The organism is Anaeromyxobacter soli (assembly GCF_022808855.1).
Lineage (GTDB): Bacteria > Myxococcota > Myxococcia > Myxococcales > Anaeromyxobacteraceae > Anaeromyxobacter > Anaeromyxobacter soli.
Genome location: NZ_JAKZLF010000007.1, coordinates 1 through 57,309, shown reverse-complemented (window position 1 = coordinate 57,309; position 57,309 = coordinate 1). Strand labels below are relative to the sequence as shown.

Below are 57,309 nucleotides of genomic sequence, written 5' to 3'. Positions count from 1 at the left end.
GCGGCCCGCACGGCCAGCGCGGCCGCCACGGCGGTCACCCGCCCCGCGGCGGCCCTCCCCGTGGCGTTCGCGGCGGCTCCCCCGAGCTGCTCGCGCCGGACGAGCTGCGCGAGGTGGGCGCCGCGGTCGCCCGGCTGTCGAGGGGGCTGACCCGCGAGCGCGAGCTCGCGGGCGCGCGCTACATGGACGAGGGGCGGCTCCTCGGCGCGTACCTGCTCTTCTACTGGCCAATCTCCTACCTCCAGGCGCGCGGCATCCTCTCCGAGCTGCCGCGCCGCCCCCACACGGCGCTCGACCTCGGCAGCGGCCCCGCGCCCGTTGCCTTCGCGGCGCTCGACGCCGGCGCCGCCGAGGTGGTCGCCGCGGATCGCTCCGCGCGCGCGCTCGGCGCGGCCCGCGCGCTCGCCGCCGCGGCGGGCGAGCCCCTCGCCACGCGGGAGTGGAACCCCACCCGCAACCGGCCGCTCGCGGAGCTCGCCGGCGGCCGCAGGTTCGACCTCGTCACGATGGGTCACGTCGTGAACGAGCTCTTCCCCGGGCCGGAGGCCGACGCGCGGCGGGCGGACCTCCTCGAGGAGGCGCTCGCGCTCGTCGTGGCGGGCGGCTCGCTCGTGGTCTTCGAGCCCGCGCTCCGCGACACCTCGCGCGCGCTCCTCCGCGTCCGCGACCTGCTCGTCGCGCGCGGCTACACCGTCCGCGCCCCCTGCCTCTTCCGCGGCGCGTGCCCCGCGCTCGTGCGCGAGACCGACTGGTGTCACGCCGAGCGGCCCATCGAGCCGCCGCCCATCGTCGCGCAGCTCGGCAAGGCCGCCGGCCTCCGCAAGGAGGCGGTGAAGATGAGCTACCTCGTCCTCGCGCCGAAGGGCGAGGCCTGGGCCGAGCCGCCCCCCGGGCGCGTGTTCCGCATCGTCTCCGAGCCGCTCGCCTCCAAGGGCCGCCTCCGCTACATGGGGTGCGGGCCGGAGGGGCGGGTGGGGCTCTCGCTCCAGGAGAAGCACGTCACGGACGCGAACCGCCGCTTCGGGGAGCTCCTCCGCGGCGACGTGGTCGAGATCACCGGGGCCGAGCCGCGGGGGGACGGGCTCGCGCTCGGGGAGGCGTCGTCGGTGAAGGTCATCGCGCCGGCGGGCCGGCCCGTCCCGCCGGGCGAGCGGCCGGGGGGATGATCTTGCGCCCGTCCGCGGTTCCATGCTGAGGATCCCTCAGGATCGAGGACTTCCCGCGTGTTCAAGCTGTTCAGGTCGAGCCCCCCGCCCGAGACGCCGTCCGCGGCCTGTGACGCTGGTTGCGGCGACGCCGCCTCGGCGACCTCCGACGCCGACGCTCCCTTCACCGGCTGCCTCGTCTGCGGCGAGGACCTCGTCTACCTGCCGGCGTCGGCCGAGCTCGTCTGCGTGCTGTGCGGCGCCCCCAAGGTCTCCTCGGCGCGCTGCAAGGCGGGCCACTTCGCCTGCGACGCCTGCCACTCCGCCCCGGCGATGGACGTGATCGAGAAGGTCTGCGCGTCCTCCGACGAGCGCGATCCGATGGCGCTCGCGCTCCGGATGCTCCGTCACCCCGCCGTGAAGCTGCACGGCCCGGAGCACCACTTCCTCGTGCCCGCCGTGCTCGTCGCCGCGTACTCGAACGTGAAGGGCGAGAAGCAGAAGCGCGCCGAGCGCGTCGCGGAGGCGCGCCGGCGAGTGGCGCCCGTCCTCGGCGGCTCCTGCGGCATGCTCGGCACCTGTGGCGCGGCCGTCGGGGCGGGCGCGTTCGTGTCGATCGTCACCGAGGCGACGCCGCTCAAGGGCAAGGAGCGCGGGCTCGCGAACCGCATGACCGCCCGCGCGCTCACCGTCGTCGGCGCCACCGACGCCGCCCGCTGCTGCAAGCGCGACTCGATGCTGTCGATCCTCGCGGCCGTCAAGTTCGCGCGCGAGCACCTGCGCGTGGACCTCTCCGCGCGCGGGCCCGAGTGCGAGTGGCGCTCGGTGAACAAGCAGTGCGGCGGATCGGCCTGTCCTTTTCATCGTTGAGATGGGGGAACCTCGTCGGCCGGGGTCGCTGACGCGCCCGGCCTCCGCGGCTCCCCCATGCCCCCTGCTCGCTACGGGGCAGGCTCCGCCGCCTGCCCCTGCGCTCGCGACGCAACGCCCGCTTGCGACCCGCGCCCGCTCGCGGTTCGCGCCCACTCGCAACGCGCGATCTCTCGCTAACGCTTCCGCTCACCCCCCCGCGGCTCGCTCGCGCGAGGTGCGGAAGAGCTCGGACATCACCTCCTCGAGCGGCGGATCCTCCACGGTGAGGTCGGCGACCGCCAGCGCGCCGAGCATCCGCGCCACCGCGCCGGAGACCTCCTCCGCCGCGACCTGGATCGTCGCCTGGCTGGGCTCGCTCGACACGACCTTGCCGAACCGGCCGAGGTCCCTCGGCGCGCCGCCGTTCGGGTCCCGGAAGCGCACCACGATGCGCTTGTCGGGGCGCACCTTGAGCGCGAGCGCGCGCAGGTCGCCGTCGTAGATGAGCCGTCCGCGGTCGATGACGATGACCCGCGGGCAGAGCTGCACGACGTCCTCCATGTAGTGGCTCGTGAGGAGCACGCTCGCGCCGAACCGCTCGTTGTAGGCGCGGACGAAGCTCCGCACGGTGGCCTGCATCGAGACGTCGAGGCCGATGGTGGGCTCGTCGAGGAAGAGCACGCGCGGCCGGTGGAGGAGCGCCGCGGCGAGCTCGCACTTCATGCGCTCGCCGAGCGAGAGCTGGCGGGTCGGCTTCTGGATGAGCTCGCCGAGCTCGAGGAGCCGCACGAGCTCCTCGAGCGTCTCGTCGAACTGCGCCCGCGGGATGTCGTAGATCGCGCGGTTCATCGCGAAGGTCTCGGCCGGCGGCAGGTCCCAGAGGAGCTGCTGCTTCTGGCCCATGACGAGCGTGATCTGCTTCAGGAACGCGGGCTCGCGGCGGCGCGGCACGTGCCCCGCCACGGTCACCTCCCCCTCGGTCGGGTGGAGGAGGCCCGAGAGCATCTTGAGGGTCGTCGTCTTCCCAGCGCCGTTCGGGCCGAGGAACCCGACGCGCTCGCCTTCACCCACCGAGAAGTCGATGCCGTCCACCGCGCGCACCGTCTCGTAGCGGCGGCGGAAGACCGAGCGCAGCGCGGCGCCGAGGCCGGGCGGGCGGCGGTGGACCTGGTAGTGCTTGCGGAGGCCGCGGACGTCGATCACCCGGGGGATCTAGCGGCAGCGCCCTCGACGGGGCAAGCCCCTCGTCGCGAGCCCGCCGTTACAATGGGTTCATGGCTCAGAAGAAGCGGCCGGTGACGAAGAGCGGGCGGCCGCGCGCCCGCAAGGGGGTGAAGCTCACGCCGACCGAGCTCGCCCCGCCCCAGCTCGCCCTCGCCGAGCGTCCCCCGGAGCTCGAGGAGCTCGCCGGGGAGATCGAGCGGGACGGCGGCGCGGTGCTCGCCGCCTACCGCGAGCCGCTCGGCGGCCACGCCCTGCTGTTCGCCGCGCTGCCGGTGGACAAGGTGGAGCGCACGCCGTTCCAGCGCGACGTCTCCGACGCGCACGTGCGCAAGCTCACCGTCGCGATGGACAAGACCCGCCGCTACCTCGACCCCATCATCGTGGTGCGCGAGAAGGACGCCTGGCTCACGCCGAACGGCGGCCACCGGCTCACGGCGCTCAAGGAGCTCGGCGCGCGGAGCGTCCTCGCGCTCGTCGTGCCGGAGAAGCAGGTCGCCTACCAGATCCTCGCGCTCAACATCGAGAAGGCCCACAACCTGCGCGAGAAGGCGCTCGAGGTCGTGCGCATGTACCGCGACCTCGCGGCGTCCGTCGATCCGTCGGAGAGCGAGATGGCGCTCGAGTTCGAGGAGGCCGGCCTCGTCACGCTCGGCTTCGCCTACGAGGAGCGCCCGCGCCTCTCGGGCAGCGCCTACGCGCCCATCCTCAAGAAGGTGGACGCCTTCGTGGACGAGAAGCTCTCGAAGGCCGTCCCCGAGCGCGAGCGGCGCGCGCGGGCGGTGCTGGAGCTCGACGACGCCGTCGCCGAGGCGGTGGCGCGCCTGAAGGAGCGCGGCTTCGACTCGCCCTACCTCAAGGCGTTCGTCGTGGCGCGCGTGAACCCGCTGCGGTTCATGAAGGGCGGCGCGCCGCCGTTCGACGAGCTCTTCGCGCAGATGACGAAGCGCGCCCGCGGCATGGATCCGGGCAAGGTGCGCGGGGAGGACGTGGCGCGCTCGGGCGGCGCGGCCGCGGAGGCCGAGTGACCGGTCAGCGGCGCGGGGCCCTCGCCTCGCTCCGCGCGAGGACGAGCCGCTTCTCGAGCTCGCCGCCGATCGTCGCGAGCGCCGCCTCGTCCACGTGCAGCTCCGCGTAGGGGAAGAGGTCGCGCTCCTCCCAGCGCACGTGCCGCTCGAGCAGGTCCGCGAAGGCCGAGAGCTCGGCGCGCTGCTCGCCCGGGCGGGCCCCCCGGGCCGCGTCGAGCAGCCGCTGCAGCTCGGCGTGCTCGCCGCGCAGCCGGCGCAGGTCGCCCTCGGTGAGGTGCTGGCCGATGAGCTCCTCCTCGGCGCGGCAGTGGGGCCTGAGGATCTGCTCCTCGAAGCGGCGGGCCAGGGCGACGAGGCCCGGCAGATCCTTCGGCGCGCCGGCAGACTCGGCGTGGCCGGCGAGCCCCTGCTTCAGCTGGAAGGAGATCAGGAGCGCCTGGTGGTGCTCGCTCGAGAGTGGCTTCAGGGCGCGCGACCGCTTCATGTGGGGATGGTGTCGGAGAAGCCAGGGACGCGCAAGAGAACCCTCCTCCCGCGGGCGGGCGGGCGAGCCCTGCCGGGGGGAGGCCCTCGGCGTCGTTGACGCTCCGCGCCAAGGTCCTTAAAAATCGCCGAGCAGCCGGCCGATTCCCCAGTCAACCGGAGAGATCCATGGGCATGAACGGTTCCGTTCCCCCGGGCCGCCGAGCGGCGGTCGTCGCGGGCCTCCGCACGCCGTTCGTCAAGGCGGGCACCGACTTCAAGGACCTCTCCGCCGTGGACCTCGGCGCGCTGGTCGTGAACGAGCTCGTCGCCCGCAGCGGGATCCCGCCGAAGGAGTTCGACTCGGTGGTGTTCGGCCAGGTGATCCCGTCTCCCACGGTGACGCTCATCGGCCGCGAGATGGTCCTGCGCACCCAGCTGCCGCGGAGCGTGGAGGCGCACACCGTCGCCCGCGCGTGCGCCACCTCGATCCAGACCACCACCGACGCGGCCGACCAGATCCAGCTCGGCCACTCCGACTGCGCCATCTCGGGCGGCGCGGAGTCCCTCTCGGACGCGCCGATCTTCGCGACCCGCGCGCTCGCCCAGGGCCTCGTGGAGCTCTCGCGCGCGAAGACCCTCGCCGATCGCCTCCGGATCCTCTCGACCCTGCGCCCGAAGGACTTCGCCCCGCAGCCGCCCGCGCTGAAGGAGCCGACCACCGGGCTCACCATGGGGGAGAGCGCCGAGCTCATGGCGCAGAAGAACGGGATCTCGCGCGAGGCGCAGGACCGCGTCGCGTTCGAGAGCCACCGCCGGGCCGCCGCCGCCTGGGAGAGCGGCAAGTTCGACGGCGAGGTCATGCACGTGCCGGTGCCGCCGCGCTTCGAGCGGGTCTCGGCGAAGGACAACGTGGTCCGCAAGGAGACCACGCTCGAGGCGCTCGCGGCGCTCCGCCCGGTGTTCGACCGCAGGTACGGCACCATCACCGCCGGCAACGCCTCGCCGCTCACCGACGGCGCCGCCGCCCTCGTGCTCATGAGCGAGGAGAAGGCCCGCGCGCTCGGCATGAGGCCCCTCGGCTTCGTCCGCTCCTACGCCTACGCGGCCCTCGACCCGCGTGACCAGCTCCTGCAGGGGCCGGCCTACGCCGCGCCGGTCGCGCTCGACCGCGCCGGGCTGCGGCTCGCCGACATGGACCTCGTGGACATGCACGAGGCGTTCGCGGTGCAGGTGCTCTCGAACCTGCAGGCCTTCGCCTCGAAGGACTTCGCCGAGAAGGCGCTCGGGCGCCCCGAGCCGCTCGGCGAGATCGACCCCGCGAAGCTCAACGTGAACGGCGGCTCGATCGCGCTCGGCCACCCGTTCGCCGCCACGGGCGCGCGGATGATCCTGCAGACGCTGCGGGAGCTGGAGCGCCGCAAGGGCCAGCACGCGCTGATCACGGTGTGCGCGGCGGGCGCCCTCGGGGCGGCGCTCGTCCTCGAGCGCGAGTGACCACCGGCCCGGACGTCGCGGAGGGACGCACATGATGACGGCACAGGCGGCAGAGCGGCAGGGCCGGAGCTTCCGGGTGGACCTCGCGGACGGGGTCGCGACCCTGCTCCTCGACGAGCCGGGCGAGAGCGTGAACGTCCTCGAGCCGGGGGCGATGGAGGAGTTCTTCCGCCTGCTCGACGGCTTCGCGGTGGACGACACGGTGAAGGCGATCGTGCTCGCGAGCGGCAAGAAGGACGGCTTCGTCGCCGGCGCCAAGATCGACCTCATCCAGGCGATCACCGAGGCGGGCGAGGCGGAGAAGCTCGCGCGCGACATGCAGGCCGGCTTCGACCGGCTCGAGCGCTACCGCAAGCCGGTGGTGGCGGCGATCCACGGCGCGGCGCTCGGCGGCGGCCTCGAGTGGGCGCTCGCCTGCCACTACCGGATCGCCACGAGCGACCCGAAGACGCAGCTCGGCCTCCCGGAGGTCCAGCTCGGCCTCATCCCCGGCGGCGGGGGCACGCAGCGGCTCCCGCGGCTCGTGGGCATCCAGACCGCGCTCGACCTCATCCTCGCCGGCAAGACGGTGAAGCCGCGGAAGGCCCTGAACATCGGGCTCGTGGACGAGGTGGTCCCTCCCGAGCTGCTCCTCGCGGTCGCCCGGCAGCGCGCCCTCGCGCTCGCGACGGGCAAGCTCCGCCGCGAGCCGCGGCGGAAGGCGAGCCCGGTCGCGCGGGCGACGCGCGTCGCCCTGGAGGAGAACTTCGTCGGGCGCGAGCTGCTCTTCCGCCAGGCCCGCAAGGCGGTGCTCGCGAAGACGAAGGGCATGTACCCCGCGCCGGTCCGCGCGCTCGAGGCCGTCGAGTACGGCTACCAGAAGGGCTTCGCGCGCGGGCTCGAGAAGGAGGCGCAGCTCTTCGGCCAGCTCGCCGTCTCCGAGGTGGCGCGACGGCTCATGGAGATCTTCTTCGCCACCACCGCGCTCAAGAAGGACACGGGCGTCGACGATCCGTCGGTGAAGGCGCGGGCGGTGCGGAGGGTGGGCGTGCTCGGCGGCGGGCTCATGGGCAGCGGCATCACCTTCGTGACCGCGAACGCCGGGATCCCGGTGCGCGTCCGGGAGCGCGACGACGGCGCCGCGGCGAAGGCGCTCGCGAGCGTGAAGGGGCTCCTCGACGAGCGCGTGAAGCGCCGCTCCATCGACCGGCTCGAGCGCGACGAGAAGCTGCGCCTCGTCACCGCCACCACCGACTGGTCGGGCTTCGGCTCGGTGGACGTGCTCGTCGAGGCCGTCTTCGAGGACCTCGCCTTGAAGCAGGACATGCTCCGCGCGTTCGAGGCGGTGAACCCCACCGGCATCTTCGCCTCGAACACCTCGTCCATCCCGATCACCCGGATCGCCGAGGCCTCGGCGCACCCCCAGACCGTGCTCGGCATGCACTACTTCTCGCCGGTGCAGAAGATGCCGCTCCTCGAGATCATCGTGACCGAGAAGACCTCGCCCGAGGCCACGGCGACCGCGGTGGCGCTCGGCAAGCGGCAGGGCAAGACGGTCATCGTGGTCGGCGACGGACCGGGGTTCTACACGAGCCGCATCCTCGCCCCGTACATGAACGAGGCGGCGGAGCTCCTCGTGGAGGGCGCGGCGATCGAGGACCTCGACCGGGCGCTCGTGCAGTTCGGCTTCCCGGTGGGTCCCATCACGCTCCTCGACGAGGTCGGCATCGACGTGGGCGAGAAGGTCGGCAAGATCCTGCACGGCGCGTTCGGCGCGCGCATGGCCCCGCCGGCCGCGCTGCACGACGTGGTCGCCGCGGGGCGGCTCGGCCGGAAGAACAGGAAGGGCTTCTACACGTACGGCGACAAGAAGGAGAAGCGCGTCGACGTCACCGTCTACGACCTCCTCCCCGGCGGGCGCCGGCGCAAGATCTTCCCGCAGGACGAGATCCGCGAGCGCGTCGTCCTGCAGATGGTGAACGAGGCCATCCGCTGCCTGGGCGAGGGCATCCTCCGCAGCGCCCGCGACGGCGACGTCGGCGCGGTGTTCGGGCTCGGCTTCCCGCCGTTCCGCGGCGGTCCCTTCCGCTACGCCGACAAGCTCGGCGCGAAGGAGCTGCTCGGGCGGCTGGAGGCGCTGCGCGGGCGGCACGGCGAGCGGTTCGAGCCGGCGCCGCTCCTCGTGGAGCACGCCGCCTCCGGCAAGCCCTTCCACTAGGAGCGGGCCCGATGGCGCACCGGGCCACCCGGCACGCCCGCCGCGCATCCTCCAAAATGAGTGAGGCGAGCACCTTCGTGCTCGCCTCACCCGTCTTCAACGCTGCTGCGTGATCAGGGAGCGAGGTGGGGCGGACCCCACCTCGCCGGTTCGACTAGAGGCCGTCCGCCCAGCGGTCGAACGCCGCCTGGTGGTCCGTACCCGCGTTCGGGTGGCACACCACGCAGCTCTCGACCTGCGCGCCAGCGACCGCCGTACCGGTGAACGCCGGGCCGACGCCGATCTGGGACATGATGTCCTGGGTGACCGCGTCGAGGTTGGCGGACGTACCGGCCACGAGCGTGCCGAACATGGCCGTGTGCTGGTTGAACGCGGCGAGCGTGCCCGCGTCGTCCTCGTTGATGAGCTTCGCGCGGTGGCAGGAGCCGCAGGCGCGCGACGCCGGACCCACGACGTAGCTCGGGACGTTCTGGATGTTGCGGTTCGCGACGGGGTCGGAGCCCGAGAGGAGGCTCGGCAGCGACCGCGTCTGGTCAGGCACCTCGTACGTCCCGCTGCTGTGGCACGAGTTGCAGTTCAGGGTCCCGGCGAAGTTCGGGTAGTTACCCTCGACGTGCAGCTCGTGGCGGAGCACCGCGATCGGATCGGCGTAGTTGATGTCGCCCGGATCGAACGCCTGCATCGAGTGGATCGCGTGGATGTAGGAGTCGATCGACCGCGACTGCATCTCGAGGTGCGACCCGCCGCTCTGGACGGTGTGGCAGGTGCGGCAGGCGACGACGCCCGCGCTCCCGTAGTTCGGGCCGTGGAACGTCGTGCCGAGCGCGTCGTGGCAGGCGTTGCACTTCGCCGGGTCGACGATGTTCTTGCCGACCGCGCTCGCGTCCGCGACGAGCGTCGTGCTGCCGACGAGGTCGAGCGTGGCGGTCTTGCCGGTGACGGCGATCGCCGGGTTCGTGGCGCTGACGAGGGCCGTCTGGTCACGACCGACCGACGGGAGGAACGCGATCTCGACGCGCTGGACCTGCTTGTCCGCGCCGATCTTGGCGGCCCACAGCGAGAGGTCCGCGACCGCCGTCCACGAGGTGGTGCCGGCCGTCGGAGCGTCCGGGCTGAGCGTCAGGCGCGCGCTGTTCGAGGACAGCGTCGGGTTCGCGCGCTGCATCGCGCCGTAGGTGTACTCGAGGTTGGTCGTGCCGTCCGCCTGCGTGCTGTGGCCGCTGACGACGAAGTCCTTCGTGCCGTAGCCGTAGAGGCTGACCACGAGCGTCGGCTTCACCAGCGCGTTCGCCGCGAGACCGGTCATCTTGATGTCGACCGTGAGCTTGTACGTCGCGGGATCGTACGAGGCCGCGTCGATCGTCGTCTTGACCGCATCGGCGAACCGCGCGCCGCTGTCGTCGTAGATCGCCGCGGTGCGGCCGCTGTGGATCTGCTTGAACGTCCGGGCGCCGCCGGCCTTGTGGCACGTGAGGCAGTCCGTGGTGGCCAGGTTCATGCTGCCGTGGATGGCCGCCGGCATGATGCCCGGGTTCGTCGTCGTCCCGTCGCCGAGGAGGGCGGGCGCGCGCTTCGAGTCGGTGCCGCCCTTGCCGTTCACGGGGTGGCAGCTCTTGCAGGTGGAGATCTTGAAGTTGGCGTCGGCGAGGATGACGTCGAGCTTGCCGTCGTGGCAGGTGACGCAGTTCGCCATCGACTGCGGGAAGTTGAACTCCATCGCGTGCGACATGTGCGTGTCGTTCATGACGTTCGCCGTGTAGGCGTACGTGGTCTTCATCGCGTCCGTGAGGATCGGCGCGCCCTTGGCGTCCTTCGGGAGGGCGGCGTACGCGGCGGGATCGTCGACGATGACCTGCCAGTTCATGTCCGACCCCACGCGCTGGCCGGTGTGGCAGGCCTTGCAGGAGGCGAAGACCGGCAGGCCGACGACGGTCGCCTGGCGGTAGCCGTGCTTCGAGTACGGCTTGCCATGGCACTTCTCGCAGCCGGTGACGTTGGCCGAGGACTCGTAGTCGATCGTGCCGTAGACCTTGCCCGCGCTCGCCACGTTGTCCGGGAAGGCGTAGTGGCCCGTCGCCGGCGCCGCGAGGACGTTCGCGTCCGCGATGTACCCGTAGATCATCGCGCTCTGCGAGGTCTCCGGGACGAAGTTCGGGTTCACGCCCGCCTTCGTGACGGCCGTGAACTGAGCTCCCTTGCCGCCGTCCACGATGGCCTTGAACTTGAATCCGCCGTTGAACTGGAAGGTGTGCGCGGTGGTGAAGGTCTTCGTCGCCGCGTCGTACTCCGAGGCGTAGAAGACCTTCTGCGTCATCATGCCGAGCGCGTCGTCACAGGTCCCGCCCGGGCAGGCCGCGGCCGCCGGGTAGATCGTGAAGGTGAGCGTCGACGCGGTCGCGGTGGTCTGGACGCCGTCGATCACGAGCTTGAGCTTGCCCGTGACCGCGCTCATGCCGTCCTGGCCGTTCGTGCCGTCGGTGCCGTCGGTGCCGTTGACACCGTTCGCGCCCTTCTCGCCCTGGCAGCCCGTCACCGCGAGAACGCCGGCGAAGAGCAGCGCGCCATACTTGTTCATCCATCTCTGCATGTGGTGAAACCCTCCAAGTGGCTCGCGCGAGCGCGCAGCCTTTCCAGCGGCGCCACCGACCTCGGAGCGCCGCACGTCCCCAGCGGACGGTTGATCTCGAGCAATTGGTGGTTCAAGCAATTGCTAACTGCCTGACATCGCGAATGAACGACGAGCATCCCCCTGCGTCAACATTCCGACCCCCGAATGCGTGCCGCGAGCCAAAATGAGCGGATTGGTTTCGGCGCAAATTATTCGAAGCGCAATGCCCGTCGCACGGAGCCGGGATCTCGCGGATAAGGCTCCGGCGAGACGGGAGGTTTGCGCGCGGACGCGCGAAGCAGGACCTCCCGTGTGACGCTCGGGAAACGTGAAGCGCGCAATTTGCGCGCCGCGCGTTCGGATCGGTTCGGTGGCGACGTTCACCGGCAGAAGCGTAGTGACTGCGCTCCGTTGAGCTTCACTCTTGCTAATCGTTAACGCGGCCGGGTGAGGCGACACCCCGGGTCGAGAGCGTGCCCCTGCGACAGCGAGTCCTCGCCACGTAGCGCGCACGAAACGTGAAGGCTGGCTCGCCGCGTTCCAGGGTCGAGGACGATCCTGTCGTCTTCACGACACGGCGTCCCCCCGCAGGCCCGCGCACGCGGGCCGCGGCCGTACCCGGAAGCACCCGCGGCGCGCCGGGCGCGCCTGGGCTATAGATGAGATCCGACCCCCCGCGAGGCGCCCCGTGAAGCTCCGCCGCGTCCTGCCGCTCGTCATCGGCTTCGTCTTCGTCCCCGCGGCGCTGATGCTGACGGTGGGCATCCTCATCCTGGTCTACGGCACCCTGCCGCGGGACTACGTCTTCGGCTGGCTCATCGTCGCGCTCGTGGCGACCACCATCTTCGGGTCGGCCGCCACGCTCGCGGTGATCTTCCGCGAGGCCCGGCTCGCGAAGCTCCAGACGGACTTCGTGAACAAGGTCTCCCACGATCTCCGGACGCCGCTCACCTCCATCCGGATGTTCGTCGAGACGCTCCAGCTCGGCCGCATCCCCGACGAGGCGCGCCAGCGCGAGGCGCTCGAGATCATCTCCGACGAGACCGCCCGCCTGTCCGGGCTCATCAACCGGCTCCTCGACTGGGCGCGCATGGAGTCCGGCCGCCGCACCTACCAGCTCTCCCGCGAGCCGGTGGGGCCCATCGTGGACTCGGCGCTCCAGGCGTTCGAGGCCATGCTCCTGCAGCACCCCGCCGAGGTGGAGCGCGACGTCGCGCCGAACCTGCCGCCGGTCATGGCCGACCGGAAGGCGCTCTCGGAGGCGATCCTCGACCTCTTGCAGAACGCCCACAAGTACACCGGCCCCGAGAAGCGCATCACGGTGCGCGCCGTGGCGAGCGGCCCGACCGTGCAGATCAGCGTCACCGACAACGGCCCCGGCATCCCCGAGCGCGAGCACAAGCGCATCTTCAAGAAGTTCTACCGGGCGCGCGATCCGCTCTCGCGCACGATCGAGGGGACCGGGCTCGGGCTCGCGATGGTGAAGCACATCGCGGTGGGCCACGGCGGGAAGGTGTCGGTGTCGAGCCAGGTGGGCCACGGGGCGACGTTCACGATCTCGCTGCCCGCCCTCGGCGCGGTCGCCGAGGCGCCGCAAGGCGCGCGCGCGGCGCGGCCGGCGTAGGGAGGGAAGACGTGGGCGAGAAGATCGTGGTCATCGAGGACGATCCCTCCATCCTCCGCGGGCTCCAGCTGAACCTCGGGATGGAGGGCTACACCGTGCGCTCGGCGAGCGACGGCGAGACGGGGCTCCGGCTCGCCAAGACCGAGAAGCCCGACCTCGTCCTCGTCGACGTGATGCTGCCGCGGCTCGGCGGGCTCGAGGTGGTGCGCGAGATCCGCAAGGACGACCCCGAGCTGCCCGTCCTCATCCTCTCCGCGAAGGGGCAGGAGGGCGACAAGGTCGCCGGCCTCCAGCTCGGCGCGGACGACTACCTGGTGAAGCCGTTCGGGCTGAAGGAGCTGCTCGCGCGGATCGACGCGCTCCTGCGCCGGCGGCGCGCGCGCGGGGAGACCGGCCCGAACCGCGCCGTGCGGAAGGTGGGCCAGATCGAGCTCGACCTCGACGCGCGCCGCGCGACGGTGGCCGGGAACGCGCTCGAGCTCACGAGCCGCGAGTACGACCTCCTCGCCTTCTTCGTCCTGCACCCCGACCGCGTGTTCAGCCGCGAGCAGCTCATGGAGGCGGTGTGGGGCTCGCGCTACTTCGGCACGGCGCGGACGGTGGACAACTTCATCGCCCGGCTGCGCGCCCACATCGGCGACGACGCCGAGCACCCCCGGCATCTCGAGACGGTGCGCGGGGTCGGATACAGATTCAACCCGTAGAGACGGGGGCTGCGCCTGCGAGCGCCTCCTTCACGCAGCGAACGAGCGGCTCGTCCTCGCCGGGCAGCACCGTACGCGGATCGAGCACCACCCGATCCTCCTCGATCCGTGCGACGACGGGGGGATCCCGGCGGCGGAGCCGCGCGAGCAGCGCATGGGGATCGCCGGCGGGGAGGGCGAGCACGAAGGTCGGCAGGGTGACCTCGGGCAGGGAGCCGCCGCCCACCGCCGAGCGGCTGGGCACCACCGAGGCCCCCCCGCCCGCCGCGCCGAGCGCCGCTCGCCACCGCTCCGCCCGCTCCCGGATCGCCTCGGGCGCCGCCGCGATCGCGCGCCAGACGGGGACCTTCTCGCGCGCCTCGCCGCGCTCGTAGTGGGCGAGCGTCGCGCCGAGGCCGGCCAGGGTGACCTTGTCGACGCGCAGCGCGCGCATGAGCGGGTGGCGCTTCACGCGCCGGATCGCCTCCCGGCGGCCCACGAGGACGCCCGCCTGCGGGCCGCCGAGCAGCTTGTCGCCGGAGAAGCAGACGAGGTCGGCGCCGGCGCGCACGCGCTCCTGCACCGTCGGCTCGAGCCCGAGGCCGTGCGGCGCGGTCTCGAGGAGGGTGCCCGAGCCGAGATCGTCCACCACCCACAGGTCGCGCTCGCGCCCGAGCGAGACGAGCTCTTCGAGCGACGCGTCGTGCACGAACCCCTGCACGCGGAAGTTGGAGCGGTGCACCGACATGAGGATGCGCGTGCGCGGCCCGATCGCGTCCTCGTAGTCGCGCCGGTAGGTGCGGTTCGTCGTGCCGACCTCGGCGAGCGTCGCGCCCGAGCGGCGCAGCACGTCGGGGATGCGGAACCCGCCGCCGATCTCCACGAGCTGGCCGCGCGAGACCACCACCTCGGGCGCCCCGTCCGCCGGCGCGTCGCCCGACGGCCGGGCCGGCATGAGCGCGGCGAGCGCGAGCATCACCGCCGACGCGTTGTTGTTCACCACCACCGCCGCCTCGGCGCCGGTGAGCCGGCAGAGCGGCGCCTCGGCGTGCCCGTAGCGATCGCCGCGCTCGCCCGCCTCGAGGTCGTACTCGAGGTTCGTGTAGCCTGCGGCGGCACGACGCATCGCGTCGATGGTGTCCTCGGAGAGCGGCGCGCGGCCGAGGTTCGTGTGGATCACCACGCCGGTGGCGTTGATCACCGGCCGCAAGGAGCCCTTCGACGCCGCCTCGAGCCGATCGAGGAGGTCGCGCTCGATCGCCTCGGGCGGCGGGCAGGTGGCGCCGCCCAGGATCTCGCGCCGGATCCGCTCCAGCTCCCCTCGCACCGCCTCCATCACCACCCCGTGCCCGAGCCGCCGCACCAGCCCCGCCTTCTCGGCCGCTTCGAGCAGCCGGTCGGCACGCGGCAAGTTTCGAGCCTCGGAAGGGGGGGCCGGGGGCGAATTTGGAGCTTTCATGTCCGCATGCTAGCGGAGGTTTTCCGCTGACAAGAGCCTTGTCTAACCACGCGTGAGCGGGTAATCCTTCGCGCACTCCTATGCCCCCTATCGTAGCGTCTCCCACGGCGGCAGAGTCCTATCTCTGGGCGATCATCCTGTTTCCGCTCGCGGGCGCGATCGTGAACGGGCTCATCGGGCGGCGGATCGGGAAGGGGAACGTCACCCTCATCGCCCTCGGCGCGATGGTGGGTGCGCTCGTCGTCTCGACGATCGCCTTCACCTGGGCGCTGCAGGGCACCGTCCTGCACTTCCGCGGCGATCCCTGGATCCGTGTGGCCGGCCCGGACGGGCGGGCGCTCATCTCGATCGGGTGGGGCCTGCTCGTCGATCGCCTGTCCGGAACGATGATCATGGTCGTCACGGGCGTCGGGACGCTCATCCACATCTACTCCGCGTCGTACATGTCCCATGAGGACGACACGGGGTACGCCCGGTTCTTCACGTACCTGAACCTCTTCGTCGCGGCGATGCTCACGCTCGTCCTCGGCGACACGCTCGTGCTGACGTTCGTGGGCTGGGAGGGTGTCGGCCTCTGCAGCTACCTCCTCATCGGGTTCTGGTACACGGACCCGGCGAAGGCGTTCGCCGGCCGCAAGGCGTTCGTCACGAACCGCATCGGCGACTTCGGCTTCCTCGTCGGCCTGTTCGCGCTCATCTCGATCTTCGGGACGGCGAGCTACGGCGACCTGCAGGCCATCGCGCGCTCGCTCGACCCGGCGGCGGCGATCCAGGTCGGCACCTTCGCCGGCCGCACCTACCAGTGGGCCATCACCTTCGCGCTGCTCGGCCTGTTCGTGGGCGCGTGCGGCAAGAGCGCCCAGCTCCCGCTCTACGTCTGGCTGCCGGACGCGATGGCCGGCCCGACGCCGGTCTCGGCCCTCATCCACGCCGCGACGATGGTCACCGCCGGCGTGTACCTCGTCGCGCGCAACGCCTTCCTGTTCTCGCTCGCGCCGGCCGCGATGGCGACCGTCACGATCGTCGGCGCGCTCACCGCGCTGTTCGCGGCGCTGATCGCCTTCGTCCAGACCGACATCAAGAAGGTCCTCGCCTACTCGACCGTGAGCCAGCTCGGCTTCATGTTCATCGGCGTGGGCGTCGGCGCCTGGTGGGCGGGCGTGCTGCACCTCGTCACGCACGCGTTCTTCAAGGCCTGCCTGTTCCTCGGCGCCGGGTCGGTGATGCACGGCATGGGCGACGAGACCGACATCCGCAAGATGGGCGGGCTCCTCAAGAAGATGCCGCACACGGCCGCGACCTTCGGGATCGCGACGCTCGCCATCACCGGCTTCGTGCCGCTCTCGGGCTTCTGGTCGAAGGACGCCATCCTCGGCAACGCGCTCTTCAGCCACAACCCGGCGTGGCACCAGGTCGGCGAGATCGCCTACGTGCTCGGCACGCTCGCGGCACTCGGCACCGCGTTCTACATGTCGCGCGTGTTCTTCCTCACCTTCGTCGGCAAGCCGCGCACCCACGCCGCCGAGCACGCGCACGAGTCCTCGCCGGTGATGACGATCCCGCTCTGGATCCTCGCGATCCTGTCGATCGTCGCCACCGTGCTGGCCCTGCCGGTGCACGGTCAGCTCGGGCACCTGTTCGAGCGGTTCGTGGAGCCGGTGTTCGCGGCGGGGACCGCGCGGCTCCTCGCGGTCGAGCACCTGCACGCCGGCGAGCACCCCGCGTGGCCGTACTTCGCGGCCTGGGGCGTCGCTGCGCTCGGCACCCTCGTCGCGTGGACGATGTACGCCGGCCCGGCGCTCGAGGCGCCCCGCAAGCTCGCCCTCGCGTTCCCGCGCCTGTACCGCTTCGCGTACGACAAGTTCCGCGTCGACGAGCTGTACGAGTTCCTCGTCATCGAGCCGCTGCGCTACCTCGCGTACATCCTGTGGCGCATCGTGGACGTCTTCGCGATCGACGGCCTCTTCGTGAACGGCGTCGCGCGCGCGGTCGGGGCCGCCGGCTCGATGTTCCGGGTCGCGCAGAACGGCGACCTGCAGCGATACGCGGCGGTGATGGCAGTCGCCGCGGCGGTGATCCTCTGGACCGTGCTCGGCGCGGGAGGGCGCTAGACCGTGAACCTCCTCACCCTCGTCACCTTCCTCCCGCTCGCCGGCGCGCTCGCGCTCGTGCTCGTCCCGCGCGACGAGCCCGGGCAGCACCGCGCGCTCACGCTCGGCTTCTCGCTCCTCACCTTCGTGCTGTCGCTCGGGCTCTGGTTCGGCTTCGACGCCTCCGCGAGCGCGCCCGAGTTCCAGTTCGAGCAGCGCCTGCCGTGGATCCAGTCGCTCGGCATCGGCTACCACGTCGGCCTCGACGGCGTCGCGCTCCTGCTCGTGATGCTCACGACGGCGCTCACGCCCATCGTGATCCTGTCCGCGTGGCGGGCGGTCGAGGAGCGCGTGAAGGAGTTCATGATCGCGCTGCTCGTGCTCGAGACGGCGATGATCGGGACCTTCGCCGCGCTCGACCTCGTGCTCTTCTACGTGTTCTGGGAGCTCATCCTCGTGCCGATGTACCTGCTCATCGGCATCTGGGGCTCGCAGAACCGCCTGTACGCGACGGTGAAGTTCTTCATCTACACGTTCACGGCGAGCGTCCTCATGCTGCTCGCCATCATCTACATCTACTTCCACGACGGCGGGACCTTCGACTACGTCCAGGCGCGGCAGGCGCTGCAGGTGACGCCCGACCACGCCCGCTGGCTCTTCCTCGCGTTCGCCGTCGCGTTCGCGGTGAAGGTGCCGATGTTCCCGCTCCACACCTGGCTGCCCGACGCGCACACCGAGGCCCCGACCGCCGGCTCAGTCATCCTCGCCGGCGTGCTCCTCAAGATGGGCACCTTCGGCTTCTTCCGGTACGCGCTGCCGCTCTTCCCGGAGGCGGCGCTGCAGTACCGGAACGTCATCGCCGTGCTCGCGGTGATCGGCATCCTCTACGGCGCGCTCATGTCGCTCGTGCAGACCGACATGAAGCGGCTCGTCGCCTACTCCTCGGTCTCGCACCTCGGCTTCGTGATGCTCGGCCTCGTGGCGCTCTCGGCCGAGGGGCTCACCGGCTCCGTCTACCAGATGCTGAACCACGGCGTGTCGACGGGCGCGCTGTTCCTCCTCGTCGGCATGCTCTACGAGCGGCGCCACACGCGGCTCATCGCGGAGTACGGCGGGATCGCGAAGCAGGTCCCCTGGATCGCGACGGCGTTCGTCATCGTGATGCTGTCGTCGGTCGGGCTGCCGGGCACGAACGGCTTCGTCGGCGAGTTCCTCATCCTCTCCGGCACCTGGCTCTCGCGGCTCGGCTCGGCGCCGGTGTTCGCGACCCTCGGCGCGCTCGGCGTCATCCTCGGCGCGGTCTACATGCTCATCCTGGTCGAGCGGGTGTTCTTCGGGGCCATGCGGAACCCGGCGAACCGCGCCCTCCCCGATCTCAGCGTCCGCGAGGGCTTCGTCCTCGTCCCGATGCTCGTGCTCATCGTGGTGATGGGGATCCTCCCCGGCCCGTTCCTCGCGCCGGCGAAGCCGGCCGTCGACCGGCTCATCGGGCGGTTCCAGCAGGCGGAGGCGCGGCTCGGCATCGGCCCGCAGGTCGGCACGGTCACGCCGTCCGTGGCGGTCCGCGCGGGCGCCCAGCTTCCCGCCCCGACGCTCCCCATCGTCCTCCCCACCGGCGGGGCTCACTGACATGAACGGCTTCCCGACGAACGACTTCGTGGCGCTCCTCCCGATCGCGATCCTCACGGTCGGGGCGCTCGCGGTGCTCCTCAGCGAGGTGTTCCTCGTCTCGGGGCGGCGCGGGTACCAGGCCGCCATCACGGTCGTGTTCGCCGTCGCCGCGGGGGCCGCGGCGATCGCCCGGCCCTACTCCGGCTACGTGTTCAACCGCCAGGCGGTGGTCGACGACTTCTCGGCCTTCGTGACGGTGGTCGTGTGCGCCGGGCTCGCGCTCTCCGCGCTCGTCGGCGCGGGCTGGCTGCGCGCCCGGAACGCGGAGCGCGGGGAGTTCTACGGGCTCGCGCTGTTCGGCACGGCCGGCATGGCCCTGCTCGGCATGGCGACCGACCTCCTCGTCGCGTTCATCGCCATCGAGGTGATGAGCCTCGCGACGTACTCGCTCGCCGCCTACCTCCGCCGCGGCAAGCGCCCCTCCGAGGCGGCGTTCAAGTACCTCGTGCTCGGGGCCATCTCCTCGGCGCTCTTCCTCTACGGCTCGGCGCTGCTCTACGGCGCGTCCGGCTCCACCCTGTTCGGCGAGCTCGCGAAGGGCCGCGGCTCGCCGCTCTCCCTCGCCGGGCTGAGCCTCGTCGCGGCCGGCATCGCCTTCAAGATCGCGGCGGTGCCGTTCCACGCCTGGACGCCCGACGTCTACGAGGGCGCCCCCACGCCGGTGACCGCGTTCATGGCGGCCGGGGTGAAGGCCGCCGCGTTCGCGCTCCTCGCCCGCATCTTCCTCTCCGCGGAGGCGGGGACCGCCGCGCAGGCGACGGCGTTCTCGGGCGTCATCAGCGGCCTCGCCGTGCTGACGATGATCTTCGGGAACCTGCTCGCGGTGCCCCAGCGCTCCGTGAAGCGGATGCTCGCGTACTCCTCCGTGGCGCACGCCGGGTACCTCCTCGTCGGCGTGCTGTCCGCCTCGGTCGCGGGCGTGCGCGAGAAGGCGCTCGCGGGGCTGCTCTTCTACCTCGCCGTGTACGCGGCGACGGCGATCGGCGCCTTCACCGTGGTGGGCGCGCTCGAGCGGCGCTCCCGCCTCGACGACGAGCCCGCCGACGCGTGGGACCTCGAGCGCTTCGCGGGGCTGGCGCGGCGCCGCCCGGGGCTCGCGTTCGCGATGGCCGTGTTCCTGCTGTCGCTCGCGGGGATCCCGCCCACCGCGGGCTTCATCGGGAAGCTCTACATCTTCCAGGCGGCCATCGGCGCGCAGCTCTACGGCCTCGCCATCCTCGGCGTGCTGACGAGCGCGATGGGCATCTACTACTACCTCCGCGTCGTGGTCTACATGTACATGCGGCCCGCGGCCGGCGAGGCGGAGCCGCTCTCGTCCGCCGCGACCTCGGTCGCCCTGGCCGCGGCGGTCGCGGTGGTGGTGGTGCTCGGGCTCGTCGCCGACCCGGTGATCCGCCTCGCCCAGGCCGCCGGCGCGATCCTGCTCTAGGCTCTCCGGCCGTTCCTCACGCGCCCGCCGCGCCGCGATCAACGCGGTGCCGGCGGGCGCGCAGCCTCGTCAGAACCTTCAGGCGGGCCGCGCGAGCGCGTCGGCGGCGAACGGCTTCGGGAGCGGCTGCGCGCGCGGGTGACGGCGCACGACGTGGGCGAGGAGATCCTCGTGGGGGCCCGTCACGACCGTGCGCACGCCGGCCGCGGCCGCGGCCTCGAGCACGGTGTCCGAGCCGACGAGGTGCGCGTCCACCACGCAGCAGTCGGGTCGCCGCGTCGCGATTCGCGCCAGGGCGTCGTCCGCGGTGTCCGCGGCGACGGCCGCGTGGCCGTCCAACCTGAGCGCGATCGCGAGTGCCTCGCGGAAGTTTCGGTCACCGTCGACGATGAGGAACGAGGCCATGCGGGCGGCGATCCGCGGAGAAAAAAGAAAAGAAGTGCAAAGCGCAGCTGAAGTGGCGGGGGGGGACCTCCTTCAACAGGCTGCTTTGCACTTCTCTTGGTTCGCTAAGAGCAACATCGGTGCCATCCGGGGCCTTGCGCGTCCTTCTTGCCGGACAACCGAGGAAATCCAGGAGGATGGCGGTCGAACGTTCCACCGGCGAGGGGACCCCCGCAGTGACCCAGCGGGCCTCCGCGTTGCACACGTGAAAGGCGGCCGTTTCAGAGCTGAAAAACGCGTGTCCCGCACTCGCTCGGCGGCGCCTGGCCGCGCGTCGCCGGCTCGCCGTCGCCGCGGGCTAGGCCGGGGGAACGGCGCCGCGGGCATCGATGGCGAGCCGCTTCATCCTCCGCCACAGCGTCGTCGGCGAGACCCCGAGCTCGCGCGCCACGCGGCCGAGATCGCCCTCGCAGCGCGCGAGCGCCGCCTCGATGGTGCGCCGCTCCGCGTCCTCCACCGCCTCGGCGAGCGTGCGGCGGTCCTCGTCGCGCCCCGGACCGACGTCGCGCACGGCCTCGATGTGTACGTCGCCCGCGCGGATCTCCCGGCTGGGAGAGAGCGCCGCGGCCTGCTCGATCGCGTTCTCGAGCTCTCGCACGTTGCCGGGCCACTCGTGCTCGACGAGCCGGGCGAGCGCTTCGGGGGTGAGGATCTTCCCCTCGGCGGTGCGGCGGTTGTAGCGCTGCACGAAGTGGGCGGCGAGGAGGGGGATGTCCTCGCGCCGCTCCCGCAGCGGGGGGATCCGGACCGGCACCACCGCCAGCCGGTAGTAGAGGTCCTCGCGGAACCGGCGCTCGGAGATGGCGCGGCGCAGATCCTGGTTCGTCGCCGCGATGATGCGCACGTCGACCTGGACCGGCGCGGACTCGCCCACCCGGCGGATCTCGCCCTCCTGCAGGGCGCGCAGGAGCTTCGCCTGGAAGCCCGGCGCGGTCTCGCCGACCTCGTCGATGAAGAGCGTCCCGCCGTTCGCCTCCTCGAACAGGCCGCGCCGGGCGCGGATCGCCCCGGTGAAGGCGCCCTTCGCATGGCCGAAGAGCTCCGACTCGAGGAGCGTCTCGGTGATGGCGGCGCAGTTCACCGGCACGAACGGCTTGTCGCCGCGGCGGCTCGCGACATGGATCGCGCGGGCGACGAGCTCCTTGCCGGTGCCCGACTCGCCGGTGACGAGGACCGTGGCGTCGGTGGGCGCCACGCGCACCACGCGGTCGAGCACCTCGCGCATGGCGGCGGAGCGGCCGATGACGTGCTCGAGGCCGTAGCGCTTGCGGAACTCCCCCGCGAAGAGGCTCACCTCGCCGAGCAGGCGGCGCTTCTCGAGCGCCTTCGAGACGCGCAGGAGGAGCTCGTCCTCCTTGAACGGCTTCGCGAGGAAGTCGTAGGCGCCCTCCCGGATCGCGTCGACCGCCGACTCGATCGTGCCGTAGGCGGTCATCACGATGACCTGGGTCTCGGGCGCGAGCCGCTGCGCCGCGCGCAGGACCTCCATCCCGTCGACGCTCGGCATCCGCAGGTCGGTGAGGACGACGTCGAAGGTCTCCTGCTGGAGGCGCTGCACCGCCGCCGCGCCGTCCTCCGCCTCCTCCACCACGTGTCCGGCCTGGCGCAGCACGATGGCGGTCGTGGCGCGCATGTTCTTCTGGTCGTCGACGACGAGGACCTTGCCCCGGGGGGGAACGCTCGCGGCCGCGCGGCGCGCGAGGTCCCCGCCGTCCTCGGAGCCGGCGACGCCGGGGGGGAGCTCAACCATGGGCGGCTTCCTTCTCGGTGGGGGACGGGCGCAAGGGCAGCCGGAGGCGGAACGCCGTGCCGGTGCCGCCCGGGCGGCTCTGCACGGTGAGCTCGCCGCCGTGGCCGTCGACGATCCGCTTCACCACCGCGAGCCCGAGCCCGGTCCCGCTCGCCTTGGTCGTGAAGAAGGGCTCGAAGATCCGGTGCCGGACCTCCTCGGGGATGCCGGGGCCGGTGTCCTCGAGGTCGAGGGCGGCGGCGCCGTCCTCGCGCCGCAGCCGGACGGTGAGCCGGCCGCCGCGGGGCATCGCCTGGAGCGCGTTCACGGCGATGTTGATGACCGCCTGGCGCACGAGGCGCGCGTCCATCGGGACGGCCGGCAGGTCGGGGTCCACCTCCCGGTGGACCTCCACGCCCTGCGGGTTCTGGGCGAGCGCGGTCTGGATCGCCTCGTCGACGACGCGCTCGAGCCGCTCGGGGCGGAGCTGCGGCTCGGAGGGGCGCGCGAAGTCGAGCAGGTCGCCGACGATCCGGTTCAGGCGGTCCGCCTCCTCGCCCACGATGTCGAGGAGCAGCTTCGCGTCGCCGGCGGGGCGGATGAGCCGGCGCAGCGAGCCGAGCGAGTTGAAGATCACGCCGAGGGGGTTGCGCACCTCGTGGGCGACGACCGCGGAGAGCTCGCCGAGCGCGGCGAGCCGCTCCTGCTGGATGAGCTGCCGCTGCGCCCGGGCGAGCTCCGCGTAGCTCTTGCGGAGGTCCTCGTAGAGGCGGGCGTTCTCCGCGGCGACGGCGAGCTGGTTCGAGATGGCGGCGGCGCGCTGGATCTCCGCGGACGTGAAGCGGCGCGGCGCGCGGGTCTCGATGATGACGGCCGCGCCGATGGTGCGCTCGCGGACGAGGAGCGGGAGCACGAGCAGGGCGCGGGCCCCGGTCAGCGCCCGGGCCTCGGGGGAGACGCGAGGATCCTGCTCCACGTCCTCGATCGCGACGGCCTCGCCCCGCTCGAGGACGGGGCTCTCGATGGGCGTCGAGCCCGGCGGGAGCCGGCGCCCGAGCAGGCCCCGCAGCGGCCCCGCCACGGCCCGGATCTCGGGGCTGCCCCCGTCGCCGGGCCCGAGCGCGAGGAACGCGGCGGTGCAGTCGACGATGCGCGCGAGGTTCTTCACGCCCTCGCCGAGCACCTGCTCGATGTCGAGGGTGGCGAGGGAGCGGCCGACGTCGTGGAGCAGCGCGAGCTCCTCGGCGCGGCGGCGGGTCTCGGAGTAGAGCCGCGCGTTGTCCACGGCGACGGCGAGCTGGCTCGCGATGGCCATGGCGCGGGAGAGCTCGCCGGGGGTGAAGGTGCGCTCCGCGTCCGCGCCCTCGACGAGCGCGACGCCGACCGGCTGGTCGCGGACGTGCAGCGGGACGGCGAGCACCGCCGCGCCCGTGTCGGCGCGCCCGGCGAGCGGCGCGTGCGCCTCGAGGGCGGCCCGCGCCATGGAGGGCTCCTCGAGCGAGAGGCGGTCCGCGCCGACCGGCGCGCCCCGGAACGCCGCGCGTCGCAGCGCCTGCCCGCGCACGTCGCCGAGGAGGATCGTGCACGCCGGGACCTCGAGGGTGCGCATGAGCTGCTCCGCGCCGGCGCCGAGCACCTCCTCGAGCTCGAGCGAGGACGAGACCACCCGGGCGACGTCGATGACCGCGGAGAGCTCGGCGAGGCGGTCGCGCGCGGCCTGGTACAGGCGGGCGTTCTCGATCGCCACCGCGAGCTGGTTCGCCACCGCGGTGACCCGCTGGACGTCCGCCTCCGTGAAGCGCCGGGGGCGGCGGGACTCCTCGATGACGAGCACGCCGAGCGGCTCGCCGCGCAGGAGCAGCGGCGCGAAGAGCATGGCGCGCGGCGAGAGCCGGTCCCGGAGCTCGGCGTTCACCTCGAGGTGGTTTCGGGCGTCGTCCACCACGATGGCCCGCCGCTCGCGGATCACGCGGAAGGAGACGCCCCCGTCGCGCAGCGCCTGGGGCAAGAGGGCGGGATCCTCCTCCTCGAGCCCCGTCCCCGCCGCGAGGTGCAGCTCGCTCGCGACCGGATCGTAGAGCACCACCGCACCGCGGCTCGCGTCGAGCAGGCGGCGGCCCGCCTCCACGCCGTCCCGCAGCACCTGGTCGAGATCGAGCGAGGCCGCCACGGTCCTGCCCATCTCGTTGAGGAGCGAGAGCTCCTCGACGCGCGCGCGCGCCTCGGCGTAGAGCTCGGCGTTCTCGAGCCCGACGGCGAGCTCGCCGGCGAGCGCGTTCGCGAGCGCGAGCTCCGGATCGCCGAAGCTGCGGCCGGCGTCGTCGGCGATGAAGAGCACCCCGCGGGTCGCTTCACGGGAGGTCAGCGGGACGGCGAGCATCGCGAGGGACGGCATGCCGGGCGCGGCGTGGATGCTCGTGCGCGGATCGCCCTTCACGTCGGCGCTCCACGCCGGCGCGCGGCGCCGGAACGCCTCCGCGGCGATCCCGTCCTCCTCGAGCGAGATCCGCATCTTCGCCGGATCCAGCGGCGCCCCGAACGCGGCCACGCCCCGCAGGGCGCGCCCTCCGTCGTCCACGAGCAGCACCGCCGCGCCGCGGGCGGAGAGGGCGCGGGCGACCTCGCGGCAGCCGTCCTCGAGCAGCGCCCGCACGTCCCCCGGCGCGTTCCCGAAGATCCGCAGCGCGAGCGCGTGGACGGCCTCGAGGTCGGAGAGGCGGCGCCGCACGTCCGCGAAGAGGCGCGCGTTCTCGACGGCGACGCCCAGCTGCACGCCGATGGCGGAGAGGAGGCCGACGTCGCCCGGCTCGAGCTCGCGCCCGTTGACGGGTCGGGTCACGAGGAGCGCCCCGAGCGCGTGGGCCTTCGCGAGCAGCGGCACGGCCACGAGCGGCCCGTCGCCGCGCGCGGCGCGGAACGCCTCCCAGGCGTCGCCGCCGCTGGCCGGGTCGCGCCCGTCCACGGGGCCGAGGCGCGCCACCGCGAGGCCGGGGGCGCCCTCGCCGACCTGGAGCTGGGCGACCGCGCGCGCCGCCTCGGGCGCGAGGCCCACGCCGGAGACGAGCAGGAGCCGGTCGCCGTCGCGCAGGAACGCGGCCCCGCCCGCGTCGAGCGTGCCGCACACGCGGCGGAGCGCGGCGTCGAGCAGCAGCACCGGGTCGAGCTGCGCCGAGGCGAGCGCGAGGTCGTTGAGGAGGGTGAGCTCGCCGACGCGCCGGCGCAGGTCACCGAGCAGGCCGTGGGACTCGATCGCGCCGGCGAAGTGGGCGGCCGCCGCGGCGAGCACGTCGAGCCGCGAGTGCGCCCGCTCCGGGCCGGAGCGGTACCCGGCGGTCATGACGCCGACCACGCGCGAGCGCGCCACGAGCGGAACCCAGGCGCTGGCCGCGAAGCCGAGGCGCGCCACCAGCGCGCCGCCCGGATCGTCGGCGCGGGCCTCCACCACCCGCGCGGTGCGGTCGCGCACGACGTCCCCGAGCGGCGAGGTGAGCGGGAGGCGGGCGGTGTCCGCCGGCGCGTTCTCGACCCCGTCGTGGAAGCGGCAGGCGAGCTCGCCCTCGCGGTCCTCGAGCACGTAGACGCCGAGCGCGTCGCAGCCCGTGGCGGCCCGCACCAGCTCGGCGGAGCGCGCGAAGAAGCTCGGCAGATCCGCCGCGTCGCCGGCGATGGCGCCCAGCCGGTTCAGCGCCGCGAGCTCGGCGTTGCGGCGCGAGAGGTCGGCGATGATGCGCGCCGCGTCGAGCGCGGCGGCCACCTGCGCCCCGAAGAGCCGCACCGCCGCGACGTCGCCGCGGTCGAGCCAGTCGCCGACGATGACGAGGTAGTTCCGGATGGCGGTCCGCTCGTCGAGGCGGACCGCGATGGCGCGGGTGAGGCGGAGCGCGACCGCGCTCGCGTGGGCGACCTCGGCCCGCGGGTCACCCACGAACGCCGCGACCTCCGACCCCCAGTCGTCGGAGAACGCCACCCCGTCCGCCCACACGGCGCGGGAGAACGATCCCCACGCGCCAACGCGGCCGACGAGGGGCCCCGCCTTCTCCACGAACTCGGCCTCGATCGCGGGCGCCGGCGCGGCCCACTCCAGGCGGACGCCGTCCGACTCGGGGCGCATGAGGAGCGAGGTGAGCCCGATGGCGCGCAGCCCGTCGCGGACGCGCTCGAACACCCCCGCCTCGTTCCGCTCGCGCTGGATGGCCGCGCCGAGCGCCGCGAGCGCCTCGAGGCGGGGGCGGCGGTCGGCGCGCGCGGAGACGTCCCGGACGCGCACCAGCACGTCCCGGCCGTCGACGTCCATCCTGAGCTCCACCGCCCGGCGCCCGCCGCCGGGCAGCGCGAGGGCGACCTCGTACTCGGCCGGCGTCGGCTCGCCGCGGAGCAGCCGCGCGTACCGGTCCGCCGTGCGCGACCGGTCCTCCGGGGCGAGGAGCTCGAACGCCTTCGCGCCGACGAGCGCGGCGCTCGTGCTCTCCACGAGCGCCGCCACGAGCGGGCTCGCGTACAGGATCCGCCCCCCGCGGATGACGACCGTGCCGACGGCCTCGAGCGGCGCCTCGCTCATGCGCGCCCCTCCCCGCGCAGCACGCGCTTCTCGCCGACGCGCAGGGTGACCTTCTCGCGATCGAAGTACTCGGCGAGCGGGATGACGTGCTTGCGGGTGGCGCCGACGAGGTCCTTGAACTCCTGGGTCGAGATCTCGCGCCGCTCGCGCAGGAAGGCGACGAGCCGCTCCCGGAGCGCCCCGACCGCGCCCGCGTCGAACCAGAGCTCCGCGCTCGCGCGGACGACGCGCCCCTCGGCGAGGAGGAGCTTCAGCACCGCCTGCACGTCGGCCGGCGCGCCTCCCACGAGCAGCGGCAGCTCCGCGAGCCAGGCCGGCGTGAGCCCACCCTGGGCGAGCGCCTGCGCGACCTTCTCCTTCAGCGCCCCCGCGTCGGCGCCGGAGGCGGCGGCGTGGCCCTTCCGGCGCACCTGGTCGCCCTGGACGACGAGCTCGCCCCTCTCCGCGAGCTGGGCGAGGAGCCGCTGGAACAGGCGGGGATCGGTGATGGGGGGCAGGCTCCCCCGCAGCTCCTCGCGGCCGATGCCCGCCGCGAGCGGGTGCGCGGCGTGGAACGCGTCGACCGCGGCGAGGAGGCGCCGCGCGAGCTCCTGGGCGACCGGGCCCCCCACGTAGGCGCGGCGCTCGCGATCGAACAGCACGGCGCCGCCCTTCGCGCCGAGGCGGTCGAGCGCGCCCTGCGCCGCCCTGGGCGCGAGCGCGGTCCGCCCCACGAGGCCGGGCAGGTCGAGCCCCGCCGGCCCGGCCAGCTCGAGCACGGCCGCGACGCGCGCGTCGGGGTCGCCGCGGGCGAGCACCTCGAGCTGCCGCGTCGCCTCGGGACGCCCGCGGCGGCGCCGCGGGGCGGCCACGGCGAGGACGCGCCCGCCGCCGACGGTCTTGCCGCGCCCCTCGAGCACCGCGAAGCCGCGCAGGATGAAGCGCTGGCCCGGGAGCGCCGCGACCGGCGCCCCGAGGCGGAGCTGCGCGAAGGCGGTCTCGCCGGGGCGGAGCTCGGCGCGATCGAGGAGCGCGACGGCGGCCGGCACCTGCGCGGTGCCCACGTGGAGGAGGAGCTTCGCGCGGTGCTTGAGCGGGCGCGGCGCGGCGGCGAGGAGCGTCACCTCGGCGTCGAGGATCGAGGACGGCGGCACGACGCCGGCGTGCACGAGCGCCTGGCCCCGCGCGACCGCGGTGGGCTCGATGCCGGGGAGGTTCACCGCCGTGCGCTGGCCGGCGAGCGCGCGCGGGGCGGCCTTGCCGTGCACCTGCACGCTCCGGACGCGGAGGGGCGGCGCCCCCGGCGGCGACGGCAGGAGCGCCGCCTCGTCACCCTCGGCGATCTGCCCCGAGAGCAGCGTCCCGGTGACCACCGTCCCGAACCCCTTCATGGAGAAGGCGCGGTCGATGGGCAGGAACACCGGCCCGTCCGCCGGCCGCTCCGTCACCTCGCCCGCGAGCCGGGCGATCTCGGCGCGGAGCTCGTCCAGCCCCTCGCCCGTGGCGGAGGACACCGGCAGCACCGCGGCGCCCTCCAGGAACGTCCCCTTCGTCGCCTCGCGGATGTCCTGCTCGAGGAGCGGCAACCAGTCGGCGCCCAGCCCGGGCAGGAGATCCGACTTCGTCACCGCCACGAGCCCGCGCGGCACGCCCAGGAGGCGGCAGATGTCGAGGTGCTCGCGGGTCTGGGGCATGACGCCCTCGTCCGCGGCGACGACCAGCACGACGAGGTCGATCCCGCCCGCGCCGGCCGCCATCGCCCGGACGAACCGCTCGTGGCCGGGGACGTCCACGACGCCGGCCACGGTGCCGTCGGGCAGCGCGAGGTGCGCGAACCCGAGCTCGATGGTGATGCCGCGCCGCTTCTCCTCGCGCAGCCGGTCCGGATCGATCCCGGTGAGTGCGCGCACGAGCGAGCTCTTGCCGTGATCGATGTGTCCGGCGGTGCCGACGACGACGCGCTTCATGTGCTCCCCCGGGACGGCCCGCAGGCCCCCCCGAACCTCCGCCTCATGGCGCCCGGCGCAGGCAGGCAGCGTGCGTCGCGGCAGGCTCCGTGCGCGCGGGGGGCGCCGTCAAACCCCGACCTCGCCCGGATCGACGCCGCCCGCCTCGCCGCCGTCGAGCTGGTAGTCCCAGCCGAACAGGACGAGCTCGTCCGTCTCGAGGAAGGAGAAGTCGGGCCGCGCCCCGTCGGGCCGGACGACGAGCACGGCGGTGCGCACCTCGCGCGCGCCCGCCTTGCGGGTCACCGCGCGCGCCTTCGCGAGCGTGGCGCCGCTCGCCGCGACGTCGTCCACGACGAGGACCTTCTTGCGCGAGAGATCGGGCAGCTCGACCACGGGCTCCGGCAGCGGCGCGGCGTCGCGCCGGCGCTTCTCGATGCGCACCGGGTAGAAGTCCACGCCCAGCGCGGCGGCGAGCGCTCCGCCCACGAACACGCCGCCCTTGGCGACGCCGACGACCACGTCCGGCTCGTACCGCGCGGCGATCCGCTGCGCGAGGCTCCGCGCGACCTCGCCGAAGGCGGCCCAGCCGATCTCGCGCACCGCCTTCTTGGGCGCGCGCTTCATGCGCGCCGGCGCGGCGAGGCGGTCCATGGCGAAGCCGTCGGCGACCCCCATGCCGAGCGGGTGGTCGACGATCGGGGCGCTGCGCTTCGCCTTGCGCGCCACCGCGCCGCGGCGGGGCTTTCCGGCGGCGCGGGCGGGCTTCGCGGAGCGGCGCTTCGCGGGGGCGGCGGTCTTCCTCTTCTTCGAGGTCGGGATGGCGGTCCTCCGGGAGAGGGGGCCGTTCGTCCGGCCCGGCAGGGGAGCAGAATCTACCACAGCCGTGCTCACCCGCTCGCCTCGCGCTCCCCCAGCCGGCGCGCGATGTCACGGAGCGCCGCCTCGTCCACGACGTACCGCGAGCGGCAGAACTCGCAGGTGATCACGGCCTGCTTCTCGGTGGCGAGCACCTCGAGGACGCCCTCGCGACCGAGCGCGGAGACCGCCGAGCGCGCCCGGGCGTCGCTGCAGCCGCACCGGTACGCCACCTCGCCGTCGGCGAGCAGCTCGAAACCCTGGCCGCCCACCTCCCTGAGGATGTCCTGGGCTGGGGCGCCGCGGGAGAGGGCCGCCGGGAGCGCGCCTCCGAGGAGTCGGGCGCGCGCCGCCTCGATCGCCGCGTCGTCGCCGTCCGGCAGGCGCTGCAGGAGCACCCCGGCGACCTCGCCGAGCGGCTCGCCCTCGCGCGGTACGACGGCGACGTCGAGGGCGGTCTCAACCTGCTCGCTCGCCGCGAACCAGCGGCGCAGGTCCTCCGGCAGGTCGAAGGTGACCAGCTCGACGGCGCTGCGGTAGTGCTGGCCGTCGCCGAGCTGCCGCAGGACCGAGAGGAAGCCCGAGCCCCCGAGCGCCGCGCGCGCGCCGCGCGCCGGATCGCCCGGGAAGTTCACGGCGGGTCGCCGGACGTAGCCGCGCACGTTCCCGTCGTGATCGGCGTCCACGAACAGGCCCGAGAGCGGACCGTCGCACTCGAGCTGCAGGTTCACGCGCCCCTTCTCCTTCTGCAGCGCGCCGAGCAGGGCCCCGCCGGTGAGCGCCTGCGCGAACAGGTGGGCGCTCGTCGGGTAGAGGCCGTGGAGCATGCGGGCCATCCGGGCGGTGTCGCCCACGCGGACGAACACCGCGCGTAGGCCGTGCTCGGGGAAGAGGCCGCGGCAGAGACGATCGGACATCCGGGTCATTCTGTCCGGATGCGTGGCGCGGCGCCACCCGCGCGCACCGCGAGGAAGCCCGCCGGCGCGCGCCCGTCGCGGCCCGTCAGCGCGGCAGGGTCGCGACGAGCGCGAGGCCGAGCTGGACGGCAGGCGGCTTCTCGCCCGCCGCCTCGCCGATGAGCTCGACGCCCGCCTTTCCGGCGGAGGGCAGCCGCTGGCCCTCGTGCAGGCAGCCCACGTCGCCGCGGTAGACCGGCGGTCCGCGCCCGCGCGAGAGATCGAACGAGCAGCTCCCGTACCGTCCCTTGAGCTTCTTCGGGTCGATGGAGATCCGCACGCGCTGCCCGTAGAACAGCCCCTCGACGTCCGTCTTGCCGCTCTTCTGCTTGAAGGTGAGGTTCACCTGGGGACCGGAGAGCCGCGACTCGCCGCCCACGAGGTTCACGTCCTGTCCGGCGATGTCGCCCGCCCAGCTGCCGTCCTCCCGGCGCGTCAGGTTCACGTCCGGTCCGACGATGCGGGTGTCGTCGAACGAGGCCCCGCTGCCCATGCCGCCGGTCGAGTAGAAGCGGACCTCGCCCTGGGGCTGGAAGGCGGGCTCCTGCGCGAGGGCACGCGACGCGAAGAGCGCGCCGGCGAGCAGCAGGGTCGACGAGAGGGTGCGCATGCCGTGACCCATAGCAGAGCGCGATCCGCCTACGCCACGACGCTGCGGATGGTATCCCTGAGGGACGCCGAGGGGCTCCAGCCGACCTCCCGCACGAAGCGGGAGCCGTCCACGACGCAGAGGTACTGGATGTGATCCACCTCCTCCGGCGGGAAGCTCGTGAGCCGCGCCTCGAACGCGCGCCGGAGCAGCGACCGGACCACGAGGTGCGGCACCGGGATGGGGTGACGGCCGAGCTGGTGCAGGATCGCGGAGAGCGGGAGCTGTCCGGGCCCGGTCACGTTGAAGACGCCGCGCAGGCCGGGCCGGAGCGCGAGCGCGAGCGCGCGGCACACGTCCTGCTCGTGGATGATCTGCACCATCGGATCGAAGCCGAGGACCGTGACGGGCCGCGCGAGGCGGAGGTAGTTCGACGGCGCGTTGCGCACCGTCGGCCCGACGATGTTCACCGGGCGCAGGAGGACGGTCTCGAGCTCGGGGTGCTTCCACATGAACGACTGCGCGTACATGTCGAGCTCGACGAGATCGCGCATCTCGCTGAAGCGCTCCCCCGCCATGAGCGGCGTCTCCTCGGGGAGGAAGTTCGAGTTGTCGGGGCGCGGCCCGTAGACGTTCGCCGAGGAGAGCACCACGGCCTTCTTCACGCCGTGGCGGGCGCAAAGATCCAGGATCTTGTGCGTGCCGAGGACGTTGAACGAGTGGGTCTCGCTCCGCAGCTCGCGGGGGTCGTGCATGATCCCGAGGTGGATGAGCGCCTCGGGCCGGTGGCGCCGGAACACCTCCTCGACCCGCGCCTTGCGGATGTCGAGCTGGTGGTGGGCGAGGTCCTTGGGCTTCCCCGCGAACGGGCGCCGGTCGAGGCCCACGACGCGCGTCTCGGTGTGCAGGAGCTTCGCCAGCGCGCGGCCGAGGTTTCCGGAGATCCCGGTCACGAGGACCGTGCGCGGCATGCCGGGGAAGGTGATGGGCTCGGTGCGGGGCGCCACGGGGGCTCCTACCAGAACACGTGCTTGCGCTCGGCGAGGCCGCGCTCGAGCAGCGCGGCCACCGCCGCCTGCACCTCCGCCACCTTGCGCTCGAGCTCGGCGTCGTCCTCGTCCGGCGAGCCCGTGAAGCGGAGCGGCTCGCCGAAGTGGAGGTGGTAGCGCGCGGGGAGGGGGAAGGGGAGGAGGGTGGGGGTGATGGGAAAGGCGGGGAAGGAGAGGAGGCGCGCGAGCGGCTTCAGGTCGAGCAGCGCCGGCGCCTGCTCCTCCGCGCCGACCACGCCGACCGGCACGATGGGGGCGCCCGACTCGAGCGCGAGCCGCATGAACCCCGGGCCGAAGCGGCGGAGCTGGTAGCGCTCCCTGAACGGCTTGTTGAGGCCGCGCACCCCCTCGGGGAAGACGAGGATCGCCTCGTCCGCGGCGAGGAGCCTCCGGCAGTTCTCGGGCGTGCCGACGATCTGCCCGCAGCGCGCCATGAAGGTCGAGACGAACGGGAGGGTCGGCACCCACCGCTCGACGAGCGCGCGCACGACGCGCGGCGGGTCCTTCTCGACGAGGAGCGCGACCTCGATCATCGCCGCGTCGAACGGGAGCTGGCCCGAGTGGTTCGACACGAGGAGGACGCGCCCCTCCGCCGGGACGTTGTCGACGCCGTGGAGCTCCACCCGGAAGTACTTGCGGTAGAGCCAGGTGAGCGGGGCGACCGCTGCGACGGCGAAGTCGAGGTCGAAGCCGTAGGGATCGACCCCGAACTCGTTGGCGGGCGCGGTGATCTTGTCGAGCCGGGCGCGGGTGCCGGGGCCGCCGAGCTCGTACGTCCACGCCTTGAGCCGCGCGCGCACGGCGTCCGACAGCTCCGACATTCCCTCCGTTTATCACGGGCCTGCTTCCTTGAAGGGGCCGCGGACCGGGTGCTACCTTCCGTGACCCCGAGGGCTCTCTCGCCTGCCCGCCGGAGACGTCCTGCACCGGAGGAACGCGACATGAGGGTCGGCTGCCCCCACTGCCACGCCGCCTACAACATCGACGACCGGCGTATCCCCGCGTCCGGCCTGAACGTCCGGTGCCCGAAGTGCCGCGAGACGTTCCCGGTCCGCCCCGCCGACGCGGACGGCGCGGGCCGGCGGGCGGGGGACGAGCCGGTGCCGCTCCCCGGGAAGACCGAGGGCGCCGTCCCGCTCGCGCCGCCCGCCTCCGCGGGCGTCCCGCTCCCGCCCCCCCCGAGCGCCGGGGTCCCGCTCCCGGCACCGCGCTCCGTGGCGGCAGGGGTGCCGCTCCCGCCCCCGGCGCTGCCTGCACCGGACAGCGTCCCGCTCCCGCCGCCGATCCCCGCCGCGCCGCGGCAAAACGATCCACTCGCGCCGCCTTCGACGCCCGGCGCCGATCCGTTCGGAGCCGACGTCCCCGACGCCACCGCGGACGCGGTGGAGGCGACGCCCGACGGCGGCGCGCTCGGGTTCGGCGAGGTCGAGCTCGGCGCCGGGCGGCCCGCCGCCCCGCCGCCTCCCTCGCTCGACGACACCGATCCGTTCGCCCCCGCGCCGGGGGCCTCGCCCTTCGGCGCGGCCTCGCCCGCCGCGGCCGATCCGTTCGGCGCGCCGGCGCCTGCCGCGCCGGAGGCGCCCCCGGCCCATCCGCCCGCCGCGGGCGGCGAGAACCTCGAGATGCTCTTCGGGGAGGGCGCCGCCGCGCCGGCTCCGGGCGGCGCCCGCTACCGCGTGCGCATCCGCTCCGGCAAGGTCGTGGGCCCGTTCGACGAGCGGCGCGTCCTCGAGCTCCTCTCGCGCGGCGATCTCACCGGCAAGGAGGAGGCATGCAAGGACGGAGAGGACGCGTGGGCTCCGCTCGGCGACGTGGAGGCGTTCTCGAAGGCGGTCGCCGGGGGCGCGCGGCGCCGCGGGTCGCCGAGGCTCGGGCGCGGCGCCGGCCGGCCGCGCGCGGCCGGGCTGGCCGTCGCGGTGGTGGCGCTCGTGCTCGTGCTCGCGGTGGGGATCGGCGCCGGGTTCACGGAGCACGGCTTCTTCTTCGCCGGCGCGCTGCGCGGGCGGGACACCGCGCGCACCGCGGCGCTCCTTTCGAGGGCGCGCGCCGCGCTCGCGAAGGGCGACTACGCCTCCGAGCGGGCCGGGCTCGATCTCGCCGCGCAGGCGGTCGCCGCCGACCCCGAGGCGCGCGACGCGGCCGCGCTGCACGCCATGGCGGTGGCGGCGCTCGAGCTCAGGCACGGGGCGCCGCCCGCCGCGCTCGAGCAGGCGCGCCGCGCCGCCGACCGGCTCGCGGACCGCGACGCGACGGACGCGGCGGCGCTCGGGGCCCGCCTCGCCGTGAGCGTCGCCACGGGCGGCGGGCCCACCGGGCCTCAGGAGGCCGCGCTCGAGCACGCGGCCGGGGACGGCAAGGACGTGGAGGTGCTCGCGCTGCTCGCGCGCGCGGCGCTCGCCCGCGGTGACGCTGCCCGCGCGGCGGCGCGCTTCGAGGCCCTCGGCGCGCTCGAGCCCAAGGGCGCGCGGGCGCCTCACGGCAAGGGCCTCGCCGAGGCGGCGCGCGGCGACGCGGCCGCCGCGAAGGCGGCGTTCGGGATCGCGCTCGCGCGGGACTCGGGCTACCTGCCCGCGCGGCTCGAGCTCGCCGCGCTCGCGGTCGCGGCGGGCGACCCCGCGGCGGCGGAGGCCGAGCTCGCGCCCCTCCTCGAGAAGGGGGCCGAGGCGCGGCTCGGTCCCGGCGAGCGGGCGCGGGCGCTCGCGCTGCGGGCCGGGCTCCTGGCCCGGACCTCGGCGGGGGCGGCCGAGGCCGATCGCGCCTGGGAGGCGGCGATCGCCGCGGACTCGCTCGCGACGGAGGCCCGCACCGCGCTCGCGCGCCACCGCCTCGCCCACGGCGATCCGGCCGGCGCGGTCGCGGCGACGGAGGCGGTGGCGGGGTCGGCCGACAAGGACCCGGCGCTCGCCGCGGTGCGCGTGCGCGCGCTCGCCGCCGCGGGCCGCGCGCTCGACGCGCTGTCGCTCGCGGACCGAGCGCTCGCGGCCGCGCCGGGGGACGCGGCCCTCTCGCTCTCGAAGGCGGCCGCGCTCGAGGGCGCCGGGCGGATCGAGGACGCGGTCACGCTCTACCGCGAGGTCGCCGCGAAGACCCCCGCGGCCTGGGAGCCGCGGCTCGCGCTCGGCCGCATCGCCGTCACCCGCCGCCAGCTCGACGTCGCGACCGCCGAGCTCGCCGCTTCGGTGGAGCGCGGCCCGCGCGTGGCGGCGGTCCACGCGGCGCGCGGCGAGCTCGCGCTCGCGCAGGGCGATCCCGCCGGCGCGGAGGCCGCCTACCGGCGGGCGCTCTCGGTCGATCCGGAGTGCGCCGCCGCCGAGACCGGCCTCGCGCGCATCGCGCTCGCCCGCGGCGACGCGGCCGGCGCGCGGGCGCGCCTCGAGCGCGCGCTCACCCTCGACCCGCGCGACGCGGAGGGGCACGTGACGTTCGGCGCGCTGCTCTGGGCCGCCGGCGATCTCACCGGCGCGGAGAAGGCGCTCGAGGCGGCCGTCGAGCTCCAGCCGCGGAACGCGGGCGCGCTCGTGCGGCTCGGCGCGGTGAAGCTGGAGCGGGGCGACGCCGACGGCGCCGTGCAGCGGCTCACCGCCGCCGCCGCCGAGGCGCCCCAGCTCGCCGAGGCGCAGCAGTGGCTCGGCCGCGCGCTCCTCGCGAAGGGGGAGACCCCGGCGGCCGTGGCGAAGCTGCGCCGCGCGGTCGAGCTCGAGCCCTCGAACGCCGACCACCAGCTCCACCTCGGCGCCGCGCTCGAGCGCGCGAACGCGCTCGAGGAGGCGCTCGCGGCCTACCGCGGCGCCGCGAAGGCCGACCCGCGGCGCGCGGATCCCCACGAGCGGATGGCGCTCCTCTTCGCCGCGAACGGTCGCTGCGACGCGGCGATCGGCGCCTACGAGAAGGCGATCGCGGCCGCGCCGCGCCTCTCGCGCCTGCGGATCGCGCTCGGCGACTGCCAGCTCCGGCTCGGCAAGGCCGAGGAAGCCGCGAAGGTGTTCCGGGAGGTGCTGAGGGTAGAGCCGAAGGCGGTGCCGGTGATCTACCGCCTCGGGCGCGCGCTGCACGAGGCCGAGGGGGAGCGCGCGGCCCTCCCCTGGTACGAGCGGGCGGCGCGCGAGGAGAAGGACAACCCGATGCCGCACTACTACCTCGGCTACCTGTACAAGGAGCGCGGCGAGCGGCGGCGGGCGATCGAGGAGTTCAAGGCCTTCCTCGCGCTGCGGCCGGACGCCGAGGAGCGGAAGGACATCGAGGGGGAGATCGAGGATCTGGGCGGGACCCCGGAGCGCCCGGTCGCTTCCCCTTGACGGCGCGGACCACCCGGCATAGAGACGGTCCGCAATGCGGACTATCTCCGACGCCGGGCTTCGCCGGGAGGCGCGGGCGCTCCGCGAGCAGGTGATCGCGCTCGCGCGGCGCCGCTCCCTGCGCGACCCGGTGGCCGCGAGCTGCGGCGAGCTGGAGCTCACCCCGCCGCAGATCCACGCGCTCCTCTGGATCGGCCACGACGGCCCGCTCACCATGGGCGAGCTCGCCCGGCGCGTGGCGGTGACGGAGAAGACCGTCACCGGGATCGTCGACCGCCTGGAGCGCGACGGCCACCTGCGCCGCGAGCGCGACACCGCGGACCGCCGCGTCGTCCGCGCCCGGTTCACCCCCCGGGGAGAGCAGCTCTTCCGCCGCATCGACGCCGACATCGAGGACAAGTTCGCCGCGATCCTCGGCGCGCTCGATCCCGCGGACCGCAAGGCCCTCGCGCGGATCGTCGACCGGCTCGTCGTCCGCCTGGGCGCGCCGGAGGAGGGCGGCGGGAGATGACGCGCGCCCCGAGCTCCGGGCCGCGAGCCGCGGCCAGAGACCCCTTCACCGCGCCCGCCCGGCGCGACCGGCCGGACCCCTTCTGGGGGGCGGCGTTCGCAGGCGGGCGCGAGGTAGCACCACGCATCCACGCCGTCCGGCGGGAGGAGACATGAACGCAGTGATCGCAGTGACCGTGCTCGCGCTCGCGGTGGCGCAGGCGCCGGAGCCGTCCCGGAGCGCCGCGCCCGCGCCGCAGCCGCAGGCCGGCCAGCCGGCGCCGCAGGGCGCAGGGCCCAGCCTGGAGGCGCAGCCGACGCCGCAGCCGACGCCTGCCGGCGAGATCGTCACGCTCGAGCAGGCGCTGCAGCTCGCCGCCGCGCGCAACCTGGACCTCAAGGCCGCGGCGGCGCGGCTCCGCCAGGCGGACGAGATCTCCGTGCAGGCCTGGGCGCGCTACCTGCCGCAGGTGAACGCGAGCGGCACCTACACGCGCAACGAGCCCGCGGCCGTGCTCCCCGCCGGGACGTTCGGCGCGGGCAGCCCGGAGATCACGATCGTCGCGAAGGATCAGCTCGCCGGCCAGGTGGACGCGAACCAGGTGCTGTTCTCGCCCGCGCTCGCGTTCGGGATCCGCGCCGCGTCGAAGGCGGAGGCCGTCTCGCGCCTCACCATCGAGAACGTCCGGCGGGACATCGTGTTCGGCGTCGCCCAGTCCTACTACGGCGTCGCCGCGCTGAAGCAGTCGACCGAGGTCTCCGAGCGGCTCCTCGAGATCGCGCGCCGCCAGGAGAACGACGCCCGCGTCCGCTACCAGGCCGGCACCATCGCGAAGGTCGGCCTCCTGCGCGCGGAGATCGACCGCGCCCGCGCGGAGCAGGACCTGCGCCGCGCCCGCAACTCTTACGAGTCGGCGCGCATCGGCCTCGCGACCCTGCTCGACCGCCCGGTCGACTTCGAGGTGACCGCGCCCCCCGAGCCGCAGCTCCCCGACGACCTCACGGTGCTCGAGCAGGGGGCGCTGCGCGAGCGCGTGGACCTCCAGGCCGCGCGGCGGAACGTCGAGCTCCAGCGCGCGAGCCGCAACGCCTCCGTGGGCCGCTACCTGCCGAACGTGGCCGCGTTCGGGCGCTACCAGATCCAGAACGCCGCCGGCTTCACCGGGCAGAACGACCAGTGGGCGTTCGGGCTCGGCCTGTCCTGGACGCTCCTCGACGGCGGCCTGCGCGAGTCGCAGATCCGCGAGGGGAACGCGCGGATCGCGGAGGCGGAGGCGAGCGCCGCGAGCACCGAGGCCCGCGTCCGCGCCCAGGTGCGCCAGTCGACGCTCGACCTCGAGAGCGCCCGCGCGAACGCCGCGAAGGCGAAGGAGCAGCGCGACCTCGCCGCCGAGAACCAGCGCCTCGTGGACGTGTCGTACCGCGCCGGCGCCGCGACGGCCGTCGAGCAGGCGGACGCGACGGCGCAGCTCCGGAACTCGGAGATCGCCCTCACGACGGAGTCGCTCTCGGCCCAGCTCGCCGCGGTGAGGCTCCTGCAGGTGGCGGGGGAGTTCGACCCGCTCCGCCGTCCGCAGGCGCAGCCGGCGCCCGCCTCGACGCCGGCGCCCGCGCCGGCGCCCGGCTCCGTCGCGCCGCCCGCGCCGCAGCGCTGACGGCAACGGAGCGTGATCCGGCGCCTCGCAAACCGCGGGGCGCCGGCCCGCGCCTCAAGGTACCGCGGCGGCGCCGGGCGGGATCGCGACGACGCGGTTCCGCCCGGCTTGCTTCGCGAGGTACAGGGCGCGGTCCGCGGCCTCGAGCAGCTCCCGATCGCTGCGGCCGGCCACGTACTCCGCGAGGCCGATCGAGACGGTCACGCCGATCGACACGGTGAGGCCCAGGTCGTGGCCGTGCCACGCGCAGCGGCTCCGCTCGACCGCGCGGCGGATCCGCTCCCCCAGGGCGCGCGCGCCCTGGAGCCCCGTCTCCCGGGCGACGACCACGAACTCCTCGCCGCCGTAGCGCGCGAGCACGTCCTCCTTCCGGATCGCGCCGCGCAGCACGAAGGCGACCATCTTGAGCGCCTCGTCGCCGGCGAGGTGGCCGTGGCGGTCGTTCACCGCCTTGAAGAAGTCGACGTCGGCGAGGAGCAGCGAGAGCTCGCGCCCGTGGCGCTGCGCGGCGGCGAGCTCGGAGGCGAGCCGCTCCTCCAGGTGGCGCCGGTTGAAGAGGCCGGTGAGCGGATCCTGGAGCGCGCCCTCGGCGATCTTCATCTGCCAGCGGGCCTCGAGCTCGTCCGCCCACAGGAACTTGAGGGTGGTCGCGCCGCCGATCTGGACGCGGGCGCCGTCGTCGAGCTTCTCCTCGACGACGCGCCGCCCGTTCACCCAGGTGCCGTTCGCGCTGCCGAGATCGCGGAGCACCGCGCCCGCCCCCTCGATCCGGACGGCGGCGTGCAGGCGCGAGACGGCCTCGTCCACGATGCGCAGGTCCACGTCCTCGCGCCGGCCGATGGTCACCTCGCGGCCTGGAGCGAGCGGGAAGACGTCCCCGAACTGCGGCCCCGACAGCACGAGCAAGAAGCCGTGCCGCTCCGACGCCGCAGCGATGCTCGGCAGCGCCGTGTAGGTGCGCTCCTTCTCCTCGGGCCTCGCCGGCATGGTCCCACCCCCGCGCGGGATTCTACTCCGGGAGGACCCCGGACAGCGACCGGCGAGGAGTCCCGGGGCCGCACGACGAGGCGGAATGGCTGGAACCCGGGCGAGCCCTGCCGCGAGGCGGGGCGCGGTGTTACGCGGAGGGCCTGTGATCCGATTCGGGCCCGCGGGGTGGGAGTACGTGGACTGGGGCGGGATCGTCTACCCCAGGCCCGAGCCGCGCGGGTTCGACCGGCTCCGCTTCCTCGCCGGCTACTACGGGACGGTGGAGGTGAACGCGACCTTCTACCGGCCGTTCTCCGCGCAGGTGGCGGCGCGCTGGCTCGAGCGCGTCGCGGACGTCCCCACGTTCCGCTTCGGCGCGAAGGTCTGGCGCCGCTTCACGCACGAGCGCGGGGAGCCGTACGGGACGAAGGAGGTCGAGGAGGCGCGCGCGGCGCTCGACGCGCTGCACGCGGCCGGGAAGCTCGGGGCGGCGCTGCTCCAGTTCCCCTGGTCGTTCAAGCGGACGGACGGCAACGAGGAGTGGCTGCGCGGGCTCTTCCGCGCCTTCGCGGGGCTGCCGCTCGTCCTCGAGGTGCGCCACGACTCGTGGGACGTCCCGGAGGTCCACGCCGAGCTCGCCGAGGCGGCGGTCGGGATCGTGAACGTCGACCAGCCGCTCTTCCACCGCTCGATCCGGCCCGGCGCCGCCGTCACCTCGGCGGTCGCCTACGTGAGGGTCCACGGGAGGAACTGGAAGGACTGGTTCCGGAAGGACGCGGGCCGCGATGCCCGCTACGACTACCTCTACACCGCGCGCGAGCTCGAGCCCTGGGTCGAGCGCATCCGCGCGCTCGAGGCCGCCCCGGCGCAGCCCGACGTCTACGTCGTCACGAACAACCACTTCGAGGGGAAGGCGCCCGCGAACGCCACGATGCTCGAGGCCATGGTGAGGCGCCGGCGGGTGGAGGCGCCGCCGGGGCTCGTGGCGCGTTATCCCGAGGCGCTCCGCCCCTTCGTCTGACGCGCCGCCCCCAACGCTGTTGCCCGGGTCACGGCAGCTCGGCGACCACCGGCGCGTGATCGCTCGTGCCGAAGTCGGCGAGGACCGCGCAGCGCGTCGCCCGGCTCGCGAGCGCGGCGCTCGCGAGCACGTAGTCGATCCGCCAGCCGATGTTGCGCTGGCGAAGGTTCCGCCAGGGCGCCCAGTAGGTGAACAGCCCCTCGTTCTTGGGATCCATCGCGCGGCCGAGGTCGACGAGGCCGTGCGACAGGATCTGCTCGATGAGGGCGCGCTCCTCCGGGCGCTGGCCGATGGCGCCCGCCTTCCGCTCCTTGGGGTGGACGTCCTGGTCGGTGCGGGCGACGTTCAGGTCGCCGGCGATGACGAGCGGGCGGCCGGCGGCGCACGCCGCCTCCACCCAGCGATCCAGCGCCTCCAGGAAGCGGAGCTTCGCAGCGAAGTCCTTGCCGCCGTTCGGGACGTACACGGACGCGACGGTGACGCCCGCCACCTCGGCGACGGCGATGCGGGTCTCGAGATCGAAGTCGGGGTGCGTGAACGCGGGGCGCTCGGGCGCGACCTCGCGCCGGACGTGGAGGCCGACCCCGGAGTACGCGGTCGCCCCGTGCCACAGGCACCAGTAGCCCTCGAGCTCGCAGAGCGAGGGGGGAACGCGCGCCGGTGGCGCCTTGATCTCCTGCAGGCAGACCACGTCCGGCCGCTCGCGCGCGATCCACTCCGCGACCTGCGCCTCCCGCGCGCGGATGCCGTTCACGTTCCAGGTGCCGATCTTCAAGCTCGCCCCTCCCTGGCCTCACCCGCGCACCTGGAGCCTGAGCGAGGGCCGCCATCAGGGCCCTTCATAAGAACGGGCCCATTCGCCGCACGCACGTCCTTGGCGGGCCGCGCGTTCCTGGCCGAAAGCGCGACAGGCAACAAAAAAGGGCCGTGGCGCGGCGCGCTTGGCGCCCGTCACGGCCCTCCCCCCCGGCGGATCCCTTGGTATCACACCACCGCTCCAGCAAATGGGGTGGTCGCCTGTGGTGTTTTGCCGGGAGTAGCCTCGGGGTCCTCGGTCAGCGCCGGCGCTCGCTCCGAGCAGCGGACCTGTGCCCGGCGGAGGGCGCCCACTCGCCCGGCGCCAGGCTGAAGTAGAGCCGCTGCCCGCGGCGCTCCTCCACGACGCCCACGCCCGCCGCCGAGAGCGCGTCGAGGTCGCGCTGCGCGGTGTTCTTGGACACGCCGCAGCGGCGCGCGAGGTCCGCGAGCGAGAGCGGCTCGCTCGCGGTGGCGAGGAGCTTCCAGAGCGAGAGCCGGCGGGCGAAGGTCGACATGGGCGCGGAGCCGCGCGTCGCGCGGCGGAGCGGATGACCAGCGGTCTAATGTCGCACGCTGGGTGCAGCACCTCCCAACACGGACCCACCGCACCAGGGGACCGGCACGCGAGGGGCTCCGGCGGGGTTCCGCTGCAGGTGAACCGGCGCGGCCTGGCGGTCTCGACTGCTCGACGGTCGCGAGGGACCGGGCGTTGAGATCCTCGACACCTCGCCGGCCACGATCAGCGCTTGCGGCTGGAGCGGTTCGTGAACTGGCGGACGGCCATGACGGCGACGCCGGCGAGGACCGCTCCTGCGACCGGACTCGACAGGAGGCCGCTCGTGGCGGGCGTCGACTCGTTGGCGGCGAGGAGCTGGCGGATCATGCCGCGACGCTCGCCGTGCATGCGCGAGAGGAGCGCCGCGAGCGCCTGCGGCTCCTCGAGCCCCTCGTCGTGGACGCCGGGATAGTTCACGTCCGCCCTGCGCGCGCTGCGCTGCAGCTCGGACACGAAGCGACGGCGCTCCTCCGGCGAGAGCCGCTCGACGCTCGCGAGCGCCGCCTCCTGGAACTCCGCCGGGCCGATCTCGTCGGCCACGCGGTCGTAGTTCGCGATCGTCTCCTCGTCCCTGAGCGCGTCCCAGGGAGCGCCCCGCTCCCAGCGGCGCGTGAAGTCCTCGAAGCTCTCCCGGCCGAGCCCCTCGAGCAGCGCGTCGAGCATCCCCATCGTCGTTCCCTCCGTTGGCCGCACCTCGACGTCAATGTCGCGAGGGAGGCGTCCATCTTCAACGCTTCGCGCGCGCGCGGCCCCGGGGCCGGCCCGCGTCTCCCCGTCCTCCGCCACGTGGCCGGCTGGACACAGCGTGCGGAATGCCCTGGCGCTCCGCGAATTCGTGCGGGGCACGCCCGTTGCTCAAGGAGCGGGGAATGGAGGGCCCAATGCGCCCGTCGTCCGCCTTGCACCCGAACCGCTCCCGCCTCGTCACCGTCCTCGCCGTGCTCGCGCTCGCCTGCTCGCGCCAGGCGCCGCGGGACGTCCCGTCCACCGCCCACCCGCCGCCGCCCCCGGCCGCGCCCGCCGGGGAGCGCGCCCGGCTGCCGCGCGCGGACCTCGTCCGCCTCGCCGCGCTCGTCGCGGCGCTCCCCTCGACGGAGACGCTCGAGCCCTCGCCCGCCGCCGCGGGAGAGGAGGCGGCGGCGATGTTCACGCCGCGTCTCACCGGGCGCACCCCCGACGGGAAGGCGCTCCTCGAGTTCCCGCTCGTCCACACCCGCGTCGTGGCGCAGGTCACGGGGAACGTGGCCCGCGTCGAGGTGACCCAGTTCTACGCGAACCCCTCGTCCGACCGGCTCGAGGCGATCTACGCGTTCCCGCTCCCGGCCAACGCCGCGGTCACGGACATGCTGTTCCGCATCGGCGATCGGGTGGTGCTCTCGGAGGTCCGCCGCCGCGAGGAGGCGCGCCGGACGTACGAGGCGGCGAAGCGCGAGGGCCGCACCGCCGCGCTCACCGAGCAGGAGCGGCCGAACCTGTTCACCCAGTCGGTCGCGAACGTGCCGCCCGGAGAGACCGTCGCGGTCGTGCTGCGCTACGTCCACGAGGTCCCCTTCGACGACGGGCGCTACGCGTTCCACTTCCCGACCACCATCGGCCCGCGCTACGTGCCCGGCGAGCGGCTCGCCGCCGGCGCCGCGGGCCCGGGCTGGGCCCCCGACACCGATCGCGTCCCCGACGCGTCGCGCGTGACGCCGCCCGTCGTGCCGCCGGGCACGCGCTCCGGCCACGACGTCGACATCCTCGTCCGGCTGGTCCCCGGGGGCGCGTTCGACGACGTCGAGACGCGCAGCCATCGCGCCGTGACCGGGCTCGAGCCCGGCGGCGCGCGGATCGTCGCCCTCGCGGAGGACGACCGGATCCCGAACAAGGACTTCGTGCTCACCTGGCGGCCTGCGGGCGCCGCGCCGGCGGCGCACGCGGTCGTGCAGCGCGAGAAGGGCGAGGACTTCCTCATGCTCTTCGTGCAGCCGCCGGCGGAGATCGCGCCCGCGCTCGTGCGCCCGAAGGAGCTCGTGTTCCTCCTCGACAAGTCGGGCTCGATGATGGGCGCGCCCTTCGATCGGCTGCGCGCGCTCGTCCTGCGCGCGCTCGACGCGATGGGGCCGGATGACACCTTCCAGATCGTCGCCTTCGACGGCGCCGCGCAGGCCATGAGCGAGGCGCCGCTCCCCGCCACCCCCTCGGCGGTGGCGCGCGCGAAGGCGTGGCTCGCCGGGCTCCAGGGCGGCGGCGGCACCGAGATGCTCGAGGGGGTCCGCGCCGCGCTCACGCCGCCGGAGGACCCGCGGAGGCTGCGCATGGTGGTGTTCTGCACCGACGGCTTCATCGGCAACGAGACCGAGATCATCCAGGCGGTGGAGGCCCTCCGCGGCCGGGCGCGGGTGTTCGGGTTCGGCATCGGCACGTCGGTGAACCGCTACCTGGTGGAGGGCGTGGGCCGGGCCGGACGCGGCGCCTCGGAGGTGGTGTCGCTCGACGAGGCGCCGGACGCGGCGGTGGCGCGCCTCTTCAAGCGGATCGACCGGCCGGTGCTCACCGATCTCGAGGTCGGGTTCGAGGGCGCCGAGGTGACCGAGCTCCTGCCGGCGCGCCTGCCGGATCTCTTCGCCGGGCAGCCGCTCGTGGTCGCGGGGCGAGTCCGGCGCGGGGCGCCGACGCACCTCGTGCTGCGCGGCCGGCTCGGCGAGGCGCCGTGGGCCTCGCGCATCGAGGTCGCCGAGGCGCGGGTGGACGCGGGCGAGGGGACGGCTCAGCCGATCCTCGGGACGCTCTGGGCGCGCCGCCGCATCGAGGACCTCCTCACCGCGGAGCCCATGGCGCCACCCGCGTCCGCCATCGAGGAGACGGTCGCCCTCGCGCTGCGCTTCAAGCTCGTGACGCCCTACACCTCGTTCGTCGCGGTGGAGCGGGCGCTGCGCGTCGACCCGTCGCTGCCGCTCGCGCAGGCGCTCGTGCCGAACGAGCTCCCCGAGGGCGTCTCCCATGAGGGCATCTTCGGCCCCGCCTCCGAGGTGGACCTCGCCCCCGCGCGCGTGAAGCCCGGCGACCCGGAGCTGCGCGTCGCGGCGCCCGGCGCGCGCTCGGTGTCGGTCGCGCTCCCCTTCGAGGCCGCGCCACGCGAGGCGATCCGCGATCCGCTCCGTGGCGACTTCGTGCTGCGCTTCCTCGTCCCGCCCGCCTGGCCGGACGGGAGCTACGACGCCAGGATCACGATCCGGCACGCGGACGGCCGGCGCGAGGAGCGGACCGCCCCCATCCGCGTCGACACGACGCCCGCCGCGATCGCGGTGCTCTCCGCGCCGGCGACCGCCGCGCCCGGCGAGGCGATCCGCCTCGCGCTCAAGCCGTCGCTGGCCGTCTCCCGGCTCCCGGCGCTCTCGAGGCGCCCCGGCGGCCTCGCGAACGCGGTGAAGGGCGCGATGGAGGTGAAGGAGGTGCTCGTGCGCGCGCCGTGGGGGGAGCTCGCGCGGGCGCGGATGGAGGGGCCGCTCGGGGCCTGGGTGGCCGAGCTCCACGTCCCGGCCGGAGCCGGGGCGGGCGCGGCGGACCTCGAGGTGGTGGCCTCCGACGCGGCGGGCAACGTGAGCCGCCGCAGGGTGGCGCTCACGCTCCTCCCGCTGCCCCCGCCGGGCGCGCCGGACGCAGCGGGTCCGATGCTGCTCGCGGGGGCCGGCGCCGGGCTCGCGCTCCTCGCCCTCGGCGCGGCCGGCCTCGCCGCGGCGATCCTCGGCCTCGGGGCCGCTCGCCAGGGCCGCCGTCGCGCGGAGCTCCTCGCCCTCGCGCTCGGCCCGGCGCTCGCACCCGCCCCCGCACCGGCGCTCGCGCCGCGCCACCGGGGCGGCGGCCGTCGCGGCGGAACGCGACTCCTCTTCGGCGCCCTCCTCGCGGGCGGGGCGCTCCTCGCGGCCAGCGCGGGTGCGCTCGCCTGGAGCGACCGGGCCCGGCTCCGTCACCTCGCGCTCCCCGCCCTGAGCGACGCGTCGCTCGCGCCGGCGCCGGCCGCCGCGCTCGCGGAGCTGCCGCCCTGCGCGAGCGCGCCGCTCGCGCGACTCGGCCGGCGGGTCACCGCCGTGCTCGCCGCCGCCGACGGCGCGACGGTGGTCGGCACCTTCGACGACGGCGTCGTGTGGCTCGGGCCTGACGGCGCCGCGGAAGCGGTCCCCGGGCTCGAGGGGCGCGAGCGGTTCGTGAACGCGCTCGCGGAGCACGACGGGCTCGTGTGGGCGGCGACGCAGGGCGGGCTCGTGGCGCTCGACGGGCCGCGGGAGGCGCTCGTGCTGCTACGGGGAGAGGGCGTCACGGCGCTCGCGCGCGCGGGAGCGCGGCTCTACGCCGGGACGGCGCGCGGCGTCTTCCGCGTCTCGGCGGACCGCGGCGCCGAGCCGATGGCGGTGACCGGCCCGGACGGCGAGCCGATCCGCGCCACCGCGCTCGCCGCGACGGCGACCGAGCTCTGGATCGGGACGGCCTCCGGCGCCTACGCGCTGCCGCTCGCGAACCTCGACGCGCCGCTCCTCGCGCGGACGGCCGCCTGGCACCCGCTCGTGTTCGGCGCGCCGGGCGCCGCGACGAACGTCGTCACCGCGCTCGCGCCGCTCGGCGACGGCGCGCTCGCCGGCACCGACGACGGCGGGCTCGTGCGGCTCGCGCGGGACGGGGGCGTCGCCGCGCTGAGGCTCGCCGACGCCCGCGCGAACGAGGTGAACCCGAACGCCGCCGCGGCGACCGGCGAGGGGGTGGTGGTCGGGACGCAGGGCGGCGGGCTCGTCTTCGCTCGGACGCGGGAGGCGGGGCTCGGCGCGGGGAGGCCGCGCGGGCTCGAGCGCCTCGCCGTGTCGGCGGTGTGGGCGGGGGCGGACGAGGTGATCCTGGCCGGGACGGCGGACGGCGAGGTGCTGCGGCTCGCCTGCGAGCGGCCGGGATCGTGAGGCTCGGACGGCTACCGCCCGAAGACGACCGCGAGGCGGCGGCGGAGCTCGTCGCGGACGTCGCGAAACGCCTGGAGCCGGTCCTCCTCCGGGCCTCCCGCGCCGGCGGGATCGGGGAGGCCCCAGTGGACGCGGCGCGCCTTCCCCAGGAAGGCCGGGCAGACCTCCTCGGCGCAGAGCGTGACGACCGCGTCGACGGTGTGGGGAGGGATCGCCTCCACGCTCTTCGAGCGGTGGGCGGCGATGTCGAGGCCGATCTCGGCGAGCGCGCGCACGGCGAGCGGGTTCACGCGCGAGGGCTGCGAGCCCGCCGACGACACGGTCACCCCGGCGGGCGCGAGCGAACGCGCGATGCCCTCGGCCATCTGGCTGCGAGCGGAGTTCGCGACGCAGAGGAACAGGACGTGGCGCGGCCCGAGCCTGCGGAGCTCCTCCGCCTCGCGCCGCCAGTCCGCGCCGGTCACGGGCTCGCCTTCCCGCGCAACGGGCCGACGCTCCCCGCACAGTTCTTCACGCCCGCGAGCTCCGCCGTCTCGCCCGGGAAGAAGCGGTCGCGGAGCCCGAGGGCGACCGTGACGAGGCCGATGAGCACCGGCACCTCGACGAGCGGCCCGATCACCGCCGCGAACGCCGCGCCGTGCGCCATCCCGAAGGTCGCGACCGCCACCGCGATGGCGAGCTCGAAGTTGTTCGACGCGGCCGTGAAGGAGAGGGTGGCGGTCTGGCCATAGCTCGCCCCCACCTTCCGGCTCATGAAGAACGAGACGAAGAACATGACGACGAAGTAGACGAGGAGCGGGATCGCGATCCGCACCACGTCGAGCGGCACCTGCACGATGGTCTCGCCCTTGAGCGAGAACATCACGACGATGGTGAAGAGGAGGGCGACGAGCGTGATGGGCGAGATGCGCGGGATGAAGACCCCGCGGTACCACGCCTCGCCCTTCCAGGCGCGGAGGCCGAAGCGGCTCGCCATCCCGGCCAGGAAGGGGACGCCGAGGTAGACGAAGACGCTCTTCGCGATCTCGCCGATGGTGATGTGGACCTCGGCGCCGGCGAGGCCGAGCCAGCGCGGCAGGACCGTGATGAAGACCCAGGCGTAGACCGAGAAGAACAGCACCTGGAAGATCGAGTTGAACGCGACGAGCCCGGCGCAGTACTCGGTGTCGCCCCTGGCGAGGTCGTTCCAGACGATGACCATCGCGATGCAGCGCGCGAGGCCGATGAGGATGAGGCCGACCATGTACTCGGGGCGGTCGCGCAGGAAGATCACGGCCAGCGCGAACATGAGCAACGGTCCCACGATCCAGTTCTGGACGAGGGAGAGCGCGAGCACCTTCCCGTTCCGGAAGACCCGCGGCAGCTCCTCGTAGCGGACCTTCGCGAGGGGCGGGTACATCATCAGGACGAGGCCCACCGCGATCGGGATCGAGGTCGTCCCGACCGACATCCGCTCGAGCATGGGGACGACGCCCGGCACGAGGAAGCCGAGCGCCACGCCCGCGCCCATGGCGAGGAAGATCCAGAGCGTCAGGTAGCGGTCGAGGAACGAGAGGCGACGGGTCACGCCGGCGCGCGCCGGCGCGACGAGGGTGGCTTCGGACATGGGCTAGAGGCTCCCGACGAGGGACTTGAGCCGGCGCAGGGTGCGGGGCTCGATGCAGTAGCAGACGCGCGGACCGTCGATCTCGCCGCGGATGAGGCCCGCCTCCTTGAGCACCTTGAGGTGCTGCGAGACGGTGGACTGCGCCAGCGGGAGCTCGTCGACGATGTCGCCGCAGACGCACGCCTCGCGGCGGACCAGGAGGCGGAGGATCTGGACCCGCGCCGGGTGCCCGACCGCCTTCGCGAGGAGCGCCAGCTCCTCGTCCGCGTCGGAGCCCTCGACCGGCCGGAGGTCGGGTTCCTGTCTCGGCTCCGGAGCCGGACCGCAGGCCGGGACCTTCTTGAGCTGGGGCGCCATGGAATCGGCTATCTACGATGGACGCGCGCGAGAGGCAAGACCGGGCGCCCGGGCGAGCGGGCGCGTCACGCACCTGTCACCGGATGGGCCCCCGCCGGGCGGCGCCCGGCGAGCGGGTTCGGGGTATCGCCGGTTCATGGAAAACGCTCAGCCACAGGGAATGGTCGGGCTGGCGATCGTGATCTGGTCGTCGCTGGTCGTGCTCGTCTACGGGTTCCTGCGCATGGCGGGGATCCTCGGCCACGGGCACGAGCGGCGCCCGCGCAGACGCGCGCGCTAGCGAGATCGAGCGGTCGCGGGGTCGCGCACGGCAAGCCGCGCGGGATCCGCAAATCGCAAAAAGACGATGACACCGGCTCCGGGATTCCCGATACTCCGCGCCGCGGCCGAGGGTCGGCTCGCGAAAGGACGGCCTCGTGAAGCTACCCGTGCTCGGCGAGTCGGAGGAGGCGCCGGCGTGCTGCGCGCAGCCGGCGCCGCGGACGACGGCGGAGGCGGCGGCGCGAGGCGCGAGCCGCGTCAAGACCGCGGCGCTGCTCGCCGGTGGCCTCGCCGTCTGGGCGGCCGCCTATGCGCTCGTCCACCCGCTCTCGGAGCTCGCCGCCTTCCGGGTGCTCGGGCTCTCGCCGTCCTCGCGCCTCGGCCAGAGCGTCGCGTTCTTCCTCTACGACGCGCCGAAGGTGCTGCTGCTCCTCGTCCTCATCGTCTTCGGCGTCGGGATCGTGCGCTCGTTCTTCACCGCCGAGCGGACCCGCGCCCTGCTCGCCGGCAGGCGCGAGTCGGTGGGGAACGTCCTCGCCGCGCTGCTCGGCGTCGTGACGCCGTTCTGCTCCTGCTCCGCCGTTCCGCTCTTCCTCGGGTTCGTGGAGGTCGGGATCCCGCTGGGCGTCACGCTGTCCTTCCTCGTCGCCGCGCCCATGGTGAACGAGGTCGCGCTGGTCCTCCTCCTCGGGCTCTTCGGGTGGAAGGTCGCCGCGCTCTACCTCGTCACCGGGCTCGCGATCGCCGTCGCCGCGGGCTTCGTGCTGGGGAGGATGAAGCTCGAGCGCTACGTCGAGCCATGGGTCTACGCGTCGATGAAGCGGAGCGAGGTCCACGAGCGCGAGCGGCTCGGGTTCCAGGGCAGAGTCGAGAAGGGCGTCGAGGCGGTGCGGGACGTGGTCGGCAAGGTGTGGCCCTGGGTGCTCGCCGGGATCGCGGTGGGCGCAGGAGTCCACGGGTACGTGCCGGAGGGGCTGCTCGCCGGGTTCATGGGGAAGTCCGCGTGGTGGTCCGTCCCGGCCGCGGTCGCGATCGGCGTCCCGATGTACTCGAACGCGGCGGGCATCATCCCGGTGGTCGAGGCTCTGCTCGGGAAGGGGGCCGCGCTCGGCACCGTGCTCGCCTTCATGATGTCGGTGATCGGCCTCTCGCTCCCGGAGATCGTGATCCTCCGGAAGGTGCTCCGCCCGCCGCTCATCGCCGCCTTCGTCGGGATCGTCGCGCTCGGCATCCTGCTCGTCGGCTGGCTCTTCAACGCGGTCCTGTGAGGTGACGGATGAAGATCCAGGTGCTCGGTACCGGCTGCGACAGGTGCAAGGCGCTCACCGCCAACGCCGAGAAGGCCGTCGAGGCGCTCGGGCTCTCGGTGGCGGTGGAGAAGGTGGAGGACCTCCGCGAGATCATGCGGCTCGGGGTGATGACCACGCCCGCGCTGGTGGTGGACGGGAAGGTCCGCGCCGCCGGCAAGGTCCTCACCGCCGACGCAGTGATGGAGCTCCTGCGGTCCTGAGACGCGTCCCCGCGACGAGGCTCAGCCCGGGATCGCCTCGTACGCTCGCCTCACCTCGTCGGCCCCGTAGCTCCGCTCGAGCCGCCTCACCGTGAAGTGACCCCAGGCGGTCTTCTGGTAGTGCTGGATGAAGACCGAGTTGATGCCGGCCCCGGCGAGCGCGCCCACGATGGGGACGAGCTGGGCGACCGCCTTCTGCGCGACCTGGGTCCCGAACCGCTGGGCGATGAGCCCGACGAGGCGCGCGACCGCCGGCGCGCTGCGCTCGGCGGCGAGGTCTCCCATGGCGCGGGCGCCGAGCTGCTCGGCGGCGCGCGCGACCGCCTGCGAGAGCGCCACGCGCACCGCGAAGTAGCCGGCCTCGGCCGCGTCGTCGCTCGCGGCGCGGCCGCCCATCGCGAAGACGCCGAGGCACTCGAGCCGCACGCGCAGCTCGGAGAGATCCTCGCCCTGGGCGCGCGCGTGGTCCGCGATGGAGCGGAGCATGAGCGTCGTCGAGAAGGGCAGCTCGATGGCGAGGGTCGCGGCGCCGAGCGCGCCGCCGAGCGCCCCGGAGGCGATGACGGCCGCGCGGTGGGCGAGGTCGGAGGCGGCGCCGGGCGCTCCGCGCACGGCGAGCGGAGGCGAGCCGCCGGCCCCCGTCGCCTCGCGGAAGTCGAGGGTCCGCACGGCGAGCTCGAGCCCCTTCTCGAGCGCGGTGCGCGTCGCGCTCCCCACGAGATCGCGCGTGCGAACCGGCAGCTTCTCGACGAGCCGCTCGATCGGCCGGCCGACGCGGCTCGCGAGCTGGATGGCGAGATCGGGGGTCTCGAGGACGTGCTTCGCCTGCTCGAGGGCGAGGGCGTCGGCGCGATCGAGGGGACCTGGCATCCGCGAAGCCTATCGCGCGGAGCGCGCCCGCGCCGCGCCCCGGTCGGCCCCGAGCCCCCGGCCCTTCACGCCGCGGGCGCCGGCAGCACGCCGGCCACGAGGAACGTGCTGCGCGGGAACGCCTCGGTGTCGATGGTGAGGGCGCGCTCGTGCCGGAACTCGACGTCGTGCGCGGCGGTGACCGTGCAGTACCAGGTCTCCGGCGTCGCGAGGGGGGCGGGGGCCGCGAACGCCGCCGGCGAGAAGAGCGCCAGGTTCGGGCCGCGGCGGGGGTCGCGCGCCGAGGGGTAGCGGACGGCCTCGATCCCGTCGGCCCGCATCTCGGTCCCGAGCTGCTGACTCACCGTGTAGTCGCTCGGCGAGCAGAGCTTGCGGAGGGAGGCCTTGAACGCGGGCGACGACAGGTCCACCCCCGCCCGCGTCGCGACCGCGACCTGGAACGCCGAGAACGGCATCGCGTGCGGCGCGAGCTTCGCCTTCGTCCCCTCGAAGAAGACGATCCGGTAGTAGGCCGTCTCGGCGAGCGCGGTGCGGAGCTCCTCGGAGCCGTACCAGAGGCTCGGCTCGTGGCGGCCCCCGAAGCGCGAGCCGTACCTGAGCGGCGGGTACCGGAACGGAGAGTAGAGGAGGTAGTGCAGCCTCCCGAGCACGGGGTCCGGCGGCAGCGGCGGCTTGTGGTCGTCGATCATCCGCTCGAGCAGCGCGTGCTCGGCGTCCGAATCGACGAGGGGCCGCGTCGAGATGATCCGCTGGCCCTCCGCGATGCGCCAGGGCCGGCCCTCGAGCGCCCGGGCGTTAGACCTTCCCCCGCATCGCGTCCAGATACTGCGTGACATTCACCAGCCCCTCGACGCTCCGCACGAGGAGTGCGGGAGTGCCGCCGAGATGAGCGTTCTCGGCGTGGAACCACGCGCGGCAGCTCGCTGCGTCTCCCAGTAAAGCACTGAGGCTGCGGTACATGCGCAGGAAAGTGAGCGCGAGCTCGCCCTCCTTGGCGCCGGGGTCGATCGCCCGCGCGGACGCGCGGAGCCGCGAGACGGAGGCGCCGCTGACGCCGATGATCCGCGCGAGCTGCGCGTCCGTGAGCTCGAGGAGCTCCGCCGCGCGGAGCGTCGCCTTCGTCAGGACGGCGCCCGGCTCCGGCGACCTCGCGGTGTGGGCGGATGCGCGCATCGGACCTCCAGATGACGCGGGGAAGGACTGCTTTCACCTGGAAGATTAATGGCGGCATCTTTCATTTGCAAGAGGCGCTGGCGCGGGCCAGCGGCGACCGGAGCCGCGCGGGGCCCGGGGAGGACTCGCCGGGCGAGCACTGCGGGGCCCGGCGGGCGCGCGGCCCCTTCAGGGCACGAGGACCGCCGCGCCCTCGATCCTCCCCGCGCGCAGCCGATCGAGCGCCTCGTTGGCCGCGGCGAGCGGAAACGGCGTCACCTCGCAGCGCACGGGCACGCGCGGCGCGAGCGCGAGGAACGCCTCGCCGTCCGCGCGGGTGAGGTTCGCGACGGAGCGCAGGACGCGCTCCCCCCACAGGAGCGCATACGGAAACCGCGGGATGTCGCTCATGTGGATGCCGGCGCAGACGACCGTCCCGCCCGGCGCCACCGCCGCGAGCGCGGCGGGGACGAGCGCGCCCACCGGCGCGAAGATCACGGCCGCGTCGAGCGGGGCTGGCGGGGGCGCGTCCGAGCCGCCCGCCCAGGCCGCGCCGAGGTCGAGCGCGAGCCGCTGCGAGGCGTCGTCACCGGGCCGCGTGAACGCGAAGACCTCCTGGCCGGCGTGGCGGGCGACCTGTGCGAGGATGTGCCCCGCCGCGCCGAAGCCGTAGATCCCGAGCCGCGCCGCGTCGCCCGCCATGCGCCAGGCGCGGTGCCCGATGAGCCCGGCGCACAGGAGCGGCGCGGTCGCGACCGGGTCGGTGCCGGGAGGAAGCGGGAACGCGAAGCGCGCGTCCGCGACGGCGTACTCCGCGTACCCGCCGTCCCGCTGCCAGCCGGTGAAGCGCGCGCGCTCGCAGAGGTTCTCGCGGCCCGCCCTGCAGAACCCGCAGGCCCCGCACGCCCAGGCGAGCCAGGCGACGCCGGCGCGATCTCCCGGCGCGAAGCGCGCCACGCCCGGGCCAGCGCGCACGACCTCGCCGACGATCTCGTGCCCGGGCACGACGGGCCGGCCGGGGAGGGCGAGGTCGCCGTCGGCGACGTGCAGGTCGGTGCGGCAGACACCGCAGGCGAGGACGCGCACCAGGATCTCGCCGGGCCCTGGCTCGGGGACGGGGAGGTCGCGGGCGGCGAGCGGCCGGCCCGGATGCTCGACGACCATCGCGCGCACGGACGAGAGCCTACCGTGTTCCGGCGGGCGCGGCTCGAGGCACTGCGGTCCTCTCCCAGCCGAAGGGCGGACGGCTGGACCCCCGCCCCCGGGGCGCGATCGCACCGTCGGATCGGTGCGGCGGGTGGGTGCGCGGCGCCGCGCGCACCCGAGGTGCGGATCCACGCCGGCAGGCGTTGATCGGCAGGCGCTTCTCGTTAGGAGTTCACCCCAGCCGAAGCAACGTCCGCAACGACCGTGAGGCGCCCCGAATGGACCCGCTTTCCAGCCCCGACATGGACCCGCAGGAGACGCGCGAGTGGCTCGACGCCCTCGAGGGCGTCCTCGAGCGCGAAGGGACCGAGCGCGCGCACTTCCTCATCGAGCACCTCATCGACCGGGCGCGGCGAGCCGGCGCGTACGTGCCGTTCTCGGCGAACACCGCCTACGTCAACACCATCCCGGTCGAGCTGCAGCCGCGCTTCCCGGGCGACTTCGCCCTCGAGCAGCGGATCCGCCACTACATCCGCTGGAACGCGATGGCGATGGTGGTCCGCGCGAACAAGCACACGAACGTCGGCGGCCACATCGCGAGCTTCGCCTCCGCCGCGACGCTCTACGACGTCGGCTACAACCACTTCTGGCGCTCCTGGTCCGAGGAGCGCGGCGGCGATCTCGTCTTCCTGCAGGGTCACTCCTCCCCCGGCATCTACGCGCGCGCGTTCCTGCTCGGCCTCCTCAGCGAGGAGCAGCTCACGAACTTCCGGCAGGAGGTCGAGGGGAAGGGCATCTCGTCCTACCCGCACCCCTGGCTCATGCCCGAGTTCTGGCAGTTCCCCACCGTGTCGATGGGGCTCGGGCCGCTCATGGCGATCTACCAGGCCCGCTTCATGAAGTACCTGGCGGACCGGAGCGTGGTGGACACCGAGGGCCGCAAGGTCTGGGTCTTCACCGGCGACGGCGAGATGGACGAGCCCGAGGCGATGGGCGCCATCGGCCTCGCCGGCCGCGAGAAGCTCGACAACCTCATCTTCGTGGTGAACTGCAACCTGCAGCGGCTCGACGGGCCGGTGCGGGGCAACGGCAAGATCATCCAGGAGCTCGAGAGCACGTTCCGGGGCGCCGGCTGGAACGTCCTCAAGGTGATCTGGGGCCGGCACTGGGATCCGCTGCTCGCGAAGGACAAGAGCGGCGCCCTCCGCCGCCGGATGATGGAGGTGGTGGACGGCGAGTACCAGGTCTACAAGTCGCGGGACGGCGCCTTCGTCCGCGAGCACTTCTTCGACAGCCCGGAGCTGAAGGACCTCGTCGCCGAGCTCTCCGACGAGGACATCTGGCGCCTCAACCGCGGCGGCCACGATCCGTTCAAGGTCTACGCCGCCTACCAGGCGGCGGTGAGCCACGAGGGCCAGCCGACGGTCATCCTCGCGAAGACCATCAAGGGCTACGGCATGGGCGAGGCGGGCGAGGCGATGAACATCGCCCACCAGCAGAAGAAGATCGCGACGGACGCGGTCCGGCGCTTCCGGGACCGCTTCGACCTCCCCGTCCCCGACGACAAGCTCGAGGAGGTGCCCTTCCTCAGGTTCGAGGAGGGGTCGAAGGAGCTCGAGTACATGCGCGCCCGCCGCGCCGAGCTCGGGGGCGATCGCCCGCGCCGGCGCCGCCGCGCGCCGGAGACGCTCGAGGTCCCGCCGCTCGCCACGTTCGACCGGCTCCTCAAGAGCACCGAGGACCGGGAGATCTCCACCACGATGGCGCTCGTGCAGATCATGAGCATCCTCGCGCGCGACAAGAAGATCGGCGCGCGCGTCGTGCCGATCGTGCCGGACGAGGGCCGCACCTTCGGGATGGAGGGCATGTACCGGCAGCTCGGCATCTGGAGCCACGTCGGCCAGCTCTACACGCCGGAGGACGCGGACCAGCTCGCCTTCTACCGCGAGGACCGGAAGGGCCAGGTGCTGCAGGAGGGCATCACCGAGGCGGGCGGGATGGCGGAGTGGATGGCGGCGGCCTCGTCGTACTCCGTGCACGGCCGCTCGATGATCCCGTTCTACCTGTTCTACTCGATGTTCGGCTTCCAGCGCGTCGGCGACTTCGCCTGGGCCGCAGGCGACATGCGCTGCCGCGGCTTCCTCGTCGGCGGCACGTCGGGCCGCACCACCCTGAATGGCGAGGGGCTCCAGCACGAGGACGGCCACTCGCAGGTGTTCGCGTCGGTGATCCCGAACTGCCGCTCGTACGATCCGACCTTCTCCTACGAGGTCGCGGTCATCGTGCAGGACGGGCTCCGGCGCATGGTGCAGGAGCAGGAGGACGTCTACTACTACCTGACCGTCCTCAACGAGAACTACGTGCACCCGGCGATGCCCGAGGGCGCGGCCGAGGACATCATCCGCGGCATGTACCTCTTCAAGCGCGGGGCGGGGGGCGACAAGAAGGCCCCGCGCGTCCAGCTGCTCGGCTCGGGCGCGATCCTCCGCGAGGTGATCGCCGCCGCCGATCTCCTGAAGAGCCACTGGGGCGTGGACGCCGACCTGTGGGCCTGCCCGAGCTTCACGGAGCTCGCCCGCGACGGCATGGCGGTCGCGCGCGAGAACCTCCTCCACCCGGAGGCGCCGGCGAAGAAGTCGCACGTCGAGCGCTGCCTCGGAGAGACCTCCGGGCCGGTGGTCGCGGCGACGGACTACGTGCGCACGTTCGCCGAGCAGATCCGGCCGTACGTGGGCCGCAGGTACCTCGTGCTCGGCACGGACGGCTACGGGCGCTCCGACACCCGCGAGCGGCTCCGCCGCTTCTTCGAGGTGGACCGGCACCACGTGGCGGTCGCCGCGCTGAAGTCGCTCGCGGACGAGGGGAAGCTCCCCGCCGCGAAGGTGACGGAGGCCATCCGCAAGTACGGCATCGATCCCGCGAAGCCGGCGCCGTGGACCGTGTAGGCGCCCCGGAGAGCGAACGACCCATGAGCACCATCGAGGTGAAGGTCCCCGCGCTCGGCGACTTCAAGGACGTGCCGATCATCGACGTCCTCGTGAAGCCGGGCGACGCGGTGAGCAAGGACGACGCGCTCGTGACGCTCGAGTCGGAGAAGGCGACGATGGACGTGCCGTCGCCAGCGGCGGGCACCATCAAGGACCTGCGGGTGAAGGTCGGCGATCGCGTGAGCGAGGGGAGCGTCGTGCTCACCCTCGACGAGGCGGGGGCGGCCAGGCCGGCCGCGAAGGCCGCGCCCCCTTCGGCCGCGAAGCCCGCGCCCCCGGCGGCCACGAAGCCCGCGCCCTCTCCCGCGCCCGCCGGGAAGCGCGACGGCGCGGCGGCACCGGCCGCGCGGGCCGCGGAGGGCGCCGCGAAGGCCCCGGCCGCGGGGGCCGCGCCGGCGGGCGGCGGCCGGGTCGAGGTGAAGGTCCCCGCCATCGGCGACTTCAAGGACGTGCCGGTGATCGACGTGCTCGTGAAGGCGGGCGACACCGTCGGGCGGGACGATCCGCTCATCACCCTCGAGTCCGAGAAGGCGACCATGGACGTGCCCGCGCCGGCGGCGGGGACCGTCCGCGAGCTCAAGGTGAAGGCAGGGGATCGGGTGAGCGAGGGCAGCCTCGTGCTCGTGCTGGACGCC

Annotated in this window: 44 protein-coding genes and 2 pseudogenes (1 of these 46 only partly in view); 22 read left to right on the top strand and 24 right to left on the bottom strand. The window is 74.0% G+C overall.

Going from position 1 to position 57,309, the window contains the following annotated elements; all coding sequences use genetic code 11:
• Nucleotides 1–1,166, top strand: partial view of a small ribosomal subunit Rsm22 family protein gene (locus MLV88_RS07260; protein ID WP_243337199.1) — the 3' portion only. The gene continues 91 nt to the left of window position 1, outside the view; 1,166 of the gene's 1,257 nt are visible here — the last part of the coding sequence; its start codon lies off the left edge, out of view; it ends in the stop codon at nt 1,164–1,166.
• A 57-nt stretch (nt 1,167–1,223) separates the two neighbouring features.
• Nucleotides 1,224–2,015, top strand: coding sequence for a DUF5714 domain-containing protein (locus tag MLV88_RS07255; protein ID WP_243337197.1), 792 nt, complete (start codon nt 1,224–1,226; stop codon nt 2,013–2,015).
• A 189-nt stretch (nt 2,016–2,204) separates the two neighbouring features.
• On the opposite strand, the gene MLV88_RS07250 is transcribed toward MLV88_RS07255, so the two are convergent.
• A complete protein-coding gene (locus tag MLV88_RS07250) occupies nt 2,205–3,200 on the bottom strand; it encodes an ABC transporter ATP-binding protein (RefSeq protein ID WP_242353438.1) in 996 nt (331 codons plus the stop codon).
• A gap of 71 nt (nt 3,201–3,271) precedes the next feature.
• Between MLV88_RS07250 and MLV88_RS07245 the strand changes: the two genes are divergently transcribed.
• The gene (locus MLV88_RS07245) at nt 3,272–4,246 is read left to right on the top strand and encodes a ParB N-terminal domain-containing protein (protein ID WP_242353440.1); all 975 of its coding nucleotides are present in this window, start codon (nt 3,272–3,274) and stop codon (nt 4,244–4,246) included.
• Between the two features lie 4 nt (nt 4,247–4,250).
• On the opposite strand, the gene MLV88_RS07240 is transcribed toward MLV88_RS07245, so the two are convergent.
• Nucleotides 4,251–4,730, bottom strand: a complete 480-nt coding sequence (locus tag MLV88_RS07240; RefSeq protein WP_242337639.1) for a hemerythrin domain-containing protein — start codon at nt 4,728–4,730, stop codon at nt 4,251–4,253.
• Between the two features lie 167 nt (nt 4,731–4,897).
• Between MLV88_RS07240 and fadI the strand changes: the two genes are divergently transcribed.
• Nucleotides 4,898–6,205, top strand: a complete 1,308-nt coding sequence (gene fadI / locus MLV88_RS07235) for an acetyl-CoA C-acyltransferase FadI (protein WP_242337642.1) — start codon at nt 4,898–4,900, stop codon at nt 6,203–6,205.
• 31 nt (nt 6,206–6,236) lie between these two features.
• On the top strand, nt 6,237–8,402 hold the full coding sequence (fadJ, locus tag MLV88_RS07230; protein ID WP_242337644.1) for a fatty acid oxidation complex subunit alpha FadJ: 2,166 nt from the start codon (nt 6,237–6,239) through the stop codon (nt 8,400–8,402).
• A 154-nt stretch (nt 8,403–8,556) separates the two neighbouring features.
• On the opposite strand, the gene MLV88_RS07225 is transcribed toward fadJ, so the two are convergent.
• Nucleotides 8,557–10,989: a multiheme c-type cytochrome gene (locus tag MLV88_RS07225; RefSeq protein ID WP_243337195.1), complete on the bottom strand. Its 2,433-nt coding sequence runs from the start codon at nt 10,987–10,989 to the stop codon at nt 8,557–8,559.
• A gap of 709 nt (nt 10,990–11,698) precedes the next feature.
• Here MLV88_RS07225 and MLV88_RS07220 point away from each other — a divergent pair.
• Nucleotides 11,699–12,634, top strand: a complete 936-nt coding sequence (locus MLV88_RS07220; RefSeq protein WP_242337648.1) for a sensor histidine kinase — start codon at nt 11,699–11,701, stop codon at nt 12,632–12,634.
• 11 nt (nt 12,635–12,645) lie between these two features.
• Entirely contained in the window at nt 12,646–13,338 is a 693-nt protein-coding gene (locus MLV88_RS07215) for a response regulator transcription factor (RefSeq protein WP_242337650.1), read from the top strand.
• Here the strand turns inward: MLV88_RS07215 and selA are convergent.
• Entirely contained in the window at nt 13,328–14,728 is a 1,401-nt protein-coding gene (gene selA / locus MLV88_RS07210) for an L-seryl-tRNA(Sec) selenium transferase (protein WP_243337193.1), read from the bottom strand. The genes MLV88_RS07215 and selA overlap by 11 nt on opposite strands.
• 128 nt (nt 14,729–14,856) lie before the next feature.
• Here selA and nuoL point away from each other — a divergent pair, with 128 nt between their 5' ends.
• From nuoL to MLV88_RS07195, 3 genes are read left to right on the top strand one after another with little or no spacing between them, the layout of a single operon-like run.
• The gene (nuoL, locus tag MLV88_RS07205) at nt 14,857–16,887 is read left to right on the top strand and encodes an NADH-quinone oxidoreductase subunit L (protein ID WP_242353454.1); all 2,031 of its coding nucleotides are present in this window, start codon (nt 14,857–14,859) and stop codon (nt 16,885–16,887) included.
• Between the two features lie 3 nt (nt 16,888–16,890).
• Nucleotides 16,891–18,495 (top strand): complex I subunit 4 family protein, encoded by a 1,605-nt coding sequence (locus MLV88_RS07200; protein ID WP_242337656.1) that lies wholly within the window; start codon nt 16,891–16,893, stop codon nt 18,493–18,495.
• A gap of 1 nt (nt 18,496) precedes the next feature.
• Entirely contained in the window at nt 18,497–19,966 is a 1,470-nt protein-coding gene (locus MLV88_RS07195) for an NADH-quinone oxidoreductase subunit N (RefSeq protein ID WP_242337658.1), read from the top strand.
• Nucleotides 19,967–20,044: 78 nt separating this feature from the next.
• Here the strand turns inward: MLV88_RS07195 and MLV88_RS07190 are convergent, their stop codons facing one another.
• The 9 genes from MLV88_RS07190 to MLV88_RS07150 all read right to left on the bottom strand — a co-directional run bounded on the left by MLV88_RS07190 (nt 20,045) and on the right by MLV88_RS07150 (nt 32,895).
• Nucleotides 20,045–20,371 carry a DNA-binding transcriptional response regulator gene (locus MLV88_RS07190; RefSeq protein ID WP_242337660.1) on the bottom strand — a complete coding sequence of 109 codons (327 nt, stop codon included), beginning with the start codon at nt 20,369–20,371 and terminating at the stop codon, nt 20,045–20,047.
• Nucleotides 20,372–20,708: 337 nt separating this feature from the next.
• Nucleotides 20,709–22,160, bottom strand: a complete 1,452-nt coding sequence (locus MLV88_RS07185) for a sigma-54-dependent transcriptional regulator (protein WP_242337662.1) — start codon at nt 22,158–22,160, stop codon at nt 20,709–20,711.
• Nucleotides 22,153–26,697, bottom strand: a complete 4,545-nt coding sequence (locus MLV88_RS07180; protein WP_242337664.1) for a GAF domain-containing protein — start codon at nt 26,695–26,697, stop codon at nt 22,153–22,155. Before MLV88_RS07180 ends, MLV88_RS07185 begins: the two co-directional genes overlap by 8 nt.
• On the bottom strand, nt 26,694–28,643 hold the full coding sequence (selB, locus tag MLV88_RS07175; protein ID WP_242337666.1) for a selenocysteine-specific translation elongation factor: 1,950 nt from the start codon (nt 28,641–28,643) through the stop codon (nt 26,694–26,696). The genes MLV88_RS07180 and selB overlap by 4 nt, the downstream gene beginning before the upstream one ends.
• Nucleotides 28,644–28,751: 108 nt before the next feature.
• Nucleotides 28,752–29,516 (bottom strand): phosphoribosyltransferase, encoded by a 765-nt coding sequence (locus tag MLV88_RS07170; RefSeq protein ID WP_242337668.1) that lies wholly within the window; start codon nt 29,514–29,516, stop codon nt 28,752–28,754.
• The gene (gene hslO / locus MLV88_RS07165) at nt 29,513–30,397 is read right to left on the bottom strand and encodes an Hsp33 family molecular chaperone HslO (RefSeq protein WP_242337670.1); all 885 of its coding nucleotides are present in this window, start codon (nt 30,395–30,397) and stop codon (nt 29,513–29,515) included. Before hslO ends, MLV88_RS07170 begins: the two co-directional genes overlap by 4 nt.
• Before the next feature lie 85 nt (nt 30,398–30,482).
• Nucleotides 30,483–31,046 (bottom strand): hypothetical protein, encoded by a 564-nt coding sequence (locus MLV88_RS07160; RefSeq protein ID WP_242337672.1) that lies wholly within the window; start codon nt 31,044–31,046, stop codon nt 30,483–30,485.
• Nucleotides 31,047–31,075: 29 nt separating this feature from the next.
• Nucleotides 31,076–31,996, bottom strand: a complete 921-nt coding sequence (locus MLV88_RS07155) for an SDR family oxidoreductase (protein WP_242353470.1) — start codon at nt 31,994–31,996, stop codon at nt 31,076–31,078.
• A 44-nt stretch (nt 31,997–32,040) separates the two neighbouring features.
• Nucleotides 32,041–32,895, bottom strand: coding sequence for a lysophospholipid acyltransferase family protein (locus tag MLV88_RS07150; RefSeq protein ID WP_242337673.1), 855 nt, complete (start codon nt 32,893–32,895; stop codon nt 32,041–32,043).
• A 120-nt stretch (nt 32,896–33,015) separates the two neighbouring features.
• Here MLV88_RS07150 and MLV88_RS07145 point away from each other — a divergent pair.
• The 5 genes and pseudogenes from MLV88_RS07145 to MLV88_RS07135 all read left to right on the top strand — a co-directional run.
• A pseudogene (locus MLV88_RS07145) lies at nt 33,016–35,682 on the top strand (tetratricopeptide repeat protein); the annotation flags it as partial.
• Between the two features lie 30 nt (nt 35,683–35,712).
• Nucleotides 35,713–35,871: pseudogene (locus tag MLV88_RS24810) on the top strand (tetratricopeptide repeat protein); the annotation flags it as partial.
• Nucleotides 35,872–35,904: 33 nt separating this feature from the next.
• Entirely contained in the window at nt 35,905–36,369 is a 465-nt protein-coding gene (locus tag MLV88_RS24805) for a tetratricopeptide repeat protein (RefSeq protein WP_408628793.1), read from the top strand.
• A 34-nt stretch (nt 36,370–36,403) separates the two neighbouring features.
• On the top strand, nt 36,404–36,880 hold the full coding sequence (locus MLV88_RS07140; protein ID WP_242341136.1) for a MarR family winged helix-turn-helix transcriptional regulator: 477 nt from the start codon (nt 36,404–36,406) through the stop codon (nt 36,878–36,880).
• A 151-nt stretch (nt 36,881–37,031) separates the two neighbouring features.
• On the top strand, nt 37,032–38,513 hold the full coding sequence (locus MLV88_RS07135; protein ID WP_243337182.1) for a TolC family protein: 1,482 nt from the start codon (nt 37,032–37,034) through the stop codon (nt 38,511–38,513).
• A gap of 54 nt (nt 38,514–38,567) precedes the next feature.
• Here the strand turns inward: MLV88_RS07135 and MLV88_RS07130 are convergent, their stop codons facing one another.
• Nucleotides 38,568–39,500, bottom strand: a complete 933-nt coding sequence (locus tag MLV88_RS07130) for a diguanylate cyclase (protein ID WP_242356749.1) — start codon at nt 39,498–39,500, stop codon at nt 38,568–38,570.
• 145 nt (nt 39,501–39,645) lie between these two features.
• On the opposite strand from MLV88_RS07130, the gene MLV88_RS07125 reads away from it, so the two are divergent.
• Nucleotides 39,646–40,503 carry a DUF72 domain-containing protein gene (locus MLV88_RS07125; protein ID WP_242341139.1) on the top strand — a complete coding sequence of 286 codons (858 nt, stop codon included), beginning with the start codon at nt 39,646–39,648 and terminating at the stop codon, nt 40,501–40,503.
• 28 nt (nt 40,504–40,531) lie between these two features.
• Here MLV88_RS07125 and MLV88_RS07120 read toward each other — a convergent pair whose 3' ends face one another.
• The 3 genes from MLV88_RS07120 to MLV88_RS07110 form a co-directional block, all read right to left on the bottom strand.
• Nucleotides 40,532–41,278 carry an exodeoxyribonuclease III gene (locus MLV88_RS07120; protein ID WP_243337180.1) on the bottom strand — a complete coding sequence of 249 codons (747 nt, stop codon included), beginning with the start codon at nt 41,276–41,278 and terminating at the stop codon, nt 40,532–40,534.
• Nucleotides 41,279–41,558: 280 nt separating this feature from the next.
• Nucleotides 41,559–41,816, bottom strand: a complete 258-nt coding sequence (locus MLV88_RS07115) for a winged helix-turn-helix domain-containing protein (RefSeq protein WP_243337178.1) — start codon at nt 41,814–41,816, stop codon at nt 41,559–41,561.
• A 224-nt stretch (nt 41,817–42,040) separates the two neighbouring features.
• Nucleotides 42,041–42,526 carry a hypothetical protein gene (locus tag MLV88_RS07110; protein WP_243337176.1) on the bottom strand — a complete coding sequence of 162 codons (486 nt, stop codon included), beginning with the start codon at nt 42,524–42,526 and terminating at the stop codon, nt 42,041–42,043.
• A 200-nt stretch (nt 42,527–42,726) separates the two neighbouring features.
• Here MLV88_RS07110 and MLV88_RS07105 point away from each other — a divergent pair, with 200 nt between their 5' ends.
• Nucleotides 42,727–46,785 (top strand): VIT and vWA domain-containing protein, encoded by a 4,059-nt coding sequence (locus tag MLV88_RS07105; protein ID WP_243337175.1) that lies wholly within the window; start codon nt 42,727–42,729, stop codon nt 46,783–46,785.
• Between the two features lie 11 nt (nt 46,786–46,796).
• Here MLV88_RS07105 and MLV88_RS07100 read toward each other — a convergent pair whose 3' ends face one another.
• Genes MLV88_RS07100 through MLV88_RS07090 form a run of 3 tightly spaced genes read right to left on the bottom strand, consistent with a single transcriptional unit; the run spans nt 46,797 to nt 48,748 of the window.
• Entirely contained in the window at nt 46,797–47,249 is a 453-nt protein-coding gene (locus MLV88_RS07100; RefSeq protein ID WP_243337172.1) for an arsenate reductase ArsC, read from the bottom strand.
• Nucleotides 47,246–48,391 carry an ACR3 family arsenite efflux transporter gene (gene arsB / locus MLV88_RS07095; protein WP_243337170.1) on the bottom strand — a complete coding sequence of 382 codons (1,146 nt, stop codon included), beginning with the start codon at nt 48,389–48,391 and terminating at the stop codon, nt 47,246–47,248. The genes MLV88_RS07100 and arsB overlap by 4 nt, the downstream gene beginning before the upstream one ends.
• A gap of 3 nt (nt 48,392–48,394) precedes the next feature.
• Entirely contained in the window at nt 48,395–48,748 is a 354-nt protein-coding gene (locus MLV88_RS07090; protein WP_242340938.1) for an ArsR/SmtB family transcription factor, read from the bottom strand.
• A 136-nt stretch (nt 48,749–48,884) separates the two neighbouring features.
• On the opposite strand from MLV88_RS07090, the gene MLV88_RS07085 reads away from it, so the two are divergent.
• The 3 genes from MLV88_RS07085 to MLV88_RS07075 all read left to right on the top strand — a co-directional run bounded on the left by MLV88_RS07085 (nt 48,885) and on the right by MLV88_RS07075 (nt 50,519).
• Entirely contained in the window at nt 48,885–49,028 is a 144-nt protein-coding gene (locus tag MLV88_RS07085) for a hypothetical protein (RefSeq protein ID WP_242340937.1), read from the top strand.
• Between the two features lie 136 nt (nt 49,029–49,164).
• Nucleotides 49,165–50,277, top strand: a complete 1,113-nt coding sequence (locus MLV88_RS07080) for a permease (RefSeq protein ID WP_243337168.1) — start codon at nt 49,165–49,167, stop codon at nt 50,275–50,277.
• A gap of 8 nt (nt 50,278–50,285) precedes the next feature.
• A complete protein-coding gene (locus MLV88_RS07075) occupies nt 50,286–50,519 on the top strand; it encodes a thioredoxin family protein (RefSeq protein ID WP_242356716.1) in 234 nt (77 codons plus the stop codon).
• Between the two features lie 21 nt (nt 50,520–50,540).
• Here the strand turns inward: MLV88_RS07075 and MLV88_RS07070 are convergent, their stop codons facing one another.
• The 4 genes from MLV88_RS07070 to MLV88_RS07055 form a co-directional block, all read right to left on the bottom strand.
• The gene (locus MLV88_RS07070; protein WP_243337166.1) at nt 50,541–51,389 is read right to left on the bottom strand and encodes an EcsC family protein; all 849 of its coding nucleotides are present in this window, start codon (nt 51,387–51,389) and stop codon (nt 50,541–50,543) included.
• Nucleotides 51,390–51,454: 65 nt separating this feature from the next.
• The gene (locus tag MLV88_RS07065; protein ID WP_242372302.1) at nt 51,455–52,225 is read right to left on the bottom strand and encodes an RES family NAD+ phosphorylase; all 771 of its coding nucleotides are present in this window, start codon (nt 52,223–52,225) and stop codon (nt 51,455–51,457) included.
• Nucleotides 52,185–52,562 carry an MbcA/ParS/Xre antitoxin family protein gene (locus MLV88_RS07060; RefSeq protein WP_242340931.1) on the bottom strand — a complete coding sequence of 126 codons (378 nt, stop codon included), beginning with the start codon at nt 52,560–52,562 and terminating at the stop codon, nt 52,185–52,187. The genes MLV88_RS07065 and MLV88_RS07060 overlap by 41 nt, the downstream gene beginning before the upstream one ends.
• A gap of 168 nt (nt 52,563–52,730) precedes the next feature.
• Nucleotides 52,731–53,714 (bottom strand): zinc-dependent alcohol dehydrogenase family protein, encoded by a 984-nt coding sequence (locus MLV88_RS07055; protein WP_242340930.1) that lies wholly within the window; start codon nt 53,712–53,714, stop codon nt 52,731–52,733.
• A gap of 251 nt (nt 53,715–53,965) precedes the next feature.
• Between MLV88_RS07055 and aceE the strand changes: the two genes are divergently transcribed.
• Entirely contained in the window at nt 53,966–56,632 is a 2,667-nt protein-coding gene (gene aceE, locus MLV88_RS07050) for a pyruvate dehydrogenase (acetyl-transferring), homodimeric type (protein WP_242372307.1), read from the top strand.
• Nucleotides 56,633–56,655: 23 nt separating this feature from the next.
• Nucleotides 56,656–57,309, top strand: a 654-nt coding sequence (locus MLV88_RS07045) for a biotin/lipoyl-containing protein (RefSeq protein WP_308197547.1), incomplete at its 3' end; no start/stop codon positions are given.

What these genes read in the sequence shown, in the direction of transcription:
- MLV88_RS07245 (WP_242353440.1), top strand. Translation starts at nt 3,272, where the DNA reads ATGGCTCAGAAGAAGCGGCCGGTGACGAAGAGCGGGCGGCCGCGCGCC.
- MLV88_RS07240 (WP_242337639.1), bottom strand. Translation starts at nt 4,730, where the DNA reads ATGAAGCGGTCGCGCGCCCTGAAGCCACTCTCGAGCGAGCACCACCAG.
- fadI (WP_242337642.1), top strand. Translation starts at nt 4,898, where the DNA reads ATGGGCATGAACGGTTCCGTTCCCCCGGGCCGCCGAGCGGCGGTCGTC.
- fadJ (WP_242337644.1), top strand. Translation starts at nt 6,237, where the DNA reads ATGATGACGGCACAGGCGGCAGAGCGGCAGGGCCGGAGCTTCCGGGTG.
- MLV88_RS07225 (WP_243337195.1), bottom strand. Translation starts at nt 10,989, where the DNA reads ATGCAGAGATGGATGAACAAGTATGGCGCGCTGCTCTTCGCCGGCGTT.
- nuoL (WP_242353454.1), top strand. Translation starts at nt 14,857, where the DNA reads ATGCCCCCTATCGTAGCGTCTCCCACGGCGGCAGAGTCCTATCTCTGG.
- MLV88_RS07195 (WP_242337658.1), top strand. Translation starts at nt 18,497, where the DNA reads ATGAACGGCTTCCCGACGAACGACTTCGTGGCGCTCCTCCCGATCGCG.
- MLV88_RS07190 (WP_242337660.1), bottom strand. Translation starts at nt 20,371, where the DNA reads ATGGCCTCGTTCCTCATCGTCGACGGTGACCGAAACTTCCGCGAGGCA.
- MLV88_RS07185 (WP_242337662.1), bottom strand. Translation starts at nt 22,160, where the DNA reads ATGGTTGAGCTCCCCCCCGGCGTCGCCGGCTCCGAGGACGGCGGGGAC.
- MLV88_RS07180 (WP_242337664.1), bottom strand. Translation starts at nt 26,697, where the DNA reads ATGAGCGAGGCGCCGCTCGAGGCCGTCGGCACGGTCGTCATCCGCGGG.
- selB (WP_242337666.1), bottom strand. Translation starts at nt 28,643, where the DNA reads ATGAAGCGCGTCGTCGTCGGCACCGCCGGACACATCGATCACGGCAAG.
- hslO (WP_242337670.1), bottom strand. Translation starts at nt 30,397, where the DNA reads ATGTCCGATCGTCTCTGCCGCGGCCTCTTCCCCGAGCACGGCCTACGC.
- MLV88_RS07160 (WP_242337672.1), bottom strand. Translation starts at nt 31,046, where the DNA reads ATGCGCACCCTCTCGTCGACCCTGCTGCTCGCCGGCGCGCTCTTCGCG.
- MLV88_RS07155 (WP_242353470.1), bottom strand. Translation starts at nt 31,996, where the DNA reads ATGCCGCGCACGGTCCTCGTGACCGGGATCTCCGGAAACCTCGGCCGC.
- MLV88_RS07150 (WP_242337673.1), bottom strand. Translation starts at nt 32,895, where the DNA reads ATGTCGGAGCTGTCGGACGCCGTGCGCGCGCGGCTCAAGGCGTGGACG.
- MLV88_RS24805 (WP_408628793.1), top strand. Translation starts at nt 35,905, where the DNA reads ATGGCGCTCCTCTTCGCCGCGAACGGTCGCTGCGACGCGGCGATCGGC.
- MLV88_RS07140 (WP_242341136.1), top strand. Translation starts at nt 36,404, where the DNA reads ATGCGGACTATCTCCGACGCCGGGCTTCGCCGGGAGGCGCGGGCGCTC.
- MLV88_RS07135 (WP_243337182.1), top strand. Translation starts at nt 37,032, where the DNA reads ATGAACGCAGTGATCGCAGTGACCGTGCTCGCGCTCGCGGTGGCGCAG.
- MLV88_RS07130 (WP_242356749.1), bottom strand. Translation starts at nt 39,500, where the DNA reads ATGCCGGCGAGGCCCGAGGAGAAGGAGCGCACCTACACGGCGCTGCCG.
- MLV88_RS07115 (WP_243337178.1), bottom strand. Translation starts at nt 41,816, where the DNA reads ATGTCGACCTTCGCCCGCCGGCTCTCGCTCTGGAAGCTCCTCGCCACC.
- MLV88_RS07110 (WP_243337176.1), bottom strand. Translation starts at nt 42,526, where the DNA reads ATGGGGATGCTCGACGCGCTGCTCGAGGGGCTCGGCCGGGAGAGCTTC.
- MLV88_RS07105 (WP_243337175.1), top strand. Translation starts at nt 42,727, where the DNA reads ATGGAGGGCCCAATGCGCCCGTCGTCCGCCTTGCACCCGAACCGCTCC.
- arsB (WP_243337170.1), bottom strand. Translation starts at nt 48,391, where the DNA reads ATGTCCGAAGCCACCCTCGTCGCGCCGGCGCGCGCCGGCGTGACCCGT.
- MLV88_RS07090 (WP_242340938.1), bottom strand. Translation starts at nt 48,748, where the DNA reads ATGGCGCCCCAGCTCAAGAAGGTCCCGGCCTGCGGTCCGGCTCCGGAG.
- MLV88_RS07085 (WP_242340937.1), top strand. Translation starts at nt 48,885, where the DNA reads ATGGAAAACGCTCAGCCACAGGGAATGGTCGGGCTGGCGATCGTGATC.
- MLV88_RS07075 (WP_242356716.1), top strand. Translation starts at nt 50,286, where the DNA reads ATGAAGATCCAGGTGCTCGGTACCGGCTGCGACAGGTGCAAGGCGCTC.
- MLV88_RS07070 (WP_243337166.1), bottom strand. Translation starts at nt 51,389, where the DNA reads ATGCCAGGTCCCCTCGATCGCGCCGACGCCCTCGCCCTCGAGCAGGCG.
- MLV88_RS07065 (WP_242372302.1), bottom strand. Translation starts at nt 52,225, where the DNA reads ATGTCACGCAGTATCTGGACGCGATGCGGGGGAAGGTCTAACGCCCGG.
- MLV88_RS07060 (WP_242340931.1), bottom strand. Translation starts at nt 52,562, where the DNA reads ATGCGCGCATCCGCCCACACCGCGAGGTCGCCGGAGCCGGGCGCCGTC.
- aceE (WP_242372307.1), top strand. Translation starts at nt 53,966, where the DNA reads ATGGACCCGCTTTCCAGCCCCGACATGGACCCGCAGGAGACGCGCGAG.